The following is a 57,671-nucleotide window of genomic DNA, read 5'->3' on the forward strand; positions in this document are numbered from 1 at the left end:
GTTGGAGGAACTTGGTTCCGTCACATCCGGGAGTTCATAGACCACTTCCAGCACATACGAATTGAGTTTCGGCACGATTCGCACCTGCTGGATCTGGTTTCGGGGAATTTTGGTTGCGAAGGAGAAGTTGGTTTGGGAGGGGTGGATCACACCCCGTTTCAAGGCTTTGCGGCTGACGGCCTGAATGGTGTAGATCACCACGTTTCGGCCCGTGGCCTTGGGTTTGTACTTGGGAATCTTTGGTTCAGCCAGGAATTTGTCAGGGTCGCGGGCATATTCGGCAGTGGCGGCAAAATAGCTGGTCCAGTCCTGGCACACCTGTTTTAAAACCTGTTGACTGACCTTGGCCGGCAATCCCCGGTAGGCGTCGCCCGCTTTTAACCGAACATCGAGTTGTTCATATGAAAACACCGTCCCCACCTCGAAAAACCGTTGTCGCTGTTCATAGAGCGCCAGGTTATAGAGGTTCTTTGACCGAAAGCAGAGGTCATCGGCTTCGGCGAAGAATGGGGAGTCAGGTTTGATGTGATGTTTTTCAACTCGAATCATGGTGGCAGTTTAAATTACAAAGTGTTAAGGGGCAAGTCTTTTTTCATCAACCGTAAAGAATTTGTTCCCGGTATAAATGATCGTGATTGGTTAGAGATAGGTATAAAAAATAAAACTGAATTCAATACCAGTTTGTAGTCAGTAGTCAGTAGTCAGTAGTTCACTCAATTTATTTGGGTGAATCACTTGACTGTTTTCTCATGCGGGGATTCCACTGCAAGTTGATATAACAACTTGGCTTTGGCTTGCATTCTCTTCTTCAAACAGGTTAAACCAAAGCACTCTCAGTCTTTGAACTCTGAACCTCAAACCAGAATTTTCTTTCATATGGCTGGAAATTCACTTCTTGTGGGTGCTAAGATCAGGTACAGACTCATTGTTCCGCACAGCTCACGTTCCTTGCCTCTGCCCTCCTGCTGAGAAGATCAGAAACCCGTCTTTCCAATCACCGCCTGATACCATTTTGAAATCATCACCCTGATTTGGCAGAAGGGTTAAACCATTGAAACAATTGCATTTCCCTGAACCCTGAACCCTAACTGGTATTATTTTCCACTCGGTCTCAGAGTGCGCTGGAGAATCGCATGAAACGTCTCGACCAGGTTATTGACGTCATCATCGAACGCTACGACACGGAAAACAACCTCATGGTCAAGGAACACACCATCACCGATATGATTGCCCAAAATGGTGTTTCTATCCTGACTCGCAATCAGATACCGGTTGGGGATTTCCTGCTGTTTAAGACAGCGGATGGCTATTTTCAATCCTCGGCGGTCGTCAAATCCGCCCGGTTTGCCGAGGATTTTATCCAGCGCCTGACGCTCGAATTTGTCGGCGAAGACTGGCAAAAGAAATGGATTTATGCCCATTCGGAAACGGTAAGCCCGCTCCTCGAAGAGTTTTATGACATCGCTGAAGAAATGTCCATGCTGCTCCAGATCCTGATGCAGGACCGTGATCAGGGACAGTCGCCCGATGAAGTATTTCTGCTTCAGCTCCAGGAAAACGTAGACCGCCTCCGCAGCATTACTTTTCGCATCCGCAAGGCATGAAAGTCGTCCCGACCGGCACAAACTTGTCTTTTTGAAGAATTTGACCATCCGCCGTCAAAGCCACAACCGAAAGTCTCCAGGTAGTAGCAGCAGGTGGAAACTTCAATTTGACACTCACCCTTCCTTGATGATCTGTTGCCAGACGTGGCGCCCAGAGTGCTGTTTCCGTAAAATCCTGCCGGAGGTGTGGTGCTGTAGGCCGCTTTGGTGACCTGACAGGTACGCGCAGACCCCGGTTGGCCGGCATGGGTGTTGTATGAAAGTAATTTGGCGCATACCACACGTTCATATTGGTGGTATTGCTTTGCATTCGGCCAATCTCCAGTTCCGTCACCTCACCAATACGGAGTACCAGGTTGATCAATGTAACCCGTTCAACATCAACCACAACTGGTTGTATTGAGCGCGGTAGAAGATTTTCAGAATCCGAAATAATTTCATATTGCCCAGGCGGCAAATTATTGATCAGGTAGGTTCCATCCTGGTTCGTCCAGTGGTAGGTCAGTCTTCCCGTCGTTTCGTTCTTTAGTTCCAGCCGAACATTACTGAGTGGATTTCCAAACTCATCACTTACCAAACCAACCATCGCACCAGAACCTGGCCTGGAGGAACCTGGTTGTGCCTGGTGGCTGGGTGGCGCAACCTCCAGCAAAACTGAAGATGTGGCCAGTGTGAACCCCGAGCCAGCGTGTCTTTTGTCGGGCCCAGGGCTGCAGAGTGAAATTGTCCACCATTCTGATGTTTTGGATTCAGGCAGTTCACTCAACGAATTTTTCTTGAAGAGTACAAAGCAAGGGCTGCCCCACGGATCCCGAAGTTGTTCCAAATCAAGGCCGTTTTGTTTGAGGGCCGCCTGTAATGCAGCTTCGCGGTTTTCAGGTTTGAGAATCGCTTCCCCCGAATGAAACACCGTGGCCGTGAATTGTTCCCGTACCTTGCGGAAGGAATCCAAAACTGATGCCGTCAGGAGAAATCCTCCCCGGTCCAATGCGCTGCCATCATAAAATTCGTCGCTCGGAGAGGCTTGCCCACGCTCACCCGTACTTCGCACCAGAATGGCATAACAGCTTCTCAAAATCGGGAAGTCAAAAAACAACCCGCGCCCCCATTCATCGCGCCGATGATCGAGGTCAATTCCCTGGCGCGCCATCTCAGTCTTGAGCGTGTCATAGTCGCGAATGTAGATTCCTGTGTGCTGAAAATAGCTGGCACTGGCCTGATCAATGGCTTTTTTGAGCGCCGTCGAATATACCCATCCACATTCGCCAGCCAGAAAATCATCTATGGTCTTGGGGGTTCGATCTGGTCCAGAGCTATAGATTTCCAGCACGTCACGCGCCTGCCTCCGCGTCACTGTTACCTGATAGGGCATTCCCCACGGATCACGAAGCGCAGCAAAGCTTTGACCACCAGCCGCCACAATGGACTCAACCTGCGCAACGGTTTCAGGTCGAGTGATTGCCTGAGTGACATGCGCTTTCACCAGATCAAGGAGTGGCTCAAGCTGTTTCTGAATATCTGGTTGAAAGAAATGAGCGATACATCGTGCTCCCCAGAGATCGGTATCTTCACGAAAGAACTCGGGTACTGAATACCATTGCCAGGCAAGCACTTCCGCCACCAGTTGGAGTTCGTCCGAGATCGGCTGCGCCGGATCAAGACGGGAGAGGTCCGATAGCGAAAGCCTGCCTATCATCCAGCGTCCACGAGCTTGGTCAAGTCCGCCGTCATAGCAGATTGGCCCTGTTTCCTCTCCATCGTTCTGAATGTGCATTGGAATTGCACAATCAACGACCGATACACCAAGGACACCTGTCACGGGTTTCCCATCTGTGGTTTGGAGATGACATACAATTTCTGCCTCGGCGCCGGGCTCAATCATTTTGCTCGAAGTATCAATTGTCAGCCGTGGGACCTCATCCGGCACATACACAACCCACTGGCCCGGTAGAATCCATTCAGAGGAAAAGTGAGGCGACGTCACAGCCACCAGCAGCTTTCCTTTTAGATTTGGCTGGTATGGAAACACAACACTGGTTTTCCCTGGTTTGAGCGGCACAACTTTGCTCGCCACAATCTCATTTCCACGTATTACTGAAACCTGCCCCCAGCATTTGGGCAATGTTGACCAGAGCGTGACGCCAAGGGGTTCACCGGGGCGATAGATCGTTTTTTGTGTCTTCAGATCAAAGGGACCACGCCCAAATGATTCAGGAGTAAATCCAAGCTCAAACCGGTCTCGATCAAGTTCTGCCAGACAGGCGCTGAACCGCACGTCAGGTCTGGCCAGTTCATCAGTCGGAAGTTCAACTCGGGCCAGCCCGTAACGACTGGTTTTGAATTTCCCAAGCGACGCCTTTTGGCGCTTTTCATTGGTTCGATTTGGCCCAAAAGTTACAAGCCAGTCGGATGTCAGTTCAAATTCTGCCGCACAGGGTGTTCCATCGGCGGCGCAGGTGGCCACATACACCATACCAGGAACGTGAGGGTTCAACGATTTTCGAGCCGAAAGGACATACAAATGAACCGGAGTTTTCGACAATCGCAGGTACAGCCGAGAAGACTCAGTTTTGCCGCTGGTTGGATCGCTCCATTCCACATCGAATGAAACATCCCGAAACCAGTCATGTCCACCACCGGAAAAATCGTCGTGATCGCGCGTGAGGTCAATTGGAAACTGGACCTGCCCAGCCAGGTTGGTTTTGACTTCGACTATAACTTCCTCGACTTGCGTTGTGGTTTGTTTTTCCTGATTCCAACCATCACGGCGGCGAATCACCCGGACCAATCCCTCACAGATCGGCTCTCCTGAAAGATAAACCGCACTGGCACTTACGGTTGCAGTCTGACCGGGAAGATAAAACGAACGGTCAGTCTGAGCGGTCACAACAAACTGGGGTAATTCATACCGGCTGATTTTCACCTGTTGCGAGGTCGAACCAATCACCTCGGAGGTTACATCCATCACCTGCGCCTGAATGGTCAACAGTTCGGCTGGCTGGGTTTCTGGAATTGCCCAGTCAATCGCGGCGATTCCAAATTTCGACGTAGGACTGACAGTTCGAAAGACCTCGGAATAGGTTGAATTTTCCACTCGAAATTCTACTGGGACACCAGCCAGGGCCAGCCTGGAAGTTTGCTCTAGAACAATCGCTCGCACATGCAGAATCTGTCCGGGCTGGTAGACAGGTTTATCTGTAGTGAGCATTACCTGGGCGTTTTTCTCAACTTCAACGTCCCGCCTGAAAGTGTGGGTGTATTTTCCCCGGTGACAGGTCAACTGGAGTGCAACAGGATCAGAGTCAGTGAGAGGTGGAAGGTCAAAGACGAGCCGGGCGAGCCCATCCGCATTTGTCTGACCAGAAACAGTCCGAATTTGAGGAGATTTTTCAGCTCCAATCGTGAGCGTTGCCACAACCTCAACCCCCTGGGCAGGCACACCAGAAAAGGGATGAAACGTTTTGGCTTCAACCCACCATTTCCCACGCCTGGGAAGGTTTCTGGGTGTTGTCAAACCAGGTGTGAAATACTCTGGGCAAAGTTGTGAAAGTGCCACAACCCCTTGAACCGGCTGAAGATCTCCCTGTGGTATCACCTGGTATCGCAACCGCCGGAGCAGTACCAGTTCCGATTGTTTCTCTTGATCGAGGATGGTGACCGGGCAGACAAAAGTCTGTTTTCCTGGTTGAAGCTGCACAATTTGAGCTGGTTCAGCTCGCACTTCATTTTTTTCATTGAGTATTTCAAGTTTGACTTCAGCCGGGGTGACGCTGGCCGTTGGGTTATAAACCACCAGTTGAACCTGAGCCTGAGACGAACCAAAATCAAACCGTGAAGCGGCTTCATCAACGTACAAACCCGTTTGGGCAGTGATGTTCAATGATGAAAATAATATTAATCCAGAGATGATGCCGCACCAAACACACCAGACTGCCAGTCGCATATGGATGGCTCTCTTTTGATTTCAGGATTTGGATTTTTGGAATCAGACGTCAGGATTGGAGGAAACACCTGACAAGGGGTAGATGTCTGCCAGGCGCGTGAGATTATACCAGTTTTTCGTCAGGAGTTAGGAGTCAGGAGTTCGATATGTTCAGTTGATTGAACCACTTGACTCTTTGATAAGACATCCGGTGGTGATTCTTCAGTTGGAAATGAAGTGAACGTCACGAGTTGCGGCCTTCAGGCGGCTCCGTGTTTTTTCAGACCAAAGTTGGGGGATCAAACCTGCATGAAAGCAGCAACTCTTCACTGTTTAAGTCAACCATTTCCTATGATTCGGTTGAAGATTCTGATGCTCCACCTTCTTGAGCCAGCCAGGTTTCCAGGTCCTTGACCTCGTGAAAATCAAGCAGCGCATCCCCAAGCTCTTCCAGTCGGGCAACCGGCAATGATTCAATTCGTTGTTTCAGGTCAGCCGAAAACAGGCCCAGTCGCCGTGACAATTGCCGTAACACGATTTTGGCTTCACCTTGCCGGAGTCCTTCCTGCTGCCCCTCTTGCCGACCTTCCTGCCGACCTTCCTGCCGACCTTCCTGCCGACCTTCCTGCCGACCTTCCTGCCGACCTTCTTCTAAAATCTCCTGGTAAATCACTGATTCCCGCATATGTCTCTCCCTTAAAATTGCTCGGATCAAATTCTGGTCAAATCGCAATCCTGCCAGGATTTGCGTACACGTCAAAATATCGCGCCGTTCAACCGGTTTCGCAATCGTTTCAATGCTTTCTCCCACCTGGGTCAACAACTCGTTCGGATTCGTCGTCCGTGAAAACACCGCCAGCGGCAACAATGCTGGATGGTTCAAAAACAATTCCGGCGGCTGTTCCCACATTCGGATCACGTGATACCGATGCACTGTGTCTCCCACTCGAAATTCATTCGGTAATGATCTTCCCGCCGCTGTTTCCGTCAAAATCACCACCACCTGCACCACGGGCAACCCATACTTCCGATATAGTCGCACAAAATAATCCAGCATTCGGAGTGGCACAGGTGGTTTACTTTCACCGACTGTTTGAAACTCCAGGTGCAGAATGCACCCATCCACCTTTAGAAACACCACAAAATCCGCCCGAATCGGTTCAATGCTCAACTCGGTTTTCAGGATTTCAGCCTCCGTTGGCCGCTGACCCAGCACCCACTCAGCAAAATCCAATGGGTATTTCTCAGCCAGGTATTTGCACAGATTGTCAGTCTGGATCACATTGAATTCCTTTCATTCCCCATCATTCATTAGATGGCTTTATTGCCTTTAACCATAGAACAAGATTGGCTTTCGCGAAAGATTTTTTGAGGAGCGATCTCACCGCTCCCGAATCACAAACCGGGCCGGAGCAATCACGGTCTGGGCTTCCGGGTTGTAGTAGTCATACAAAATTGACCGCACCGCTTTGGCGTTCATTGCAAAGCGTGGAGTGAACGAAAAACTCAAAGTGCTACTTCCCGTTGAAGACGGCCAGAGGTACAGAATCACCTGGTCAGGACGTACTTCGAACGAATTTCCCCAGCTTCCAAGCTTTGCGACGGCTGTTTCCAGTGAAGCCTGATCAACGTCAACGCCCGGTGGGAGTCCGATTTCCGCCAGCAACATCCCGTAAGCGTTCTTCCCGGTTCGTTGAGCCGTCACCGTGCAGGTCACTGATTCGCCAATCATGGCTTCGGTTTTGTCGAATGCCACATGAATCTGCACGTCCGGCGATGTCACGGCGGGCGCCAGCGAACGGACAGCCCAGGGCACGTATGAACCAACCACCGCCTGCAGCGTGAGAATTTTCCCCGGCTGATTCCGTTTGAGCACAATCTGGTTCCGTCCTGGAATCAACCACTTTGAAACATCAATAGAGAGAGGATTTAGAGTTCGGGAGTCAGGGGTCAGGGAAAGCGGTTTTTTTCCACTGGCTGACCAGGTGACCAGTTTGGCCAGTGTGCCGTTGACCCACACTTCAGCCGATTCTGGTGTTTCGTTTGATTGAGCGGTGTGTGTTTCGCGCCTGGCCAGCACCAGCAATGCTCGCCAGGCGTTGAGCGAAGCCTGCGTTGAATACCACACGCCGTAACGATCTTTGGTTTCAATCAGATACTGAAAGCCACGATTGATGAGTGACTCAACTTCGGCAGGTGGGTTGGCTCCCGAAATCGTCACCAGGGCTTGCAAAACGAGCGCGGTGGTTTCGATTTGCCCGGCAGTTCCCCAGCCATAAAACAAGGTTGGACCGGATTGCTCCCAGTAGACTTTTTCGCCTTTTCTCTGAGCCAGTTGTATCAATTGTGGGATAACTTCCTGGGCGCCAGCCATGTCTCCAGTTTCAGATGCAGCCAGAACATAACACGCCAGAAAGTACGGATCACGGCTCGCTGCAATTCGAGGTTTTACAAAAGCCAGTCCTTTGGCGATGGCGTTCTGATTGATCGTGTTGACCCCAGCTTTGACCAGTGAATACACAATGCAGGCAGTCTGAGCAGCAGCCTGTTTGTCCTGTGTTCCGTTTCGCCACTGATAGACCATCGGCCAGTTTCCGTTCGGCAATTGCGCCTTGACCAGTGCTTCCTGGATTTGTTTCAGAACATAAGTATCAATTGCCGCAAACTCACTGGCCTGACTGAGAAACTGGACGGCATACGCCGTCAACGACCAGTTGGGATCACCGCTTCCCCAGTAGGCAAAGGCATTGTTTTCAAGGCGATACGCAATCAGCCGGTCGATGCCTTCCTGGGTAAGCGTTCGGGCTTTTTCCGCAGTGGGTGAGTCGAGTGCTCCGGTTTGCTTCAGGTATTGCAGGACCAGTACATTGGCATAGGCAGCAGAAATTGTTTGTTCGGCACAGCCATACGGACGCTGCACAATGCCGTCAATACCTTCAAACACGTGATCTATCAAATTAGGATAGATTTTGACTTCCCCCTTCAAGGTGCCAGGAACTGGATGTTCCGGCGCCGTCAGCTCAAGAGTGGTTGTACTGTCAGCCAGTTTCCCAACCGTTTGGACCTGTTCCTGGGCATCGGGAAGAACGGTCACGGACTTTTCGATAGCGTCTCCGGTGTGTGAATTCGTCGCTGTCACCTGCAATGGGCCGTGTTGTACCATCTGAGTCGCCCGAAATGAAAAAACCGGCTTTGCGTTGCTATTGGCAGCGACTTCCACCTGTTTTTGCGAAGAGCCGTGTAATTCAAACCAGCTTTCGGGTTTGAGTGAAACCGTCATCGTTTGCGAATCCGGCAAAAAATTACGCAACAGCACCGGAAGCGAAAGTTCATCGCCAACTGTCAAAACCTGTGGCGGATCGTGTTCGATGAAAAAGGGCTGAAAGGCAGTGATTTCGGCTTCTCCAGTCACAAGTTCGCCATTCATCGTCGAAGCCAGCGCGTTGATTTTCCAGGTGGTTAAATTGTCAGCCAGATTGAAGTGAAGCTGTACCTGTCCGGTTTGGTCGGTCTCAAGCAGCGGTTCCCAGAGCAAAGTTTCCGGGAAATATTTGCGCAGCCGGGGCGTCGAAAGTTGGACGAGCGGTCGTGACGGTTGTGGGTCTTTAGCTTTGACAACCTTCTCGGCTGGTGAAGTTTGTTTCAGACGTGGCCCGGCGGTAACGGCCACCGCATTCTCCTCTGTCCCTGGTTCGAGGTATATTTTAAGGAAAACAATCTCAGATTTTTGGACCGAAATATTCACCCATCTTGTACTGCTAAACCCATCTGCCGATGCAGTTGCTGAATACAGACCAGGTGCCAGATCTTCAAATCTAACCCTGCCGGTTCCATCGGTGAGCGCCGTATAGATATTGCCGCGCCATTCACTTCGCAACTCAACTTTTGCCCCTGATATGACCGCATCCGTTTCATCTAAAACAGTTGCTATCACAACCCCACCGCTTCCGGTTGAAAGCACCGTTGCCCCTGCTGCCGAGTTCTCTCGACTGACCAGGGTCGAAAACAGACCAAGATCGAAATCATCCCAGGTTTCTTTTGGTCCATCTGGTCCCAAACTGGAGATTTTGATGGTCCAAAATTCCAGCTTTGGGGCCCCAAACTCGAATGCAGCCCTTTTCTCTTCTTCATCAGGAACTCGTTTTTCAAATTTCACCTGATAGGCATTTCCCCACGGATCACGCAGTTCATCAAAATCAAGTCCTTCAGTTTTCAGCAGTTGGTTGAACACAACTTCTTTGTTTTCAGCCTGTTCAATCATTGTTGCCGATGTGCGCACCACCGAATCAATGACTTTGCGGATATCATCAAAGTAGCTGATCGTGGATTCCCACACGACAAAATCATCCAGCGGGAGATGGGTTTCGCTTCGCGGATTCAATTTGCCATCTTCGCCCGCACTTTTCAGATAGAAACAAAACCATTGTTCTTCAATGGTGAATTCGCACACCAGCGGATGGCCCCATCGGTCACGGAGATCAGACAGATTGATTCCTTCCAGGGCAAGTTCACGACGGAGCGTTTCAACATCGCGGATGTATTCTCCGGTTTTTTGATGGTAGGTCCGCAACACCCGGTCAATCACTTCCCCAGTTTTTGTAAATGGCGACCAACCAAGCTCCCCGGCAAGAAAATCATCATCTGTCCCTGGTTTTTTATCTGGCCCACTGCTTTTGATTCGCCATTTATCAAGGCCCAAAACCGGGACAAATTCCGATTGAAAGGGCATTCCCCAGGGATCGGTGATTTCGCTGAATTTCCTGCCGTGGGATGAAAAAATGCGTTCGACATCGGCTAAAGTTTTGGGGTAGGTGCGGTTTTTTTCAGCATAGTCAGAAACAATCTGAAAAACGGTCTTCAGCCTGGCAAGTACATTTTGGTGAAAAATGGGTTGCAGGTTGGGTGATTCAGAGGTTCGATACCCAAAAAACCAGTATGCCTGATCAATCGGCCACGAATAATTGAGCAGAATTTCGGCCACTGTATCCAGTTCAGGTGGAAATGGTTGTGAGACATCGAGGTTTTCCAGATCCGTGAACGTCCAACCACCAACAGCATCATCAAATCCCCAGGTATCTCCATTTTTGCCAAAGGCACCGTTCCAGGTGCCATATCTCCAACCGGTCGGGATTCGGCCTTCAATTGCTTTGTCGTAAATAGCGACACCCAGGGTGCTTTCAACTGGCTTTCCGTCTTTGGTAGACACCTTCAGGTCAAGAGTGTTTTTTGCTCCAGGCTTACAAACCAGTTCTCCAGGTTTTACCGTGAGCGCCAGAGTGTGTTTTGTTGGGAAGAACAGTGCAGTTTGTCCAATCACTTCTTCTTGATTGAGCTTTCCAGACGGAAACAGGGCAAACAAACTCAGAAGGCCAGCAAAATCAGGCTGATAGGAAAATTCAATGGTGGCTTTCCCCTGCTCAAACCAGATGTTTTTGGAGGCAACAACCTTCGACTTCTGAGCCACCACGGCCAATCCCCAACCACTCGATTTTTGTGAGGCAACCAGATCGGCTTTGATTGTTTCGCCTGGGCAATACAGCGTTTTTTCCGGTCTGACCTGGATGCCCGTTTCAGGTTCATACAGCCAGATGGTATGAGTGGTTTTGACTGTGTTTCCTGATCGGTCACGCGCCACAATCTCAAAAGTCACCTCGATGTTCTCATAAGTTGAAGAAGGGATGCTGACTTTCAAAACTCCATAGCGACTCGTGCTCAATGTGCCAACCAGTTCACTTTTGACAGACGTTGTTCCGGCTTCACCGGCATCTGGTTCGAGTTGTTGTTGATACACCTCGACTTCACATTCAGTCGGAAGGCCATCTGGTGTACTGGTCGTGATGTAGAGTTCATATGGTCCGCCACGACTTTGAAAGTCACGCCGATCAAAGACATACACGTGGATTGGCTCTTTGGAAACCCGCACATCAAACTGACAGTGCTCGGTGCGCCCTGTGATCGGGTCTGTGGCATACACCGAATAAGAAATATCCCCAAAATCCGGGTCACCTTTTTCGGCTTTCAGGTACTCCCAGGTTCCTGACAAATCCAGAGTGGTTTGGGAATGCCCTTGAGCATCGGTTCGACTGGTAAAGGTCTCTCCTTCTTGCACATCATACTTTTGCTCGCGGAAATTCCATTCCCGTTCAATTTCCCTGACGACTCGCACCAGCGCATTCTTCACTGGCTGCCCGAAAAGATAATCAGCCTTGATGTCAACCACCGCCACCTGCCCCGGTAGATAGAAAGTCCGATCTGTTTCCGCCTGTACCCGAAATGTCGGAATCTCATACCGACTGACTTTGACCAGTTTTATTGCCGAACCACGAGGCCCAGAACTCTGGAGCTGGGCATTGATTTCAAAATCTCCCAGGCGCTGGTTTTCAGGAATCGTCCAGTCAGCAACCGCCACACCAAATCGTGAAGCTGTGACTTCTTTGTGAAAGATGGTGGTGGATTCAGGGTCTTTGATCTCAAACTCAACTGTGATTTCTGAAACTGGTGGTCCGGTTTCTTCGGCAACCAGTGCCCGCATGTGCAGGGTTTGCCCTGGCTGGTACATCACTTTGTCAGTATGCAGCCAGATTCTGGCAACCCTATCCACCTTAAGTTCTGAACGTGCAGATTCAGAAAAAGTCTGTTTGGTACCAGTAACCTCAATCGTGGCAGACTCGTCTGGATGAATCTGGGGAAAGGTGAAATCCAGTTGTGCGGTACCGCTGATGTCGGTCGTTCCCGGCACGGAAAAAGTAGCTGGTTGTGCCTGATTGGTAATCTTGATGGTGGCAACAAGCTGCACGTCACTCACTGGTTTTCCAGTGATCGGGTGAAATGCCATAACCAGCACTTTGTATGCTCCAGGAGATGTGAGCCTTTCCGGTGTTGCCACCCGCAACTGAAAACAATCTGGCGTGATTTCTGAAACCGCAACGACACCGCTCACGGCATTCACTGTTTTTGGCTCTGGTGTGACACGATATCGAACCCGATGCAGGTACAGGGATTCAGGCTTCCCATTGAAGAGTTTTCCCAATGACAGATTGACCGGGATACTTTGTGCGCCGGGATCGAGTATTGTCTGGATTGTGGCGCGCCGTGTGGCCGCATCCTCTGGGTCAAGCAATTCACATTCAATGGTTACCCGTACTGGTCGCCCGGTTGAATTGGTTACACTGAATTTGAGTTCACCGTGGGTGTCAAAAGGCATCAGACGGATGAGCGATTCATTGACCTGGATTGAACCAGCGGCTGGAACACCAGTTTGCAATAAACGCCTTGCCTCACCAGCAAGCCCGCTCGTTGAATAGCCTGGATTTCCCTGAATCCTGAACCCTGAACCCTGAACCCTGAATGGGATAACTCCAACGTCAACAGCCAGAAGCAAACACAACACCACTCCGAACAGAACACACCAGACCGCAACACGCATATGGATGGTTCTCTTTTCTTTTCAGGAATTGAAATTTTTGGAATCAATTGTCAGGGCTGAAGGAAACGCCTGACAGATGGTGAATGTCGAGTTGAGATGTAAAATTATACCAGTTTTTCGTCAGGGGTTAGAGTCAGTCATTCGATATGTTCAGTTAGATGAACCATTTGACCCTTTGATAAGACATCTGGTGGTGATTCTTCAGTTGGAAATGAAGTGAACGTCACGAGTTGCGGCCTTCAGACAACTCCGTGTTTTTTCAGATCAAATTTGGGGGATCAAACCTGCCTGAAAGCAGCAACGGTTCACTGTTTAAATCAACCATTTCCTATGATTCGGTTGGAGGTGCTGATGTTCCAGATTCTTGAGCCAGCCAGGTTTCCAGGTCCTTGACCTCGTGAAAATCAAGCAAGGCATCTCCAAGCTCCTCCAACCGGGCGACCGGCAATGATTCGATCCGTTGTTTCAGGTCAGCCGAAAACAGGCCCAGTCGCCGCGACAATTGTCGCAACACGATTTTGGCTTCACCTTCTTGCCGACCTTCCTGCCGACCCTCTTGGCGGCCTTCTTCCAGAATTTCCTGGTAAATCACTGATTCCCGCATATGTCGCTCCCTCAATATTGCTCGGATTAAGTTTTGGTCAAATCGCAATCCCGCCAGGATTTGCGTACACGTCAAAATATCGCGCCGTTCAACCGGTTTCGCAATCGTTTCAATGCTTTCTCCCACCTGGGTCAACAACTCGTTCGGATTGGTCGTCCGTGAAAACACCGCCAGCGGCAACAATGCTGGATGGTTCAAAAACAATTCCGGCGGCTGTTCCCACATTCGGATCACGTGATACCGATGCACTGTGTCTCCTACTCGAAATTCATTCGGTAATGATCTTCCCGCCGCTGTTTCCGTCAAAATCACCACTACCTGCACCACGGGCAACCCATACTTCCGATATAGTCGCACAAAATAATCCAGCATTCGGAGTGGCACAGGTGGTTTACTTTCACCGACTGTTTGAAACTCCAGGTGCAGAATGCAGCCGTCCACCTTCAGAAACACCACAAAATCTGCCCGAATCGGTTCAATGCTCAGCTCGGTTTTCAGGATTTCAGCCTCCGTTGGCCGCTGACCCAGCACCCACTCAGCAAAATCCAATGGGTATTTCTCAGCCAGGTATTTGCACAAATTGTCAGTCTGGATTCCGCTCAATTCTTCTCGACTTTTTCAGCCACAATGCGCAATCCGTAGGAATTATCAACCATCTCAGGTGAGTTTCCGCTCCGGACGGCTGAGCGGCAATCTTTGGCATTCACATTCCAGGCACCGCCTCGCAGCACACGATATTGGGTATCCAGCCCTGACTTCCAAACACTTCCATCGGTCGGGGCACCGTTATAATTCTCCTGAAGCCAGTCCTGGCACCATTCCCGAACGTTGCCGTGCATGTCGTACAACCCCCAGGCGTTCGCTGGATAGCTCCCCACCGTGGTGGTTTTTCCCTGGCCATCTACTTCTGGATCATCACCGTAAGGGAAGTTCCCACTATAATTTACCTGCTTCATCGTCACCTTTTCGCCAAACGAAAATGGTGTTTTGGTTCCAGCACGACAGGCATATTCCCACTCGGCCTCGCTTGGTAACCGATAGGTGTAGCCATCTTTGCGATCATTGAGCCATTTCAAGAATTCCTGGCAGTCATCCCACGAAACATTCTCCACTGGCAGCCGATCACCGGTGAAGTCTGAAGGGTTGTCTTCCATCACGGCCTGCCACTCGCTCTGCGTCACTTCATATTTTCCCAGATAAAACGGCTGGGAAATCGTCACTTTGTGTTGTGGGCCTTCGTCAGGGTCGCGGTCGGCTTCGCTTTCGGGTGAGCCCATCACAAAGCTGCCAGGTGAAATCAGGACAAACTCCATGCCAATGTCGTTTTTGAAGGTCGCGCTCAGGAGCGAAACCACTGGAACAGACGGGTCCTCAGTCTTTTTGGCGGGTACCTGTTTGGTTGTCTTCTGAGGCTGGGGGGCAGATGACGACGACGCTGTTTTCTTTTGAACGCCCAACCTCAACCCGGCCCCAATCGCGCCAATAACCAGAACCAGCACGACCAGCGCCAGCACGGGAACCATCCATTTTCTCGATTTTGGAGCGGCCATGTCCGATGCCGGGGGTGATGGTATCTGGACCGTCGGTGGTAGCGTCGGATGAGCTGCCGGCTGTGGCATGGGACGTGTCTGGAAACTCTGGGCCGGAGCAACCGGCGGCGGAGCTGATTTGTTGGGGTCAACCACAGTTTCCGATTCGCTCCAGCTCAGATTTTGAGATGCCTGTCGGGTCAGATCATTGTGAAATGAAGCCCCTGGACTGGTCGCACTACCTGCGACTGGAACGGTTCCGGGTTGTTCGATGCTCGCGGTACCTGCCTGGCGCAACATCCGCCGAAAATCTGCCGCTGTCGTCGGACGCAGGTCTTCATCCAGATCAAGGGCCTGTTGCAATACTCTGGCAACCGACACCGGAATCATCCAGTTGATCTCACTGGCCAGCGGAAGAGGATCAGGCAGCCGTTTGGCAACCTTCATGGCACGAGTCAGCGCATCCACCGGCGGGGCCCCGGTCAGGAGGTGATACAGGGTCGCGCTCAGTGAAAACACATCGCTCCGGGCATCGGTGCCGCTGCCCTGCATTTGTTCAACCGGTGCATAGCCAGGGGTATATGCCTGAACGCTGGCCCCGCTTGACCCAGAAACCTGTGACATCTGGGTGATGAGCCCTTTTGCCAGACCAAAATCCAGCAGAAAAATCCGCCCTTCTGCAGTTACTTTTAAATTGGCGGGTTTGATATCTCGATGAATCACCGGCGGTTGCTGGTTATGGAGATACTCCAGCGCGTCGAGCAAATGATCAGCCCAGTGCAACACCTGTTGAACCGGTAACGCCGTGCCGTGTTCGGCCAGATACGCGCTCAGATCCTTGCCGGGAATAAACTCCATGACCAGAAAGTGACCGTTATCCTGGCTAAAGTAATCACTGACTTTGGGCAATGCCGGATGGCTCAACCCGGCGAGCAACCGGGCTTCGCGTTCAAACGCTTTGGTCAGGTGGTCTTCGGAAAAAAAGGTTTCTTTGACCGCTACGGTGTGGCCGAGTTTGACGTGTTGAGCCTCGTACACGGCGCCCATTCCGCCTTTCCCTAACTGACGCACAATCCGATAGCGATCCTGTAAAACAAGTCCAGGTGCAAGCATAGATCAGAAAATTCAAAAACTTGGGATAGAACAGCCTGTTCGATTGAGGGCCAACAATACGCGATTCAGCCGCCCGATGGGAAGGTCACTGAACGGAAAAAGCTGGAGCACTGATTTACTTCACATTTTTTCGTGGTTGCGGGTTGAGATAATTTGTGGCAAGTTTGGGTCGGTTATACTACGGTGGAGGAATCCCTACAATGGCAACCAATCTGGTCGAAATCATTGCGCATAAAATTGCTTCCTTGCCAGTTGAGCAGCAGAAACAGGTTCTTTCGATTGTCAATTCAATGGCGGCTGAACTTGGGCAAGAGTCGCCCTTACACACTGGTCATCACAAACTATGTGGCCAGCTTACCTTCTTAAATCAATCTCTGACCAGTGATGATATTGCCGAAGCCCGGCGTGAAATGTGGGGAAAATTCGATGAGGATCAAGCACAATGAGTCGCCAACTCGTAGCATTTTTTGGACTGCGGGGACTTGTCACCGCTTTCGTATGTGGCGACTTGTCACCGACGAAACCAAACTCGACAGCGACAAGTCGCTGAACTACCAAAGCTGCACCAAGTTGCAGCACTCCAAATTTTTTTCCTGAACTTTATTTCTCGCGGACAACAAACCGTGCTGGCGCGATCAGAACCTGCGCATCTGGATTGTAATAATCATACAAAAGCGAACGTACGGTTTTGGCTTTCATGGCAAACCGGGGCCGGAAGGTAAATTCAAGCGTATTTTTTTCATTCCGCCAGGGCCACAGGTACAGCACCACCCGATCCGGCTGGATGTCGAACGATTGCCCGCCGCGAGCCTGCTTTCTCAACGCCTGAGTGAGTGATTCACGGTCAACTTCGACGCCCGGCGGGAGTCCAATTTCCGCCAGCAGCATGCCATTTCCACGGTCTTTGCGTTCGTAGCCAACCCGGCACGTCACCACCTCGCCCAGGGCGGCTTCGGTTTTGTCAAAAGTCACGTCGAAGTTCAAATCAGGCGATTTCTGGGCGACTTTTCCTGGTTCAACGGTCCAGGGCACATACAGGCTGGTCATCAGTTGGGCGCTCATCAGTGTAACCGGTTGCTGACAGCGAAGTTCCACCAGATTGCGGCCCGGTGCAAAGCGCTCTGTCAGGTCAACTGTGATCGGAGACCAGCGGTCTTCCTTTCCGGTCAAGTCAATCGTTTTGAACGACTGACCATTGACCCAGACGTCAAGTGCTGAAGCGATCTTTCTGGCTTCACGTTCCTGCGCGTTTAGTGCAAACAACAATTCCCACACGGCAACCGAAGCCTGAGTTGAGAGCCAGACGCCGTGCCGATCTTTGTTCTGAAGCAGATAGAGCAATCCCCGATTGAAACGCGATTGCCATTCTGATGCCTGAACGTTTCCTGTCACCGCGAGAATTGCCCGTAGCGCCAGGGCCGTGGTTTCAACTTCCCCGGCGCGGCCCCAGCCGTGAAATGGCGTCTCAATCGATTGATTCCAGGAAACTTGCTCTGTACCCGGTTTGATCAATTTGCCTAATCGCGCTACGGCTTGAGCGGCCAGTTCTGGTTGACCAGCACGACTGGCCGCCAGTGCCGTCACCGCCAGCCAGTATGGGCTGTCACTCGGTTCAATCTGGCTGGCCAGTCGGTCAAGCGCCTTCTGGAATGTCTCAGACTTTTCTCCGGAACTGGCCAGACTCAGCGCCACATAAGCTGATTGTTGAAGGTTATACACCGATTGATCGGGACGAGAATACCGGTTGTCAAAAGCCCAGCTTCCATCAGTTTGTTGCTGACTCAAAACATAGCTTCGGGCCCGGTCAATCACCGATTCATCCACCGTGGCAAACTCACGCGCATCGGTCAAAAACCGAATGGCATAGGCCGTCAAAGTCAAATCAGGCGAACCATTCCCCCAATAGGTAAAACCACCTGTTTCATGCTGATACCCCAGCAACCGGTCAATTCCCTGCTGAGTGTAATCGCGTGCCCGTTGAGCGGTAACAGCTTCTGGTTGTTCAAGTTGTGCCAGGTATTTCAACACCATCACGTTTGGATACGTTGAGGAAATCGTCTGTTCGGCACAGCCATGCGGACGCTGCAAAATGCCTTCAATGCCTTCAAACACGTGGCCGAGCAAATTCGGATAGAGTTTCAGCGTGCTGTGAAGTGTCCCAGACAGAACTGTCGTCGGGACGAGAGTTTCAAACTTCGCACCTTCTGAGAAGAGTTGCCCATCAGTCTGGACCTGTTCCTCACCATCTGGTTGAACAGTGACTGGTTTTTCAACTGCGTCGCTGGATTCAGTTCCGGTAGCAGTTACCTGCTGGGTTGCCGTTGGCGATGGTTTTACGACGTCGAAAGAAAACGTCCGGCGGGCCTCGTTCTCACCAGCCACCTCAAGGGTTTTTGAAGCGGCATCACGGGTTACAAACCAGTCTTCCGGTTTGAGGTTGAGCGTGACGTTCTGCTTTTTCTTCAAGTAGTTGCGAACAATAACCGGGAGCGTGATTTGATCGCCGACGGTGAGGGTTCGGGGCGGATCGAGTTCAGCAAAAAACGGCTGGAACGTCTGGATTTCTTTTTCAACCACCCCAAGCTGACCATCAAGCGTCGAAGCCAGCACCGAAACTTTCCACGTCGTCAGACTGTCCGCCAGTTTGAAATTGAGCCGGGCGTGGCCATTTTGGTCGGTTTCAACCTGCGGCTGCCAGAGCAGGGTTTCCGGAAAATATCGCCGCACTCTGGGAGTAAAGAGCGGTACGGGAACTCTGGAGGCAACCTGTTGCTCTGCCCGTGTCCTGACTCGCGCCTCTGAGTTGGTGGTTTGTACCAACACCTCACCTGACGAAACAATGATGACTTCTGAGGAACCACCAACTATCAGCGTGACATTGGCGACGGTCATTCGGTTGCCACGCAGCAAAACATTTTCATATCGAACGTGTTGAAAACCGCCGGCATTCGCATTGACCTCGTACCATCCGGGCGGCAGTTGCACCAGAAAATACTGGCCATTCTCATTTGTTTTTGTGGAGAAGATCTGGCCGGTACCCTTGGCAATTGCTTCAATTTTTGCACCAGCAATAACGGCACCGGTCTCATCCATCACGGTTCCCATCAGGGTCCCGGTTGCACCGGTATCACTCTCTAAGAGCGCTTTTTCATCAGGAGATTGACCTGTCTGACTGGTCGCCGTTCGGGTTGCCAGCATTCCCAGGACGAAATCATCCGCATCCCCCTGGACCTGATTTGGCCCACGGCTGCAGATTGAAACCGTGCCATAGCGATACACAACCTGCATCTGAGGCGTCTCAGAGTTATCCTCATTGGTTGGTTTGAGTTCCAGGTGTCGGAAATTGAGATAGAGCGGGCTTTCCCACAGGTCACGCAACTCGTCAAAGACGATCCCAGCCGCTGCCAGTTTCTCTCGAAAAGCCTTGTCTTTGTCATGAGCCAGAATAATTTCCGGCAATACATCCCCCACGGCCTGCTCAAGCGTTGCCCAGGTGTCTACAAAATAATTGCACCTGGAAGTCCAGACTCGAAAATCATCGCCGCCATACGGCTGTTGTGGATCAACTTCGATGCCATCCTCGCCACGGCTACGCACTGCAATGACATAGTTTTCCCGTTCAATTGAAAAAGTAAAGCGATAGGGCCTTCCCCACGGGTCGCGTAGCTCATCAAGTGCCAGATTTTGGCGGGCAAGTTCCGCTTTCAAGGTTTCATAGTCCTGGATGTAGCCTCCGGTGCGGGCATGGTACTGCTCCACAGCCCGGTCAATCCGTTTGCCGGTGGCCTGGAAAAAAGGCCAGTCAAATTCGATAGCGGCGAAATCATCCGGCGTACCGGGACGTTTATCCGGCCCATTCGTTACCAGTGACCCATTATTTTCTTCACGAAATGTTCTGACTGAGACGCGGTATGAAACACCCCAGGGATCTTTCAACTCGTCCAGTCCCACCCGGTGCGCTTCTAAAAAAGAAGCCAGTTCAGCCGCGTTTTGAGGTGGGGTTTCAGCCGATTCAAGGGCCTGTTGTATCTGAGTTCGAAATCCTTCCAGTGATTTGGAAACCGACTCACGAAAGAGTTCTCGCAATCTCCAAACCTCCAGAACCGAACCGCCAAAGTGTCGAAAATCAGAAAGTGGGCTATACGGCTCATTTCCAAGGATTTCTGCCAGCACATCATACCCGGCTGGAAACGGCTCGGAAGAGTCAAGCTGGGCTAACGAACGAAAATCAATTTTTCCATCAACCAGTGTTTCGCCCAGCCAGCGATTGATGCTTTCTGAGAAGCCAAATTCAAGATTCGGATTGAATTCACTCTGAAGACGAGCCTGAACCGCCCGATCCACCATCGCAACACCAAGCACGCTCTCAACCGGAGTATTCCCCGCAGTGCGAACGTCAACCTGGAGCGTGCCATTGGCTCCAGGAGCATAGATTTTCCGATCAGAGTTGGCCTTCACGTTGAGCCGCTGACTCTGTGGGTAAATAACAACCCAATGAGAATCAATCAAATCCCCGGATTCCGTTGGTTTTGTACCGGTGGCGACCAGTTGTAAGACGCCTTTGAACTCTGAGCGATACGGAAACCGAATCAGTTTCGGTGAATTTCCGGCCTGAATCGTCTGGCTGGCCAGCACTCGACCGGCTGAAACCACTGAAACCAGCACCTGACCGTTCTGGTTGTGAGCAAACAGCGTGGCCGTGATGTCTTCGCCCGGATGATAGAGCGTTTGTTTCCCTTGAAGCATCAGGGCTGGCTCATCTTTTAATTCAACGCGGTGTGTGGTTTGGGTCGTGTGCCCGGCCTGGTCACAAATGGTCAAATCAAAAACCAGCTCATCACCAACCATTTCTTTTGCCGGAATCTCAATTTTAAGCAGTCCCAACTGGTTGGTACGCAATGTTTTGGCTCGACGAGGTTTCCGGGTTTGGCCTTCGGCGGTGGAAGCTGGCTGAGTTCGCGGCACGACTTCAACCGTCGTCGGAACAGCTTTTCCTTCAGCCAGTTCGGTCAGCACATAAAACGCGTAAGGCATTCCAACCACTGCCGGATGATGCCAGTTAAATACCTTGACCTGAAGCGATGATTGACTGACCCGAATCGTAAACCGCCCCTGCTCCGTTCTACCAGTTGAAGCATCGGTGAAATAAGCGCGATAGGTCGCATCCCTGATTGATTCACGGTCAGATTGGAGTTCCTCGTGAACCTGAGTCAGGTCAATCACCGTCTGAAACCGACCCTGGCTATTGGTAAGACCAGTCACGGGCTCGCCTTCGGTCACATCCCATTTTTGATGTTCATAATTCCAGCTTCGCTCGACTTCACGAACCACCCGCACCTGGCCCTGTTTGACAGGCTGTCCGAAAAGGTAGGTCGCCTGCACGGTCACGGTGGCTGACTCACCGGGAAGATAAAACGGCTGGTTGGTTTCGACGGCAACCACAAACGTCGGGAGTTCATAGCGACTGATTTTGATGGGCGTGCTGGTCATTCCACTCAATGAGCTGTCATCTGGAAATCTGGCAATGACGGAATATTCACCTGAGCGCTGATTCTCTGGAATTTCCCAATCTACCGTTGCCACACCAAACCGCGACGTGGTGGCTTCTTTCTCAAACACTGTTTCATAGGTTGGATCTTCGACTTGAAACTGAACGACCGCCGCCGCCGCGGCTTGTTTTGCGGCATTAAAAACAAGTGCCCGGAGATGCACGGTTTGTTTGGGCTGGTACAGCGGTTTATCGGTATGGAGAAAAAGTGTTGCCTCCCGATTGGGTTCCAGGTTTTGTTCAGTTGTTTGGGTCCAGCCGTTTTTTGACCCGGTCACTATGATTTTCACATCATCGGTTTTACCAATCGTTGGCAAATCAAATCTCAAAATGCCGGTTCCTTCAGCTCCGGTTTCGGCCTGGGCCGATTTGACCACTTCCCCGGTTTTGTTTTTGACTGTCAATCGGGCATCCAGCGCCACCCAGGGCACAATCCGACCAGTTACCGGATGCACGGCTTCAACCAGTGCCAGATACCGTCCACCCACCGGTGCAAATTCAGGGACTCTCACCTGGAGCGAAAAAGAATCCGGCATGAGTTCCGACACCGACACAATGCCGTGAGCCGGAGTTACCGTTTTTGCCGCTGGGGTCACTCGATACCGCACCCGGTCAAGCAAGAACTGAATTGAGTTTGGTGCACCAGGGGTGAACCAGGAATGGTCAAACTTCAAGCGCAACAGCGACTTTCCAGGTTTCAAAACAGCTTGAACTTTTGTTTGATCTCGGATCGTGTCATCTGGAGTCAGCACCTCGGCTTCAACCACGGCCTCGACTGATTGTCCGGTTGGGTTCGTCACACTGAAGGTGAGTTCAACCTGTTGATTGTTCGGTGTTAATCGGATGGCGGACTCATCCACCTGGACGGTACCAGTCGCAGAGACTCCACTCACGGCAAAAGCCAGAAAACCACACAGCAGGCCAGACAGGACAAACCAGATCGCGTAACGCATAGGGCTTGCGCTCTTTTCTTTGAGGATTTTGGACTGAAACAGTCATCAATCGGCGCTGAGGAAACGCCTGATACAGAGTAGATGACAGTCTGGCGAGTGGGATTTCAGCTTTCTGGAGATTTTTCCAATTTTACCATTCAGATTAACATTTCCTGGGAGCGGCGCTCCCAGGATGGTTGAAAATCTGGTTTGTCATACCATTTTGGGCTGAGGGTATCGGGCTAAGGGAAATACAATTTTTTCAATAGTTTAGCCTCGCCATAATACGAGGGCTTCATTCCAAAATGGTATCATTCTCGTTCTTTCTGTTCCGTGTATTGTTTTCTTTTGATTTCCCCAAACCCTATCTCCCAATTCATCACTGGCGCTGTTTTTCCAGAATCTCAGTGAATTCCTCAAGGGTTGCCGCGAGGATGGCTTGTTTGTGCAGAAAGGTCAAAAGTTCTTCATTCTCAATGGTCTGAATCGCTTTTGTCATCTCCGAGCCCACCACTCCAAACCTGGTTTCAAGGGTGAACAAAAGGGTTTCAATTTTTGACAGGATTCGTCCTCGGGCTTCGCCTTCAGCTTTGCCTTCAGCTTTGCCTTCAGCTTTGCCTCGGGCCTCGCCTCGGGCTTCGGCCATGCGTTCAATGGCAGTGACATATGGCATATGGTGGTGCTCCTCATATTCTTCCAGATCGTGCTGGAATTTGGTTTCCACTTCTGGTGGTAACTGCATAAACCAGTCTATCAGCCGAAACAGCTTGCGTACATCCTCGCGTTCGTACCCTCGTTCATAGAGCGAACGCACAATCCGAAACTTCCATTCGCGCCGGGATTCGGGTTCACCTTTGGTTTCCATCGTCTTCAAATGCGCCAACACCAGCGGCGCAAACCGGTTCTGACTGTGCTCCAATCCCTCCTGATGTAAGCGATTGAGCTTGACCGTTGGAAACCGGACTTTGAGTTCGTATCCCCAGAAAGACCACCCAAACTGGTTTGGATTCCAGTCCGGATTGGCGTCTCCCAACACCACCAGACTCACCACGTGTTTCCCAAACTCGTCATACAATCGGGCGTCAAATCGAAAGATCCGTTCTGGAAAGTGGGCTTCCCACTGGCTTTGCACTTCGATATGGACCAACACCCAGCGGGTGTGGCCATCCAGAGTTCGGACTTCCTTGAGTTTATCCGCAATCTGGCGCGGCATCTGCGCTGTGGCCGTGACCTTTTGGAGCTCTTTATCGCGTGAGATCGGCTCGACACTCCAATCAATCCCATCGTGAGCCATTGGGAAGAGCAATTCCAGAAAATCTTTGAAGTATTCATCCAATGCCTCTTTCCAGGGGCTGTCATAATCGTCTCGCAGGGGTTCGTTTTCCAAGGTTGTATCCTCCTGAAAATTTCGAAAAGCGGTGTCAAGCCGCCGCACTTCAAAAGTTCGCCGCTTTCGGTCAATCTCAAATTGGCCGGTTTTATATCGCGATGGATAATCGGTGATGGCTGATTGTGCAAAGGATCAAGGACTTCAAGCAATTTATCTGCACGAGTCGGGCACAAGAAAAACCTCTCGTCTAAAGACGATACGCTGAACATTTTTCTGCAAACTGAGACTTGAATTCTGAACTTTATCCAACACTCCGCGTCGGGGTGAGCCAGCGTTCGATGATGACACCAAGCTCAGTAGGTTGAAAAGGTTTGCCCAGATAGTCATCCATTCCAGCCTGGATACATTTCTCGGCGTCTCCCTGCATCATGTTGGCCGTTAAGGCAATAATCACGGTGTGGCGTGACGCCCCTTCCCGGCGGCGAATTTCGGCGGTGGCTTCATAGCCGTCCATTTCCGGCATATGACAATCCATCAAGACCAGATCATAAGCTTTGGTTGAAACTGCTGTGACGGCTTCACGACCATTGAGCGCCACCTCAACCCGGAGCCCCAATTTCTCAAGTTGTCGCCTCGCGACCCGTTGGTTCACCAGATTATCTTCGACCAGCAAGACAGAAAATTGGGAAAACAAGTGCGCTTCACTTTGTGGAGCCACCATCAGTTGCTCCCCAGACGCGCTCGCCACAGGCTTCATTACATTCTGAGCGGGTTGGGATTCAGCCAGTTTCACAGGGACTGTAAACCAGAACGACGAACCTTTCCCGACTTCACTTTCAAGACCAATCGTGCCGCCCATCAATTCCACCAGTTGTCGTGAAATAGTGAGTCCCAGACCCGTTCCGCCAAACTTTCGGGTTGTACTGCCATCTGCCTGGATAAAAGGTTGAAAAATATGGTACTGGGCAACCGGGTCAATTCCAATTCCAGTATCCTGGACGCAAAATTTGAGTTGAACCTGATCTTTGGACCGGTGGCCTGCCTGGACTGAAACTGTCACCGTCCCCTGACTGGTAAACTTGATCGCATTCCCAACCAGGTTGGTCAAAATCTGGCGCAACCTGACTGGATCACTCACATAGGTTTGATCAAGTTCAGGATCAACCGTTGCTGTCAGCGTCAAGCCTTTGTCTTCAGCACTTTTCCCAAGAATGGTCGTGGTTTGTTTGATCATTTGGCGGAGGTCAAATTCAACCGCTTCAATCTTTAACTTTCCAGCTTCGATTTTTGAATAATCCAGAATGTCGTTGATGATCGTCAGCAACATCTCAGCCGACGAGGCCACCGTCTCGGCAAATTCTTTCTGTTCAGCGTTTAAGCTGGTATCCAGCAGCAGGTTTGACATCCCGATAATGCCATTCATCGGCGTTCGGATTTCGTGGCTCATATTGGCCAGAAATACACTTTTGGCCCGGCTGGCTTCAAGTGCTGCTTCTTTGGCCTCCAACGCCTGTTTTTCTGAAACTTTGAGTTTTTCGACGGTTTCCCCCAGTTCGGCAGTCCGTGCCTCAACCTTCGTTTCAAGCGCATGGGTGAGCGCATCCAGTTCCCCGTAAACCTGGGTAAACCGATTGGCAAGCGAGATCGCCATGGCCAGGATAACCACAGCAAACCCGAGGTACCCAAGGTTGAGTTGAGGCAAATACCCAAAGATGGCGAGTCCATCATACATCCGGGTGGCAATCAGGCACATAATCCCAATAAAAATGGTCTGGGCGGTTGGATTTCCACGCTTCATTTCTTTTGGAAGCATCACCAGCGAGAGCCACATAAACGGCAGCGCGCCAAGCAATACCGTCCAACCCAGTGTGGTAAATGTCCAATCTGGAAAGAGGAGGACAGCCACCGCCATACAGCCTGGCAATATCTGACACACCCGGATAACTCGCGTAAATGGCCATCCAAAGATCAAACAATAAAACTGAATCCAAAAGACACTATTGAAAAAAGCAGGGCCAAGGGCCAGTCCCCAGGCTTGAAGCGGAGTCACCACGCCCAGACACAACTCTGAATTAAAAAAAATACTGACCGACGCAAAAATTGGAATCAGTCCAAACCAGAAATACTCCTTCAGTTCCCGGCGGCGGCGAAAAAGCTGTAAGTGATAGAGTCCAACCAGGATAAAGACAACCAGGCAAATCAGTTGTGGAACATTGGCCAGCCAGGTTGCTTGTTCCTGGAGTTGAACTTCCCGCCGCAGATCGTGTAACTCACCAAACAAAAATTCACCAAGTTGTTGCTCCCGCATGGTCTTCATGACCTGTGCATAATCAGGGTCGCGCCACGCACGAATTGCCACCACGCAGGTTCCATCTGGACCAATCGCCTCAGTTGGGATTTCAAATACTCGTGCACGTCCAGGCAGGGTGCGCAGACCTGGGAAGAGTTCACCATAGCTCCCAATCAGTTTCCCGCCCGCATATACCTGATAACACCCATATTCAAACTTCCCGAGGGCAATTCCAATCGAAGTATGATGCTGCATCTCATCTGCATCCCAACGCAGACGAATATGCAGCCGGTACCACTGAACCCCACTGATGTAGCCTTCTTTGCCCCAGGTTTGAGTCAATGAAGCGGAGGACCAGGCTCTGTCGTCAAACTCAGGTTGAGCCCAGTTCACATTATCACCAGTTTGGAATTTCCACCCCTGTGTCACATCGATGGGAACTTCAATCACTGAAACCGGAAGTGGCTCTGCCGCCCACACAGACACCAAACTCCCGGCCAGCAACACCAGCCAGAGCGAAAATCCCCAAAGGTGGAATTGTTTGGTGAGCATTGGTGTAGGGAGGGACTCCTTGTTCTCTGTCAGGTGGCGGCTGGAGTTATTGGGAGACCTCCATTGTCCATACTTTCCAACAATCTTCAATCGGCGTACCGGTTGAGAAACAACAATCCTTCGTAATCAATCAGTCCGACCCGGACTTGATCCAGCCAGCCGTGGCGACCCAGCAAATTGCGTGGAAAATAGTCATCAGCGGCAAAATACACCATCACATCAAAACTCAAATCCAGCACTGATAAGGTGACAAAATGCCCGTAAGTTATGGCCGTTCCGTGAACGCTGCTAAAACGCTTTTCCATTCCAGACTCAATGTCGAGTCCAAGTTGGGTTCCAATCTGACGTTTGAAAATACAAGCTGATGAGCCAGTATCAAGCTTTGCAGTGGTTGTTACTTTTTCAGTTCCAAGACTCAGAGAGACCTTCAAGGTGATGCTATCCTCTCCTGGATCATAGCTTCCCCTGGTTGAAAAAACCAACTGGTGCATGATTACTCCCAACCTCCGATCAACTCTTCATCAGGTGTTTCAACCTGAGTCAATAATGGATCTACGACTCCTTGCTGTTGCGCTTGTCTGTAAACTTTTTGAGCATCAGGACCAGCAGCCAGTAGCCTGTTCCCCCACAAAGCAACCCATTGACCAGCGTACTCAACCCGATGTTGCTTGAGCCAGGCACGCTCCAATTCCCACCGTTTTGCAGATTCATTCCCTTTGGTTTGATCATCTGATTGAGCTTTGCTCGAAGACGGTTCTTGCATAAGCAATTCTTCAATCTGGCGAAACTCCTCAATCGGAATCAACACCGCCACCGGCTTCTGGTTTTCATCTACGACATATTGCTTGTGAATTTCGATCATAGGGCCACTCCTTTTAGGGCTAAGGGCTGAAGACTTCGGGCCTGGGGCTGAAGACTTCGGGATTAGGGCTGAACTCCCGTCTTCTTCACCCCCTCTTCTTCAGCCCGTCTTCTTCCGCCCTACTTCTTCCGCATGGCGTCGCGGGCATTTTTAAAGGATTCACCTTCGTTCCATTCCGGCATTTTCGGATCGTTGGCGACAGTGGCCGTAATCAGGAGCGCAAACTGGGCGTGCTGGCGGCAGCCGTTGAAATCCCATTCAGGCGTAATCTCGTCTGACGGCTGGTGATAGTCCTTTGCGGTGTACTCTTGCTCGCGCTCTTTCCCCCACCCATCAGGCTTTCCGACCACATCAATTCCATTGTTGACCGAGACACAGGGCACACCAACTTTGGCAAAACAGAAATGGTCTGACCGGAAGAAAAATCCTTTTTCCGGAAATGGATCGGGGCGCATCTTCAATTTAAGTTTGGTGGCCAGTCCGTCAATCGTCTGACCCAATGTCGAGCGTTCAGACCCCATTGGTGTGAAATCACGGGTTTCTCCCCAGATATTCAACCCATCCAGGTTCACATTCGCCGCAGTTTGTAACAACGGGTAAATTGGATGTTCCGCGTAATATTGTGCCCCGAGCAACCCCTGCTCTTCCGCCGTGACTGACAGGAACAAAATTGACCGTTTCGGTTTGGTCGTCATCCGTGACATGGCTTCGGCCACGGCCAGCAACCCGGCCACGCCGCTCGCATTGTCGAGCGCACCGTTATAGATCTTGTCGCCGGGGTTGCGCTCGCGCAGACCCAAATGATCATAGTGCGCCGTGAACACAATAAACTGCTTACTCAGTTCTGGATCGCTTCCACGCAAAAGTCCGGCTACGTTTGGCGAATTGAGTTGCGTTACCTGGCTTTTGAAACTGACGTTGAGGTGGATTCCAAGCGGTACCGCCTGAAACTCGCGCTTTTGGGCCTGCTTTTCGAGTTCCTGGAGGTTATGCCCGCCCAGTTTGGCAAATCGAAACGCTGAGTCGTAATTCACCCACGATTTGACCTTGACCACAGGCGGCGAACTCGCATCCCGCGCCAGCTCTGAACGATTCCCGGTATTGGAGCTTTGCACCACCTGCCACGGATAGGAGGCCGATTCGGTTGTGTGAACTAGCACCACGCCCAGCGCACCGTGCCGGGCAGCTTCTTCGTATTTGTAGACCCAGCGGCCATAGTAGGTCATCGCCGGGCCGCCAAAAAATTTCGGATCTTCTGACGGTGGGTCATTCACCAGCGACATCACAATCTTGCCTTTGACGTCTACATTTTTGTAGTCGTCCCAGTTCATTTCCGGCGCCGTGATGCCATAGCCGACAAACACCACTTCAGCCCGGTGAATATCAACGTCCGTTTCGCCAAGGCCACTTTGAACAGTAAATTCCTCGCCGTAGGTAAGCACTTCTTTTTTGCCGCCAGCCGCCGCTTCCATTTTGGCAGTGGCGGCTTCGGCTTTGATGTTGACGATGGGGACATTCTGGTAATAGCCGCCGTTGACAGCGGGCTCTAAGCCATAGGATTCAAACTCTGAAGCGATATAGCGAGCCGCAAGCTCCGCTCCACGCGTACCGGGGCCACGGCCTTCGAGCAGGTCATCAGCCAGGAAACGAACATGCGCCCGGAGCGTTTCGGCGCGAATGGACTTCATCGCTTTTTCGATTTCGTCTTCACTGCCAGCCAGGACCCGAACAAACCCCGACGGCAGCAACGCCGTCAGGCAGACAACCAGGGCAAAAAATACCGTCAGTCGGTGAAAAATGCGGGGAAACGGGTTCCGGGTTCCGGGTTCCGGGTTCCGGGGTTCAGAACCTGAAGATTGATTTTGGGAAACATTCCTTTGTATCACGGGCAAACTCTCCTTACTCAGTGGAATTTAGGTCTGGGGTTTAGGGTTCAGGGTTGGGTACTTTGAATGTTTGGCCTTTTTATCTGTTTTCTTGTTTGGGATCCCGAACCCAGAAATCGGTGAAATTGATTGTGAGCGGCCTGAAACTCTGACAATACTCAGTTTGTCAGCGGGAACGCAACCTGACCGAAGTGGAGCACGCAACCGATGGAATTATTTGAATCACAAAAGCAGTTGGATGAAGGAAATCGCAAAATGACCCGCCGGGTTTTTGTCGGTGTGATCGTCGGTGGTGTGGCGGCAGTCATCGGAAAACGGTTTTATGATGATCTCGACAAACCGCCGAGCGGAATCAAAACCGATTTTATTTCGCAAATTGGCGAGTTTTATACCATTTATTTCAACGAATACCCGACAAGTCTGACAGCCGACGGCTGGTCAATGCGCTTTGCTGGTCCAGAAGGAAAATCGTTTTCACTCGACTACGATGCACTCAAGGCCCTTCCAAATAAACTGATCTATAAAACCTTTGAATGTATTGAAAACGGTGTCGGGGAAAACATCATCAACAACGCGGAATGGCGCGTCACGCCGCTCCAACCGCTGCTGGATCGGATTCTTCCGGCTGAATTTTCAAGCCTGAATGTGATTTTCCGGGCCTACGATGGGTACTACACCGGGTTGCCGATTGCCGATGTCTACACCGAGGAAAGTTATCTGGCCTATGAAATGAACGGCCAGCCGTTGCCGCTCCAACACGGACGCCCAGCCCGTGTGCTCTTGCCAGGGAAATATGGCTATAAACAACCGAAATGGCTCAAGGAAATCGAAGTCACTGCCGGACCACTCGTCGGATATTGGGAAAGCAAAGGCTGGGCGGTCTCAGGTGAAGTCAAACCGATGTCCCGCATTGACACTGCCGGTTATGATCCAAAACCGGCAGGTGATAGTCCAGGAGATGCGCTGATTACCGGGATTGCCTACGGCGGCAGATTTGCTGTGTCCAAAGTCGAAGTCAGCCTGGATAACGGCTCAAGCTGGCAACCTGCTGAAGTCACATCGCCAACCGGCCCCAATCACTGGTCGTTGTGGAAATATGTCTGGCCCAATGCTCCGCGCGGGAAACACAAAATTCTGGTGCGAATGACTGATGCGAATGGGAAACTGCAGCCGGAAACCCGCAAAGGCTATTATCCGGCGGGGTCTTCGGGCTGGCATCGGGTGGTGGTGAGGTTGTGAGAAGCACCTGCCGAAAATCCCCAAACATGAAAAACACAATCTAATCAACCACTTCATAAATGATGAAGGCCGATGAGCGAAAACAAATTCCACCTCATCGGCCCTGAATTTTCCCGACATCGTCGCCGGCACACTGGCATATAATACCAATTTGCAATGGAGTCCTCGTATTAGCAAACAGTCAAGTGATTCAACCAAATAAACTTAGCGAACTACTGACTACGGGCTACTGACTACAAACTGGTATAAAGCTGGGCTTAGAACCGTTCAACCCGTATCTTTTGACACCGAATCGTTCCTTCGCCACTAATCAGTTCATGGCCTTCTGCATCATAGAGATTGACTTTAACAATGCCGCTGATTTCCGATTTGGCCGGGTCAAGGATAAATTTCACTCGCCCCTTGAACGTGTTGGCAAGGTTTCCATTCTCATCGACAATGAGCTGTTTATAGATGATGGTGAATTCATTATCACCGGTGCGTTCCCAGGCACCATGTTCGGGGTTGGCCAGTTGGGGGGTCGGAGGTCCCACATCAGAACCAATCACTGTTCCATCTGAACCAAAGGTCAACATAATTTGGAATGGCGGGGGGCCTCCCTCTTCTGCCGTAAAGACACCTTCCCACGAACCAATAAATGCTTTCAGTTGAGCCTGTTTTTGACCCCTGGATGAAATATTTCTGGTTTGAGCCAAAGTGCTGCCAGTGAAATAACCAATCAGCAGTATTGTAAAGACTGCTGATAAAATAGCTTTGAGTTTCATAAATGGTTCTCCTTACCGTTTCTTTTGCGCAGTGCAATCAGGAAATGACCGTGGGCAGATGAGCAGCCTCCCATCTGGTGTTTCGGTGTAATGAATCTGCTCAAGTTCAACCCAGCGATAAATGGTGCGGGTGCTGACGCCAGCCAGCGTCGCCGCCGTATCTGGCGCAACCAGAAATACTGATGACAAACAGGTGTTACAAAAAATGGGGCGCGACTGATGGGTGCGACGCACGATCAACACATTGGTTTCAAGGGTAATTTCGGTTCGCTTTTTTCGTATCATTGCTCCCTCGTGAAGCTCCTGGTTGGTACAGCCAATCGTTGGGAATTCGTAATGCTGAATCAATGTAAACAAAGAATTGACGAGTGTTTGTCTGACCCAGTGAAACCATTCAGATCAGGCATCGCGTAACCTGCGATTGACATTAAAGACCTCTTCCCAAAAAATCCTTTAAAATCACTTAAAAAATTCCTCGGAAATTCTTCGGACAGCTATGGTCAATACTGATAAGCATTTATATGAATTTGGTGCATTCCGCCTCATACCTGCCGAACATCGGTTGCTGTACCACGGACGAGGCGTCGCCCTTGAACCGAAGGTTTTTGAAACGCTCCTGGCTCTGGTGCGGCAGGCGGGGCGACTCGTCAGTAAAGATGAATTGATGAATGAGCTTTGGCCTGAAAGTTTTGTCGAAGAAAGCAATTTGACCCGTAACATTTCGGTGCTGCGCAAGGCACTCAAACAAGACGATGACAAAGCACTCTATATTGAGACAGTGCCCAAACGTGGGTATCGCTTCGTGGCCGATGTTCGGGAAATCGAAGGAGATGAGACTGAAGTTGTCCTCTATCAATCAACCAGGATGTGCCTCGTGGTTGATGAAGAACACGTCAGCGCCGAACCGGCACCCAGCAGCGAGACCTTACTGGAACTCACGACACCAGCACTGCCGATGGAACTCAAGGAACAGCGGGCACCCATTTCAAAACCACGCCGGTCTGCGACGGTGCCCTCGGTAATGGGAATTGTTCTTGGGGCGCTGCTCATCTTCGGCCTGGGGTATCAGTGGCAAGCCAACCATCACTCAGCCAAACCATCGGCAAGCACTGAGGCAACAGATACGGTCAGGTCACTTGCGGTCCTTCCGTTTAAATCACTGAATCCACACCCTGGCGAAGAATATCTTGGAATTGGGATGGCTGATGTCGTAATAACCCGACTCAGCAATCTCAGCCGGTTGGCCGTGCGTCCGACCAGTTCGGTGCTCTCGTTTGCAACCCTGGATCCATTGCAGGCCGGGCAAGCCCTGAAAGTGGATGCGGTGCTCGATGGCAGCATTCAAAAACAAGGCAGCCAAATACGGGTTACGGTGCGCCTGGTACGTGTTCTGGATGGACAATCGCTGTGGTCCTTTCAGTGTGACGAAGACGGGCAAGATGCGTTCACCGTGCAGGACACCATCGCCCGAAAAGTAACCGAAATCATGGCATTAGAAATGACGGATGCCGAGCGCCAACGACTCTCCAAACGCCTGACAGACAATTCGGAAGCCTTCCAGGCATATCTCAAAGGCCGTTTCTTCTGGAGTCGCTGGAACCAAACTTCCTTACACCAAGCGATTGAATATTTTGAGACTGCAATCAGCCTTGATCCCAATTTTGCAGCGGCTTACTCCGGGTTGGCTGACTCTTATCAAATGCTTGGGTATTTAGGCGTTATGCCGCCACGGGAAAGCTATCCGAAAATGGAAAAGTTTGTACGGAAAGCACTGGAACTGGACAACGCCCTGGCAGAATCCCATCTCTCGCTCGCCAAATATAAGTTCTTTTACGACTGGGACTTTGTCAGTACGGAACACGAAATTCAGCGGGCACTGGCGCTCAATCCACACAACGCAGATGGACATAACTTTTATGGCACCTATTTGACGGCATTGGGAAGATTGGACGAAGCGCTGGCAGAGCGAAAACGGGCACTGGAGCTGGATCCACTCTCAGCTTTTCACACAACTGGCATTGGGTGGGTTTACTTTTACCAGGGTGACTATGGTCAGGCCCTGACCTGGTATCGTCAGGCAATAGAACTGGATCCTGGTTTTATTCCGGCACGGTCCAGCCTTAGCGAAGCCTATTATCAACAAGGCAAGTTCGACCAGGCCATCCCGGAAACACTCGAAATCTACAAGCTCACAGGCAAACCTCAAGAAGCAATTGATTCACTCAAACAGGCATATTTAATGACTGGACCCAAAGGCTATTGGCGCAAGAAAGTGGAGTTGGTACGAGCCGGAGAGCTGCAAAGTGAGGCAGTACCCTGGAAGCTGGCTTATGCCTACTCTGAGTTGGGAGAAAAAGATCAGGCATTCCAGCAACTCAATCAGGCAGTTGCAGACCGGTCAAGCCTGCTGCCATTTCTCAAAGTTGCTCCCACCTTTGCGAGCCTGCGAAATGACCCACGCTTTACTGACTTATTGCAGCAAATTGGATTAACGCCGGTTTTTCCTCAGGACACCCACTTGAAGCAAATCAATTGAACCAAGGTCGGAGTTCCCAAAACATTGACTTTTCTTGAGAAAACTTACTCGGTTTTCATAGCTTCAGAAGCTGCTTTCCGCGACCGGAAAAAGCGCCGGATCAAAAACCTGAGGACCAACCCAATCGGCAGGAAAATCAACATGCTGACGGGAATCAGCAAAATCACCAGCCGAATGATCCCCAAAGTAATATCTGCTGCCAGATCAATGCTTTCAGCGACCGCTTTTTTGATATTTTGCAGGAACCCAGCCGGATTGGTGGAAACAATTGGCGAGGGCTCATTGAGCGTGACCGTGAATGTTGACAGGGCTGACTGGTTTTCCAGGTAGCGCCGACGGCCTTCAAGCTGTTCGATTTGGGTTCGAACTTCCGCAAGCTGGCGCTGGACTTCGAGCGCATCCGACACCGTTCGAGCGGTTTTCATAATTTCCAGAAACTGGGCTTCAAGGGCTTTTTTGCTGCGGATGCGGGCTTCGAGATCAAGAAATTCTTCGGTGACATCCTGCCCCGTTACTTTTTCCTGGAGCACGCGCTGCCCAACCTGCCGAACTTTTTCGAGCGTGTCGGCAAACATAGCCGACGGCACCCGGAAAACCATGGTCACGACCTGACTTGATTGGGTTTGGCTGCTGCGAATTTCTCTGGATTCAGAGGTTACGACAAATCCTTTTTGAACTTCGGCAATCTGGGTCACCCGGCGCATTGCTTCGGACGGAGAATCAACTTCCAGCGACAGTTCGGCATTGCGGATGATCAGGCGTTGCTGATTTTGAAAGGTTGCTGCCTGCGAATTTTCTGATTGAACGAGCTGTTGGTCTGGGGGAAGGACTTCACCACTGTCAGTGCGAACAGTCAACCCTGGTTGAGACACTTGTTTACTGACTGGCGAGGGCGAAGCTGGGGCTGTACTGAAATCTTCAGGACCACCACCGCCACTTCTACTCATAGAACATCCAGCCAATCCCACCAGACTCAATACAACCAGCACCAGACTGAGTAATCGCATAGATCACCTCTTTCGAAAAATACATGATGGAGCAGTTTTAAAGACTCCTGAAAAAGAGACTGGTTCCCATGCGGCACCACTCAACCTGGCTGATTGAAAACACCTTGGAACGTCGCAATCAACCTCAATACTGGCTGAGGAATAACTTTCCTTCATACTCAATCAATCCGAACCGAACCTTGTTTAACCAGCCATTTCGTCCAAGGACATTCCGGCTAAACCCTTCGTGACTGGCAAAAAACACCATAGAGTCAAATTCCAATCCCACAGTTGAGAGTGTCACCATATGCCCATAGACAATGAACGTACCGGTTGCTGTTCCAACCACGACACGTTCACCGCTCTCAATATCAATTCCAAGCGCCTCTCCATACTGACGTTGAAAAATGCAAAAACTCGCCCCTGTATCCACGTGGGCATCAAATGTAACGGCTAGCTCCAGAAGCCTTAACTCAATACTGATGGTGATCCCAACTCGATCTGTATCATAGAGATACAATTGTTCAAAATTGAGTGAATGTGACATCGCGTTACCATCCTGCAAAAGGGAATTCTTCAGATGGTTGAACTTGCATCACGTAAGGTGATGAATACCCCAACCGTCGAGCAGTTTCAAAAACTTCACCGGCATTGAAACTATGGCAAATCAACTGGTCTCCATCCAGGGCGACCCATTGGCCAACATACTCAGTGCGATGTTGTTCGATCCAGGCTTGTTCTTTTTGTCGCATCAAGTTGGGAAGTTTCCCAACCGGGTTCGGTGAATCCAAGCCTTCATTTCTCGGTTTCAGTGTTCGGATTTCTTCCAACAACCGAATCGCCAGTACCAATTTTTCATCATTGGTCAATTGGCCAACTTGTTCGAGAACTTCAGTTAACTGCTCTGCTGACATAGGGTTATGGATTACCTCTTATTCTGGGCCAGGTTTGCTTACTCTCTTGTGGTTTGTGGTTACACGAGACTTGAGGAAAAAAAGCTACAGAGGAGTTTTGAATCATGCAATCACATCATAGAAAGGTCAATTTCGCCTGACACTGATGGTCCCAAGGGTGTCAGAACCCCCATCCTTTCCAGGACGCACCGGGCAAAGAATCGGACCCCTGCCGATGGATGACTCAATCGGTTTTGGCATAAAACCTGGGTTTCGTGGCTTTCGTCGCCACATTCACTCAAGGCATTGAGTGCCCAGCACAGCGTCAGGTCCGGTGCCTGGGCTGGAGGAAATTCGATCAGATCACGCAAGACATCGGCGGCTGGTTTTCCGATTCTTCGAAGCGCATCAATCGCCATCAACCGAAGTTCCAGATCCACATCGCGTGCCGCCGAACTCAACGCCGCAATCACCGCCGGGTCACCTTCCCCAATGCAGCCGAAACAGTCCGCCAGTGCCGTGCGGCCACAGGTGTTTGGATGATGACAGGCGTGGAGCAGAATCGGAATCGCGGCTTTGGCTTCCGGACCAATCGCCGAAAGTGTCTGAACCACCATCGGTTGCAGTTCGGGGATGTTCATCGCTTCGATGAGTTGGGGAACAACCGCTCCTCCATACGGTACCAGGGCACAACGTACACGCCAATCTCTGACATACTCATCTTTTCGTGGGCGAACCAGCGAAAATAATGCTCGAACACCTTCGGGCCCGAATCCTGGCAGGTATTCGATGATTTTGGTGAGCAAATATCTTTTATTATCAAGATTTTGCCCAATCTTATAAATCATTGGAATTGCCTGCATTGCTGCCGGGCCAAACCGTGCAAGCGACCCAATCAAACTTATAAGAAACATTGGACGATCTTCAAACTCATCCGAGAAGTCTTTGGAGTTATCAGCAAATGGCCTGAGTTTTTCCAGGAGAGCAGGAACGACAAGTTCAGCGTTTTCTCCGATTGCCGCCAGAGCTTCGGCAGCTTCACGCTGAATAGAAAGTTCCGGATGCTGAAGCCATTCCAACACTTGCGGGGTCACTTCCCGAAAATGGGCTCTGACAGTCCGTAGCCGATTTCGGCGGCGGGCCAGTTTTTGAATCAGGCGCAGTTTGTCTCGTGGTTCACCAAGCTTCCAATATCCGGCAATCAACTCTGGGGCTTCACGCCAATCGTACTCTTTAAACAAAATGGCTCTTTGGTATTTCCCGTGGAAACGAACGAAATCTCAAAAACGAATATTGATTCTAAAGAACTTACCGGTTCTGATTTTCATCAAAATGCTAATTTTCACGGCAAATACCAAAGAGCCAACAAAATAAGGTGGTGAGCGTCTCGGTGAAGCAGCGATTGTTTGTCGAGCAGAGCGTCCCAATATTGTTGACGTACCTGCGGATGGCCTCTTTCCCAGAGGAAGACCCCAATTGAATTTTCCCTCTGTTGTATGTCGCTTGAAAATATCTGAAAAAGAGTGGCAAAGTGTTCTTCAGTCAGTGATCGAATTGAATCCAAACAGTTTACAGCTAACCATTTTCCTTCTCCTTCCAGAGATAAATTGCAAATCAACCAGTCAACAAGACCTTTATCCTGCTCAAGTAACCAGGCAAAGACAGGGATTAACCTTCTTCGCAGTAATCGTTTCCCGACAATTCGACAGTTGCTTTCAGTAAGAACCTGGAACAGATCTTGAGCAACCCTGGCTGGAATGAACTCAGCAGGTAAATGATGAAAAGCTTGAAAATACGTGACTATAGCCAGGGTGCGAACCGTTTCATCAGTATCCCTCAAAAAGCGTTCCAGCGGCAGCGGAGTAAAGTCAATTTCCTCAATCAAGTACCCAATTGCAATGAGTACAGAAATATGAACGGTGGAATCCGGTTGGTCGAGAGCAGCCAGAAGTCTTTTATATCCTTGAATACCAGATTTACTAAGCAATTCAGCAATGTGAATTCGTATTCGATGCCTATTAAATTCATCATTCCCCGTTTCATCAGAGCTTTGAATCAACAATCCATAGAGTTGATCCAAATCAGGCAAAAACGCATCTGGATCGTCAACCAGTGCCCAGTCGAATTCGGTTGGCGTTATCTGGCGAACAATCCCTTCGGCACAAAATCGGATGGTGTAGTCAAGTGCTTCTCCTTCAGGAGTTTGCACCAGTCGGAACGTAGCATCAAACAGGTCATCTCCGCTTGTTTGGAGCCTGTCATCCATCCAGCACACATACCCAATGACCTGGAAGGCATTTGAACCGATTGCCCTGGTAATCAGTTCACCTGTGCCATCCAACCAGCGTTCCGGATAGGCCCAGGTTGGATCAGATTTCAAATGTTCGAAGATCAAATATCCAATTGCCCGGCTTCCAAATAAAGTCTTGTTGGTGAGGCATTGTTTAACCTCATCAAGGACAGAGTTCTGCCATCGGTGCAACTGGGATTTATTTGGTAAATCATTCATCAGCTTTGGTTTACCAGTGTCTATTTTTGAAGACACGGGAAGGCGAGCAACGGGCGGCTCCGCCAGAAAGGAGAGATCCGCACCGGGAAGGTTGTTTGTAACAGAACACACGTCATTTGTTTGACCAGCTTTGGTAAAAGCGAGCCGAACAAATCGTCTTTTGGAACAACCCCTTCCCGACGCGAAATGCCTGGGAAATCAGGCAGTTTTCCGCCAAACCTGTCGTTTGGCTGGGAGTTTGGGCCTGGATTTGGGCTGATTGAGGCGCGCCGCTTCGGCACAGCCAAAACAGGCTGTGACTTCACGAGCAGGCTCGACACCAACCCCGCCAGGATCGTTCAGAATGCAGAATTTTGGTTTTCCGTTGATGATTTTGTAGCACTGATGCGCCCGAAAGCGCGGAGGATAGGTGGTTAAACGTGTAGCGACCGCAACTTTGTACGACCGCGTGTGAGGCGGCTGGACCTTCCCACAAATTTCACATTTGAACATTGGATCAGCCGAAGATCGTGAAGTCTTCCGGGTGGCTGAGGTCCGGAAAGCACGAGAATGCTGGGAAAATTTCCCATGTTTGATGTAATTCGCACCATACGCCGTTACTTTCGCCTTGTCAATTGTTTTGTACAAATCAGGGTTCAGGGTTCAGGGTTCTTTCAAGGGATGAGGGATGAAGGATGAGGGATGAAAAAAATCCCCTTGTCCCCTTGTCCCCTTGTCCCCTTGTCATCTGGTTCAGGGTTCAGGGTTCAGGGTTTTTGAATTTATGTCCTTTTCGTCTTTTTCTTGTTGGAACCCGGAACCCGAATTCCTCAGCCTTCCTCCAGAATCGCCAGCAGTGGTTCAAACTGATAATTGTTGACCAGGTCAGTCAGTTCCTGGGCCAGTTCAGGATGGGTTGGATTCACCTGCTGGATAATTTCTACGGCGCGAATGATGTCGCCAGCAATCAAAGCCTGGTACAGAGCAGACTTCCAGTCACTACCCATTGGATCCAATTGGTCGGCCAGACTGGGAGCTTCTGAGACAATGGCTGAGGCTGACGGTTCAAGTAAATGCCGGACTCCAAGGTGAAAGTGAATTTTTTCAAGCAAAGTCTGCAATTTGTATGGCTTGGTCACGACATCATCACATCCGGCAGCCAGAATTTCGTGTCGGACGTCATCGAGTACATGGGCAGTTAGTGCAATAATTTTGGTTGAAAACATTCGATTTGCGGCTGCTGGCGGGAAGAGTTCCTCAAGTTGCCGGATTTTCTGGGTTGCTTCATAGCCATCCATCACCGGCATTCGCATATTCATCCAGACCAGATGAGGAAACCATTCCTGCCAGTATGAAACCGCTTCGTGACCATTGGTGGCCACCCGGACGTCAAAACCGTCTCTGGACAACAACATCCGGAGCAATTCCCGGTCATCTGATTTGTCATCAACGACCAGCAACCGAATCGGCGCTTCACCCTTGATCAACGTGGGGGCAAGTTTGGCGTGACCGGATTCCTCATCGGCTGATTCTTTGACCAGGAGCGGAATGACAAATCGAAACGTACTCCCCACGCCAACCTGACTGGTAACCTCGATGGTTCCGCCAAGGAGTTCAACAAACTTCCTGCAAATCGCCAGCCCAAGCCCGGTGCCTTCAATGACTACATCTCCGGCTTTGCACTGCACAAACGGTTCGAAAATCTGAGGTAATGCCTCTGGGGTAATGCCGGGACCGGTGTCTTCGACTTCAAATTCAGTCATTCCATCCTGCCAGCCAACCCGTAAGGTCACTTTTCCGGAAACCGTAAATTTGACGGCATTTCCCAGCAAATTGAGCAAAATCTGCCGCAGTTTTTCGGCATCGCCTTCCACCAGTCGAGGCAGGTTGGATGAGATGTCAAAAGTCACCCGCAGGTGTTTGAGTTGGGCGCGGGACCGGGTACGTGTTTCCAGTTCGTGCAAAAACTGGTGCAAATCAAATATCTGAGGTTGAAGCTGAATCCGACCAGTTTCAATCCGTGCCATATGCAGCACATCGGTAATGATGTCGAGCAGGTGCTCTCCGCTCCGCTGGATGGCCGCCAGGTATTTTTGCTGGTCAGCGGTCAGTGTCGGAGATTGTTCCAGCAACTGGATAAATCCCAGGATGCCATTGAGCGGTGTGCGGAACTCGTGGGTCATTCCAGCCAGGAAAATGCTTTTGGCACGGGCGGCGGCTTCGGCCTGTTCTTTGGCTTCACGCAAGGACTGCTCAAGCTGTTTGCGCTGGCTGATGTCCCGAATTGCTGCCAGTACAATTCCGCTTCGTTGGACCGGGTTTAAATTGATGTCAGCCGGAAAGACCGTCCCATCTTTTCGCAGGGCATAAAATTCAAGGTTGGTTTTCCCCATTGGCCGAAAATGAGGAGATTTTGAATACACACCCCGGTGTGAGTGATGGACATCCCGATATTGCTCTGGCATCAGGATTTCCATGGTTTGCCCAAGCAATTCCTGGCGGTCATATCCAAACAATTGCTCAGCATGCTGATTCACTGAAACAATTTTTCCATCACGATCCACCGCAATCACGGCATCAGGCGACATCTCAAGCAGGTAGCCTTTTAACTGCTCATTTTCCTGTCGCAGAATGGTCAATTCATCCAGCAGAACGGACAAGTCATACATAGCGGCATCACTCAAGTGGAAGGTCAACAGGGATGGTGCGGAGTACAGGGTCGGCGTGCAGGTTCAATACCTTATTTTTGCCAAAATTGCCATACGGGACTGGAGGATGGAGAATTGGGTTAGTGGTCAGTAGTGGTTAGTGGTTAGTGGTTAGTGATGCGAATGAAGAGTTGAAAAAATTGTTTATTGAAAACAAAGGGCTTATCAAAACCTCAAATTTCAGATGGTGAATCTACTGCCTGTAAGTTGTTAATTTTGAAACCTCAATTCCAACCCTTAATTCACATTAGTGGTTAGTGGTTGGTTCTTGGTGACTGATTCTGCTTCGAAAGTGTTGATTTCTAACCACTAGCCACCAACCACCAACCACTAACCACATTCTTCATTCTGCTTCCCTTCCAGTACTTCCCGTACCTTTTTGGCCAGAGCGGTTGGAGTGAATGGCTTTTGAAGAAAGGCCACATTGGCGTCAATAATTCCGTGTCTGACAATGGCATCGTCAGTGTAACCACTTATAAACAGTACTTTTAAGTCGGGAAACTGGAGCCGGAGTTGTTCAGCCAGTTGGCGACCGTTCATTTGCGGCATGACCACGTCAGTAATCAACAAGGCAATCGGTTCAGAGATCGTCTTGATCAAACCGAGTGCTTCCTGACCGTTACCGGCTTCCTTCACCTGATACCCAAAGACTTCCAACGATTGTTTGGTGACTTCACGGACAATGGGTTCGTCTTCCACCAGCAAAATTGATTCGTACCCCGGTCTGAGCAATTCCATCGTATCGGAGCCCGTCTCAGGCTTCCATTTTTCTTCAATGACCGGCAAGTAAATGTTGAAGCAGGTGCCAAACCCAACTTCGCTGTTGACTTCGATATGACCTTCACTTTGTTTGAGGATGCCAAACACGGTCGCCAGCCCGAGCCCCGTACCTTTGCCCTGCGCCTTGGTGGTGAAAAACGGTTCAAAAATGCGGTTTTTGACTTCAGCCGTCATTCCGCACCCGGTATCAGTTAAAGACAGCAGAACATACCAGCCGGGCTGGTAGTCAGGATGCAGGCGACCATACTCTTCAGAAAATTCAACCATACTGGTTTCAATGGTCAACCGTCCTCCATCAGGCATGGCATCCCGGGCATTGACCGCCAGATTGATGATCACTTGTTCGATTTGACCTGGGTCTACTTTTACTTTCCCCAAGGCCGGCTTTAACACTGAGGTCAGGACAATATCTTCGCCAATCAATCGGCGGAGCATTTTTTCAATATTGGTCACGATTTCGTTGAGATCCAGAATTTTCGGCTCCAGGATCTGCTTCCGGCTAAAGGCCAGCAATTGCCGGGTCAAGGCGGCGGCTTTTTCTCCAGCTTGCTTGATATCGGCGACATAGGTGCGCTTGGGGTCGGTTCCGGGTAATCGTCCAAGTACCAGGTCGCTATATCCAATAATAACCATCAATAAATTGTTGAAGTCGTGTGCCACACCACCCGCCAGTTTACCAATTGCTTCCATCTTCTGTGACTGGCGTAACTGGTCTTCGAGTTCAATACGCCCGGTAATGTCTGACCAGGAGCCGACAATTTCGGTCGGGGTTCCCTGCTCGTCCCGCAACAACCGTGACTCATCGCGGACCCAAAAATAGCTTCCGTCTTTGCGACGAAACCGGTACTCCGAAATCTGATGCCCGGTAGAATGCACATCTTGAAGGTTTTTTTCTGTTCGTTCCTGATCTTCCGGGTGAATGTTGCGTTTCCACCAGTCATCTGCCATAGCTTCAGCAAGGGTGTATCCGGTGATGTCAACGACATTTTTACTGACCCAGATGGTACGTGGGTGTTCGGGTTCTATGGTTAACGCATAAATCACGACTGGATTGCCGGAGACAAAGCGCTGGATTTCTTCCTGAACCCGTTTGCGCTCCGTGATGTCACGCACAATCACGGTAAAAACCACCCGCCGGCCAATTTTCACTTGAGAGATAGATGCTTCAATGGGAAACCATTCGCCGGTGGACCGCACTGCCGATGTGATATACACCTTTCCCAATCTGAGGTGTTCCGGTCCAGCCGACGCGGCACCAGGCAAAGACGGATCGGTTGTCAAGTGGGCATCATCTGGCACCAGATGGGTCAACGGTTTCCCAAACAGTTCGGTTGTGGTGTGACCAAACAGGGATTCAGCCGCTCGATTCAACAGCACAATCCCTCGCTGCTGGTCAACGATGATGATTCCATCTAACGCCGACTCAATGATTCCAGCCAGAAAATTCCGATTTTCATACAACTCGCGCTCTGACAATGTGAGTTGATTCAAATACCGCCGGGTTAATCCCCCAAGCAACAGGGCGGTCACCGAAACATAAAACCAGCCTTTGTAGGTTTGTAACTGGCTGAGGAGTTCCGGGTCGCGAACCAGCCCGGAAATCAACCGATCTGACAACAAGATCCAGGTTGCCCCAATCACCAGATACAGCACGACCAGCTTCAAGACCGGGTAATTGCCAAGTGACTCAAGCGGTGGCCTGGAAACGACGGAGTGAAGCTTTTTGAGTGTCCGCGATTCAAATGACTCCTCGGTATCATCCTGATTCCCGATACGCCGCCAAAAGACGAGGGCGCCCGACAGAACCAGCATCACGGCAATCACACCGCCGCCTACCATCCAAAAGGAATAATTGAGCATATCGAAATACACTTCTGCTGCTTGAATGAGTAATACCATTTTGGAATGAAGCGGTCGTATTAGAAAACAGTCAAGTCATTCAATAAAATGAACTTAGTGAACTACTGACTACTGACTACTGACTACAAACTGGTATAAGGGCACACGTGTGATAAGCATTGAAGGGTCTCAACAGCCAACTTTCTGGGTGAAAACAACACAATCGGGGCAACCAGGGAGTGAGTTCTCGGATACGCGGTCGAGCTTGAAATGAACCGGGACAACAGGAATGAAAAGTGGTTCCCTGATATTACCTGGTTTCGGCTAACACTTCACGTACCTTTTTTGCCAAGAGTGTTGGCGTAAAGGGTTTCTGAATAAAGGCAATCTGGTCACCTAAAATGCCATGTTGAGAAATGGTATTGTTTGTGTAGCCACTCATAAATAGCACCTTGAGTTCCGGAAAAAGCGGTTGCAGGTGTTCAGCAAGCTGGCGGCCATTCATCTCAGGCATGACCACATCGGTAAGGAGCAAGGCCACGGGAGTGGTCAGGGTTTTTATCAGTTCCAGAGCCTGGGTGCCGCTTTGGGCTTCAATGACGTGATACCCAAATGTTTCCAGTGCCAGGCGGGTGATCGTCCGCACCACGTCTTCATCTTCAACCAGCAAAATGGTTTCAGCCCCAGACTCAACTGATTCACCATGATCGCCTGATGCCTCAGCAACCCACCCGGCATCAACCGCCGGCAAATAAATTTTAAAGCAGGTGCCAAATCCCATTTCACTGTACACTTCGATGTGGCCACCGCTTTGTTTCACAATTCCAAACACGGTTGCCAGCCCGAGCCCCGTACCTTTGCCCTGCTCTTTGGTCGTAAAAAACGGCTCGAAGATATGGGATTTAACCTCAGAGTTCATTCCACATCCCGTATCGGTCATTGAGATCTGGGTGTACCAGCCGGGGTTATATCCGGGTCGTAAGGCACAATATGCCTCGTCAAATTCGAAGGTGTCGGTTTCGATGATCAGTTGACCGCCCTGTGGCATGGCGTCCCGGGCATTAATAGCCAGATTGATAATCACCTGCTCAAGCTGACCGGGGTCCACTTTGACTTTACTGAGATGTGGCGGCAACAGGGTGGTTAACACAATATCTTCACCGATCAATCGCCGCAGCATTTTTTCAATATTACCGACAATGTCATTGACGTCCAGAATTTTTGGCTCCAGGACCTGTTTGCGACTAAACGCCAGCAATTGTCGGGTTAATTCAGCCGCCTTTTCACCAGCATGTTTGATTTCAATGAGTGTGTTCCGTTTGGGATCACTGGCTGGAAATCGAGCCAACAGCAAATCACTATAGCCGATAATGACCGTGAGCAAATTGTTGAAATCGTGGGCAACACCTCCGGCCAGTTGACCAATCGCTTCCATCTTTTGGGATTGGCGGAATTGCTCTTCCAACCGGACGCGCTCGGTGACATCTGACCAGGATCCGACAACTTCGGTTGGTTGATTGCTCGAATCAAACAGAACCCGTTTTTCATCCCGCACCCAAAAATAGGTACCATCCCGACGGCAAAACCGATATTCCACAATCAGATGGTTCGTTTTTTTCAGTGTGGATTGGGTCTCGATTACCCGGTCATAGTCTTCCGGGTGAATGTGTCTGGCCCACCAGCCAGGCTCATTGGTTTCGTCAGCAGAATATCCAGTCAAATCAAAGATATTTTCACTGGTCCAGATTGGTATCCACTCAGTGTCTTCCAGCTTGAGCGCAAAAATAACCGATGGGCTCCCGGAAACAAACCGCTGAACCTGTTCCTGGGCACGTTTCCGGGCGAGAAACTGTCCAATCTGGCTCCCCAGTATACCCAATTGGGTCAGTATTGGCCGGTCCAGATCAGAAATCTCCCGGCTCAATACTTCAACCACACCCACGATCTCTCCCTGGTGAATAATTGGAAAGGCCAGGGCGCTACGGATTCCAGCCTGAAGTGCTGGATGAGCCCATGCAAAATCAGGGTCTTGCCCAATCTCCTCGATTCTGAGTGGGGCACCAGTTGCCCATACTTTCCCAGGCAGCCCTATATTCAGGCCAAAGGTCAAGGTTTGGGCATGATCAATCAGCCCGGCAAAGGAAGGGTCACTCTTTGACCAGACCTCGACACATCGCAGCCGATGGTTCTTTTTATCAACTTCCCAAATGACACCGCCGTCCCAGTTTTCTGAGACACACAGGGTCTGGAGAATTTCGGGTGCGGCTTCGCTGAGCGTATCAACTTCGGCCAGAATCCGACTGATCATCCCCTGGGCCAGGAGGCGACGTTCGGCCCGTTTCCGCTCAGTAATGTCCTGTATCGTCGCCACGCGGTAGCGTAACGTCCCATCTTCATCACGCACCGACACCACATCCAGTTGAGTATCAAAGGTTGATCCGTCTTTGCGACGCATGCGGGCTTCGTATTGCACCTGCCCAAGTTGATCAGCAACGGCGATACAGTGCTTGACATACTCATGGTCAGCCGGGTCATAGACCTCCAGAATCGGTAAGCCGGCAATCTCCTCAACAGTTTGCTGATGCATGCGCGCAAAAGCTGGATTACAGGCCAGAATGCGGTTGGTGGTCGGATTTCCGATGGCAATGCCATGCGCACAATTTTCGAAAGCGTCAGCCCACTGGCGCAAGGCGGCTTCGGTTTGCTTTTGATCGTCAATATCGGTACTGGTGCCAATCCATTTCACAATCTTTCCTGATTGATCGCGGAATGGAATGGCCCGTACCTTAAACCAGCGATATACCCCATCCGCCCGGCGGAGCCGATATTGCGCATCAAACAGGTTCCGCCCCTCAGTTTCCGCATGATGCAAGTGTGGCATGTGAGCCCAATCATCAGGATGAATAAATTTTTCCCAGCTATTGAAAATGTCCTCGGTTTCAGAAAGCCCGGTATATTCGCACCATTGCGGGCTGATATAGGTACATTTCTGGTTTTCATCAGAGGTCCAGACAATTTGCGGCAGACACTCGATCAGTTGTTTCAAATAGTGCTGGTTTTCGCGCAGGGTACCCTCGACTTGCTTCCGGCTGGTCGCATCTACCACCATCCCGTGCCACAAAATGCCCCCATCAGGTTCGCTGACTGGGGCCGACCAGGCTTCAAGCCAAATTTCACCTTTCCCTGGGTGCTGAAATCGGAATTCATGATGCCACAACGTCATCAATCTGGCTGAATCCGCAATGGTTTGGTTGACCTGTTCAATATCATCTGGATGAATTCCCTCAAAAATCAGGGCCGCATCATCCCGGATCTTGTCAGCCATCACCCCAAACACATCCGATACCGCAGCCGAAATAAAAGGCATCGAATAAAAACCATCGGGGTGGCGGCGGAAAGAAAAGAGCGCCCCGGGAAATACTTCCGTCAGTTTCGATAACTGCTCCTGTAATTTTCCTCTTTCCGCAATGGCAATCTCAGATTGTTGCCGGTAACTGATGTCTCGCAAGATGACAGTCAGTTGTTTGCGTCCGTTAACGGTGGTTTGCGAAATGGTTGCTTCGAGTGGAAACTCTTCCCCGTTGGTCCGCAATCCATAGATAATTCGGGGATTGGACATTTTCCGGAAGCCGACTTCTGACTGTGCAAAAGTATGGACAAGCCGGGCATGTAAGGTGCGAAATCGCTCGGGAATAAATGTGTCGAGGGGCTGGCCGAGAGCTTCGGTTGTCGAACAGAGAAACATGGCTTCAGCCGCCCGGTTAAACATAATGATTCGATAGGTATCATCAACCGTGATGATGCCATCCATCGCCGTGTCAATAATCCCAGCCAGGATCATTTGTTGTTCCTGAATCTTCTGTTCCTTGGCGTGGTGCTCTGAGAGATCACGCAAAACTTTGCTAAAACCAAGCACGGTTCCCTTGTCATCAAACATCGGCGTAATCACTCCATTGGCCCAATAGCGTGTACCGTCTTTTTTGACTCGCCAGCCTTCATCTTCCACTTTGCCCTGGGCAACCGCCTGTTCAAGACGCTGTTGCGGCAGATTTCTCGCCACGTCTTCCGGAGGATAAAAACAGGAAAAATGGCACCCGATGATTTCATCGGCGCTGTACCCTTTGATTTGTTCAGCACCCGCATTCCAGGTTGACACATAGCCGTTTGGATCAATGAGATAAATGGCATAATCCTTGACTGCCTCGACCAGAAGCCGGTACGGATCCACGAATTGACTGATTGGTGTGACAAGAACTTCACGCTTGGGGGAGTCGTGTCCTTCCATAAAGACCTCCATAACCCTGGCCAAAAGCGGAAAGAAGGGGGAAGCCGTCGAGTAGTTGAATTCCGGCCTGGGAATTACTTCTTTGAATATAGGATAATGAAAACAGAAAAACTGTGGCTTTGCCTGAACTGAAGGCAGTCATTAACTTGGCGGCAAGACTGGCAGCACCGGGGTGACGCAATGCAAATCAATGTGGGCAAAACATTTAGGGATAGATAGTTTGTACTCTGTCTTTTCCCCATGAGCAAGGCGTTATGATGAAGTTTTTCCAGGTTTTGCCAAAACTTCCCCATATCAAATCAGCAATGTTTACAGACGGTTTGATATGGGGCACGTCGGAAAAGGGCATCACTGGCCAAGCGCCCGAAACTCACGCTCAAACTCCCGCCCGTAGGCGGTTTTGCGGTCTGAAGGCAGGAAAGAATAGTCAATCGCATTGCAACTCAGCCGACACACGTCCTGACGTGAAAACCCAAAATCAGTAAGCAGGTGCACATATTCGTCGCTGAGTGAACTCCCAAAAAAAGGCGGGTCGTCAGAACCAATCGTTACAGCCAGTCCGGCGTCACAGAGTTGGCGCAAGGGATGCGCCGCATAACTTTCATACACGCCAGTACAGAGATTACTGGTGGGGCACACTTCGAGTGGCGTCTGAGTTTCGCGCAAATACTCAATCAACGCGGCATCCTCAATGCTGCGCACACCGTGCCCCAGTCGCTCAGATTTGGTCACGCGCAGGGCTTCCCAGACACTTTCCGGCCCGGCGGCTTCACCGGCGTGAGCAACGGAATGGAGTCCGGCAGCCCGGGCGCGGCTCATATGTGATTCAAACAAACGCGGTGGGAATCCGGCTTCGGCGCCGCCAATCCCAACCCCAATAAACAAATCATCAGCTCGCCCGGCAATGGCAAAATCAACCACCGGGTCAGCTTCGGGCACAAACTGGCGGCTGATATCGGCAATAAAATGGAGTTCGACGCCGTGTTCGGCATATCCGTCTTTGACTCCGGCAGCCAGGGCTTCAAGCAGCGCGTCCTGAGACAAACCGGGTTTTCCCAGATGCATGGTTGGACTGAAGAAAGCTTCGCGATACCGGATGTTTTGGGCTTTGGCATCGGCCAGAAAGTCTTTCACCAGCAGGTAATAATCCTGCGGCGTCCGCAGATACCCGCAGACTTCCATAAAAATATCCAAAAAATGAGGAAAGTCCCGATACTGGAAATAGGCCGCCGAGTCCTCCAGTGTCTCAAATGGAGGCCGCAATCCATTGTTTTCAGCCAGTTTCAAAACGGTTGCCGGTGGGAGCGAGCCTTCCAGATGAACGTGTAACTCGGCTTTCGGCAGTCGGGCAATAAATTCGGAATCAGAAAGTTTATGTTGGATTGGTTGGTGTTCTTGATACATGAAAGCTGATCCTTTCATCAAGCCTGGTTCTTGGTTCTTGGTTCTTACAGCAGTAATTTCACCGTCAGTTCATTTGAGTTTGGGGTGATTCTCAGAACTTGGTTTGAGCATTCCGAAGGACTGCCGGTCGGATAGCCGGTCGGTTGCGAGGTTTTGCGAGCTACCACCGGAAAAGGTTCGGTCTCTCCAATTCTCCCCGCCTGGTCCGTGCCCCTACGGGGCACGGACCAGGCGGGGAGAAACCAGGGGTGGCGCTTGGGTCCGGTGGTAGGCCCAAAGCGGCCAACCGACCGGCTATCCGAACTGCAACGCTTCGCGGTGCAAAACCGCCCTGCTCTTCACTGAATCGTCACTGTAATCGGAAGGGTTCGGGTACGGCCAAAATTATCCGTGGCCGTAAAGGTCAGAATTCGCGTGACCCGTTGCGCAGTGGCTTTAGCTTTTAAGGTAAACACGGCCTGTGATTCTGGGGTGATAATCACACCGGGTTTGAGCTTGAGTCCAAACTCTTTCACCGAAGGTCCCGTCACCGTGACCAGATCGTCATACCCGCCAAAGCGATTGATGGTCAATTCAAGTCTGGTTTTTTTGCCTCGTTGGAGTGTAATTGCTGAAACGGCAATGTTGAGTGAAAAATCCGCCGGGTCAGACAACTTGCTGATAAAGGCGTCTCCAACGCCGGCACGGGTCATTTGGACGGGATGAACCAGCGGCAGATCATCGGATGTCGTCTGGCCACACACATAGACATTGCCGTCAGCATCAGCCGCCACTCCAAAAATGTTGTCAACCTGGGCACCGCCAAAATAGGTCGAATAGATTGCCCGATCTCCGGTGCGACTGAGCCGGGTCACAAAACTGTCAACGTTTCCAGGTTCAGTTCGAATCGGATTCGTCAGCGGATAATCAGGCGAGGTGGTTACTCCGACCAGATAAATCGTGTTGCGCGCATCAATCGCCATATCAAATGGCTGTTCGTCTTTGGCACCTCCAAAAAAGGTCGAAAAGATGCGCCCTCCGGTTGGGCTATATTTGGTCACAAATATGTCTGACACGCCGCGCAGGTCTTTTTGGAGCGCATTCGCCGTGGTCGGGAAATCAGGCGAACCGGTAAATCCAGTGACATAGACATCTCCAAATTCATCTACTCCAGCCGCCGCGCCGCGTTCCTGGTCAGTCGCGCCCAGGTAGGTCGAAAATACCAGAGCATCACCCGCTGGACTGAATTTGGTCACAAACACATCGTACAGACCGCCGCTAAATGTCGTCTGAGTCGGATTTTTCAGGGGGAAATTTTTTGAATTGAGGTATCCGGTCACCACGGCGCTCCCATCTTTCTGGTCCACGGCAATGTCCGCCCCGAGGTCATCTTCGTTTCCGCCAAGATAGGTCGAATAGATCAATTCGCTTCCAGTGCGATTCAATTTGGTCACAAAGGCATCGGTAAACGAGTCGCCTCCGTCACGTGGTTGAAACGCATTTTTCACCGGGAAATCAGTTGAGAGGGTAAACCCGGTGACATATGGATTTCCTTGAGCGTCCAGGGCCATTCCTCGGATTTCATCACGACCGGCTCCACCCAAAAGCGTTGCAAACTCAACGGCTGATCCTCCGGAATTCAGCTTGACAACAAAGCCTTCGCTATTGCCCTTGTTTTCTTTTTGAAATGCCTGATCTGTGGTTGGGAACACCAGTGACGTGGTTCGTCCGGCGATATAAATACCGCCCTCCCGATCAATGGCAACCCCACGTGCTTCGTCAAAGCGGTTGCCGCCAAAGTAGGTCGAAAAGACCAGTTGTCCCGAGACGGTATCAATTTTGGCCACAATGATGTCGGCCTCTCCGGCATTTTCCGGCTGGAGTGGAAACTGAGTCAGAAAATTGATTGACAGTGTGGTACCAACCACCACGACATTGCCAAGACCATCGGCAGCCACGGCAAAGGCTGCATCCGGGAACCCGCCGCCGAGAAAACTTGAAAAACTCACGGTTGGGTCAATCACCAGCGGCTGGGTTGGATCATAGGTGCCGAGTTTGAAGCGAACACGTTTGGGGCTGGAACCTGAGGGCTGAAGAAGCCGGGCTGAAGAAGTCGGGCTGAAGAAATCGGGCTGAAGAAGTCGGGCTGGGGGTTGGGGGAAATCAAGCTGGTACTGGGCGTCCACTAGCCGTTTTTGTCCGCCAATCATCTGGTAGGCAACGGGTTTATGATGAACCGTTGTGGTTGAGTTTCCAGTCACAATCAGGTTTCCAGTCTGATCAAGTGAAAGCAGGTCAATACCTTCAAATCCAAGCACTATCGAATCAGTCTGGCCTCCGGGTGCCACCATAAAGTCATATTCAAGCTGGTTCGGATTGCCATAGACAACCACGTCAATGCCCGGATACACACGGCGATAGCGGACCTTTCCAAAATGCGGAATGTCTCGTTTCCACTGGCTTTCTTTTGAACCAAACAGGTAATTTGACCGCGAGGTTTGTGGGTGTTCGCCAATCATCTCGGGATGTATGGCCCCGCCAATAAACCGCAGGGCACTTATGGTTTGCGAAGAAGGGTCATTGTTTGGCTGCTGCAACACCAATCCCGATGAAGTGAGCAAAGCATTGGCTTGACCGATTCGGGTCCGGAATTTCACATCAGATGAAAACTGCCCTTGATTGGTCTCAAATGTCAGCGGGAGTGCATTGAGAACTGCCGAGGTTGGGACAGATGAAGGCTTGAGAGACGGCATCTGACTCGCCTGTGTTTGCCCCTGACCAGGAAGCCACGTGACACACAGCAGCGCGATCATCAAACAATTCAGCACGATACGGAAAAAACGATAAGAGTGAAAATAGATCATGGTTTTGAGAAAAGACAAAAATGACAAATGACAAGGTGACAAATGACAAGGTGACAGAGGATTTTCTTCATCCCTCATCCCTCATCCCTTGGTTTCGGCCCGGAACCCGGTTATCGGGTCAACTCTTTGAGTATCTGCTCAACATCAGCTTTGACTTCGGGATTAAGTTCGATGGCTCTGGCAAATACCTGACGGGCTTGCTCTTGCAACTGGTTTGCCTGAACTGGATCTTTTTGGATTTGAGCTTTCAATGCAAACAGTTTTCCCTGGGTAATGTAAAATTCCGGGTTATCACCTTTGAGATCAATCCCTTGTTTGATTTCCTCCAAACCTGAATTCAGAGCCGCGAGCGCATCTTTTTTCTGAGCAATGAGCCAGCGAGCCCGGAGCCACTGCAATTTGGCAAGCTGGTTATGGGCGGCGGAATATTCTTTATTTAACTCAATTGATTTTCGAAAAACAGTTTGGGCTTTGGCAAAAATACGCTCTGAAAACGGCTGCCCCGTGTCGAGCAGCCATTCCAGGGCAATGGCCTGGGCCTGACCTTCGTGCGACCAGGCTTCAAAGAATGTCGGGTTGAGTCCCTGTGCATGTTGAAATGCCTGAATGGCAGAGGTCAACGCAACGGTTGGGTCTTGTTTGATACTGGTTTGGTAATTGGCCTGAATCAACTGAGCACGTCCGATGTAGAGATAAGTAAACGCATCGTTATCTCGGATTTTGAGCCCCTTGGCCAGTGTTTCAAGCGCCTGATTGAGCAGTGGAATCGGATCCTGCTTCCGATCAGCCAGATACTGGGCCTTCTGCATATACACCTGGGCAAAGTTATTGTAGGCAATCGCGTTCTTTGGGTTGGCGGCGATTCCGCGCTCATAAAACCGAATGCTTTCTTCAAACTCAACACCTGGGTCCTGACCATGGTCAATTTTGTACGCAACAATGTCGGTATATGCCGTGGCGGCATTGATGAGTGCACTATACAAATTGGGGTTGAGCCGGAGGGCCTGGTTGTAGGTATCAATGGCTTGATTGAGCGTTGCCATTGGATTTTGCCCTTGCTGCACCATGTACTCGCCCTTTGAAAGCCATACATTGGCTAAACTGTTGTAAACTCTGGCGGTTGGAACTGATAGTTCCAGAACTTTTGTATAGCACCCGGCCGCTAAATCATACGCCTGGGTCGGGTTTTCACCCCTCACAAGTTGAAATTCACCCTGTGCCCAGTATGCCCACCCTAAATAGAGATGATTCAGGCCCTGACTGGGCCTGGCCGCTATTGCTTGCCGATTAAATTCAATTGAAGTCCGAAAGTCGGTGGTGGGATCCTGGCCTTGATCCATCACATAAACACCACGCTGACGAAAGGCATCGCCCAACATTCGAAATCCAAAGGCGTTCTTTGGATCAACGGCCAGTGCCGCTCTGGCTTTTTTAATACAAGTTTCGAGTTCAGTGAGCGGGCTTTCCCCTTTTTCGGTTTTTGTCAAAGCCTGAAGAATGTGGATATTCGCACTGACCAGATACAGATCCGGCTTCTCTGGCGCCACCTCAATTCCCTGTTCACACACCGCCACTGATTGATCAATTGCGACCTGAAACGGTTTCCCAGTGTTAATCAAAAGCCGGGCAGTTTGAAATTCCACCCATCCAAGTTGTTTATAGGTTTCCGGGTCACTTTCGGCAATGGTTTGGGCCTGGCGATAGGCGGCCCCAGCCTGTCTCAAATCGTTAAGTGCTGCGTCATGTTCGCCAGCTTCCAGGCGTTGGTTTCCCTGATCGAGATGGATTTGGCCAATCAGGCGTTGCGCTTCATAGAGCCAGGGAACTTTCTTCAACGCGGCTTCAGCTTTGATGATTGCTTCCGGCCATTTTCGGTCATGCCAGTACATCAGGGCTTCAACATATTCGGTCGCCTCGCCCGTTGCCCCATGCCCTTGCTGCAAATATCTGAGTGCCGGCTGCTTGAGTTCCTCTTCCGCCTTTTTGACCTCAGCCTGATAGAGTTCTTTATTGGAAATGGCCTTGGCTTCGTCGAGTCGCTGTTGAAACAATTCACCCAGAACCAGCCCCAGAGCATAGGCGGTTTCTGAAGTTTGATATCCATTGTTCCAGGCGGCTTCCAAATGGGTGCGGGCGGCTTGATATTCGCCCAAAGCCAGATGTCCGCGACCAATGGCATAATGGCCGGGACCTTCGCTGATTTTTCCAAAGCGGTTCATGGTTGCTTCCACGGCCTGCATCCGCTCGCGAACCATGGCTTCCTCGCGGGCAATGTTGTGGCGCGGCAACATATGACCGTGGCGCATGATGGTCTCGATTTCCTTGACCCGTTCCCCCAACTGTCGTGCCAGTTCAGATTGTTGACGCGCCTGCCAGAGCGCGTGAACCCCGCTGACCAAAAAGAACAATCCAATCCCAAGCGCCGCCGCCACAATTGAGGCCGCCACCCGATGTTTATGCAGCAGTTTTTTGGCCCGAAACCAGACCGAAACCGGTCGGCCCTGGATCGGCTCGCCGGCCAGAAATCGGAGCAAATCATCCTGGAGCGCACGGGCTGAGTCATAGCGTTGCTGTGGCTCTTTCTCCAGACACTTCATGACAATCGTTTCCAGATCAACCGGAATACGCGAATCCAGGGTCCGCAGCGCCGGGGCTTCATCCTGAATGACTTTGAGCAACACCTCCATAATGGACCCCTGGCTAAAGGGAACTTTGCCGGAAAGCAATTCATAGAGCGTCACGCCCAAACTATAGATGTCGGTGCGTCGGTCCAGCCGGTCGGTTTCTCCGCGAGCCTGTTCGGGTGACATATAATACGGAGTGCCCAACAGCGCCCCTTCAACGGTCATGCCGCTGGCCGCCACCTGCCGGGCCAGTCCGAAATCCATCACGTAGGGTTTGAGCAACCCATCCTCTCCCGTACCGACAATGATATTGTGTGGCTTGATGTCGCGATGAATCAGCCCCTCTTTATGAGCTGCCTGGAGCGCATCGGCCACCTCAGCCATAATTTTGATTTTTTGCTCCACCGACAATCCGGCCATGGCTTTATCCAGGGTTTGACCGGGCAGATACTGCATGGCGATAAAATACCGGCCTTCAAATTCGCCGACTTCATAGACCCGGCACACATTGGGGTGATCAATCTGGGCCTGCGAGCGGCCTTCCATTAGCAACCGCTGGACAAGCGTCGGGTTATCTTTGATCAAAAACTTGAGTGCCACCGGGCGTTTTAACAGCGGGTCAAACGCCTCATACACCGTCCCCATGCCGCCTTCGCCAATCCGACGGACAATTTCATACCGCCCAACCTGTCGAAACTCAAGTTCGCGATTGATCCCGGATTTTGGCGCTGATTGATGTGGCGTGGCGCCTGGTGTGGCCATTTGGGTCGGAAGTTGACTGACACTTGCCAGATGAAGCGGCTCAGAAGCTGGCTGAAAAGCAAGGGTGGTCTCTGTAATAGTTCCCGAACCTGATTGTGCCATCAGAAGGGTGTCATCTGGGGCCTGCGTCTGGAGCGAACGAAATGCAACCACTTCGTTTGAAAGAGTTTGCACCGTTTCTTCAGTTAAGATTCCCTTGTGCACGACTTCTTTCAGCCGCGCCGACCAAACCTCCGGTTCAGTGTACCCGGTTGGAGTGCACAAACTGATTTGCTCTGAATCAATCAGCCCTTTCTGCAATGCAAGTTCAAGAATCAGCCTGGCTTGACTGGAATCAATCACTGGTTCAGACCTCTTTTAAGCAAATAGCGAAATAGCGAAGTAGCGAAGTAGCGAGTAGCGAGTAGTCAATCAAATAGCGAAGTAGCGAAGTAGTGAAATAGTGAAACAGTTTGGTCACTTTGTCACCCTGTCACCTTGTCACTTTGTCACCTTGTCACCTTGTCATTCTGTCACCTTGTCATCCTGTCACTCTGTTTCAGCTTGAACCCTGGTGATGAATCCGGTATCAACAGAATTAGCCCGCAAGCCCGTAAGCCCGCAAAGGAGTTCCATTGTGGCCAAATCATCTCAACTTCTGAAGTTTCCGCCTGGGTTTTTGTGGGGAACTGCCACATCATCACATCAGGTTGAAGGATTGAACACCAATAACGACTGGTGGGAGTTTGAACAGCAACCAGGAACGATTCACGATGGGACCCATTCCGGGGCGGCCTGCGACCACTTTGCCCGGTTTCGCGAGGATTTTGACCTCGCGGCTTCAATGCACCAGAACGCCCATCGGCTTTCGCTTGAATGGAGCCGGCTGGAACCTGAAGAAGGGGTCTGGAATGAAGATGCCTTTGAGCACTACCGGGCTGTCCTTCAGGCTTTGCGGGATCGAAACATTACCCCGATGGTGACCCTCCATCATTTTACCAACCCCAAATGGCTGGTGGCCAAAGGTGGCTGGGAAACCTCACAGGTCGTCAAATACTTTTATCGTTTTGCCGCCGAAGTGGCCAGGGCCTTAGGTGATCTGGTTGAATATTGGGTCACCATCAACGAGCCCATGATTTATGTCGTGATGGGGTATTTTTTGAAGCAGTGGCCGCCAGCCGTGATTGACCCGGTCCGTGGATTTCGGGTTGCTGGAAATATGATGCGGGCACACGCGGCGGCCTATCAGGCCCTGCACACGCTGGCCAAATGCCCGGCTCAGGTTGGCATTGCCCATCACATTCGGATTTTTGACCCGGCTAATCCATCATCGCCGCTCGATATCAACGCCGCCCGAATTCAAAGCTTTTTTTTGAATGATGCGGTTACAAAAGCGTTAACTTCAGGTAGACTGGTGCCACCGCTAGGCTGGTTTGAACGCCTTCCTGGTCCTTCCAAACCCATGGACTTCTTTGGGATCAACTACTATAGCCGCGACCTGGTTGCCTTTGACATCACTCAGACGGAAACCCTGTGCGGACGCAACTTCCCGGCCCCAAACGCCAAACAACAGCATTTTGGCTGGGAAATATACCCTCATGGGCTGTATCGGCTCTGTACTGACCTGAAAGAATGTGGCGTTCCAATCATCATCACCGAAAATGGAATTCCGGATAACACCGACGAACTCCGCCCGCAATTTTTGATTGACCATCTTGCCGCACTCCATCAAGCAATCACCGACGGCAGTCCCGTGACCGGGTATTTTCACTGGTCATTGCTTGACAATTTTGAATGGGCTGAAGGGTTTACGCCACGATTTGGGCTGGTCGAAGTTGACTATCAAACCCAGCACCGGCGAATCAAACCCAGTGGTCAACTCTATGCTCAAATTTGCCAAGCCAACGGATTGTCACCTGACCTGGTGAAATCATAAGACCAAC

The 57,671-nt window shown here is 50.8% G+C and carries 31 protein-coding genes; 5 read left to right on the top strand and 26 right to left on the bottom strand.

From position 1 onward, the window contains the following. The coding region (locus tag HY774_23210) for a transposase (protein MBI4751399.1) at window positions 1-549 on the bottom strand (549 nt) is incomplete at its 3' end. Window positions 550-1,133: 584 nt separating this feature from the next. On the opposite strand from HY774_23210, the gene HY774_23215 reads away from it, so the two are divergent. Further along, a complete protein-coding gene (locus tag HY774_23215; protein MBI4751400.1) occupies window positions 1,134-1,604 on the top strand; it encodes a hypothetical protein in 471 nt (156 codons plus the stop codon). On the opposite strand, the gene HY774_23220 is transcribed toward HY774_23215, so the two are convergent. From HY774_23220 to HY774_23240, 5 genes are all read right to left on the bottom strand, one after another. Then, window positions 1,579-5,547 (bottom strand): carboxypeptidase regulatory-like domain-containing protein, encoded by a 3,969-nt coding sequence (locus HY774_23220; protein MBI4751401.1) that lies wholly within the window; start codon window positions 5,545-5,547, stop codon window positions 1,579-1,581. The genes HY774_23215 and HY774_23220 overlap by 26 nt on opposite strands. 328 nt (window positions 5,548-5,875) lie before the next feature. Next, window positions 5,876-6,805 carry an Rpn family recombination-promoting nuclease/putative transposase gene (locus HY774_23225; GenBank protein MBI4751402.1) on the bottom strand — a complete coding sequence of 310 codons (930 nt, stop codon included), beginning with the start codon at window positions 6,803-6,805 and terminating at the stop codon, window positions 5,876-5,878. Window positions 6,806-6,907: 102 nt separating this feature from the next. Next, on the bottom strand, window positions 6,908-12,952 hold the full coding sequence (locus HY774_23230) for a carboxypeptidase regulatory-like domain-containing protein (protein ID MBI4751403.1): 6,045 nt from the start codon (window positions 12,950-12,952) through the stop codon (window positions 6,908-6,910). A gap of 328 nt (window positions 12,953-13,280) precedes the next feature. Further along, complete coding sequence (locus HY774_23235; GenBank protein MBI4751404.1) at window positions 13,281-14,150, bottom strand: Rpn family recombination-promoting nuclease/putative transposase; 870 nt, start codon at window positions 14,148-14,150, stop codon at window positions 13,281-13,283. Between the two features lie 5 nt (window positions 14,151-14,155). Then, the gene (locus HY774_23240) at window positions 14,156-16,198 is read right to left on the bottom strand and encodes an SUMF1/EgtB/PvdO family nonheme iron enzyme (GenBank protein ID MBI4751405.1); all 2,043 of its coding nucleotides are present in this window, start codon (window positions 16,196-16,198) and stop codon (window positions 14,156-14,158) included. Between the two features lie 200 nt (window positions 16,199-16,398). On the opposite strand from HY774_23240, the gene HY774_23245 reads away from it, so the two are divergent. Then, window positions 16,399-16,644 (top strand): hypothetical protein, encoded by a 246-nt coding sequence (locus HY774_23245; protein ID MBI4751406.1) that lies wholly within the window; start codon window positions 16,399-16,401, stop codon window positions 16,642-16,644. A 154-nt stretch (window positions 16,645-16,798) separates the two neighbouring features. On the opposite strand, the gene HY774_23250 is transcribed toward HY774_23245, so the two are convergent. The 6 genes from HY774_23250 to HY774_23275 form a co-directional block, all read right to left on the bottom strand. Continuing rightward, window positions 16,799-22,699: a carboxypeptidase regulatory-like domain-containing protein gene (locus tag HY774_23250; GenBank protein ID MBI4751407.1), complete on the bottom strand. Its 5,901-nt coding sequence runs from the start codon at window positions 22,697-22,699 to the stop codon at window positions 16,799-16,801. 358 nt (window positions 22,700-23,057) lie between these two features. Further along, window positions 23,058-24,065 carry a hypothetical protein gene (locus HY774_23255; GenBank protein ID MBI4751408.1) on the bottom strand — a complete coding sequence of 336 codons (1,008 nt, stop codon included), beginning with the start codon at window positions 24,063-24,065 and terminating at the stop codon, window positions 23,058-23,060. A gap of 244 nt (window positions 24,066-24,309) precedes the next feature. Further along, entirely contained in the window at window positions 24,310-26,850 is a 2,541-nt protein-coding gene (locus tag HY774_23260; protein ID MBI4751409.1) for a response regulator, read from the bottom strand. An 86-nt stretch (window positions 26,851-26,936) separates the two neighbouring features. Next, window positions 26,937-27,341, bottom strand: coding sequence for a hypothetical protein (locus tag HY774_23265; protein MBI4751410.1), 405 nt, complete (start codon window positions 27,339-27,341; stop codon window positions 26,937-26,939). Between the two features lie 2 nt (window positions 27,342-27,343). After that, complete coding sequence (locus tag HY774_23270; GenBank protein ID MBI4751411.1) at window positions 27,344-27,712, bottom strand: hypothetical protein; 369 nt, start codon at window positions 27,710-27,712, stop codon at window positions 27,344-27,346. A gap of 119 nt (window positions 27,713-27,831) precedes the next feature. Then, entirely contained in the window at window positions 27,832-29,598 is a 1,767-nt protein-coding gene (locus HY774_23275) for a M20/M25/M40 family metallo-hydrolase (GenBank protein ID MBI4751412.1), read from the bottom strand. 207 nt (window positions 29,599-29,805) lie between these two features. Between HY774_23275 and HY774_23280 the strand changes: the two genes are divergently transcribed. Continuing rightward, a complete protein-coding gene (locus HY774_23280) occupies window positions 29,806-30,837 on the top strand; it encodes a molybdopterin-dependent oxidoreductase (GenBank protein ID MBI4751413.1) in 1,032 nt (343 codons plus the stop codon). A 257-nt stretch (window positions 30,838-31,094) separates the two neighbouring features. Here the strand turns inward: HY774_23280 and HY774_23285 are convergent, their stop codons facing one another. Continuing rightward, entirely contained in the window at window positions 31,095-31,601 is a 507-nt protein-coding gene (locus tag HY774_23285; GenBank protein MBI4751414.1) for a hypothetical protein, read from the bottom strand. A gap of 12 nt (window positions 31,602-31,613) precedes the next feature. Continuing rightward, window positions 31,614-31,886, bottom strand: a complete 273-nt coding sequence (locus HY774_23290; protein MBI4751415.1) for a hypothetical protein — start codon at window positions 31,884-31,886, stop codon at window positions 31,614-31,616. A 211-nt stretch (window positions 31,887-32,097) separates the two neighbouring features. Here HY774_23290 and HY774_23295 point away from each other — a divergent pair, with 211 nt between their 5' ends. Next, entirely contained in the window at window positions 32,098-34,137 is a 2,040-nt protein-coding gene (locus HY774_23295) for a tetratricopeptide repeat protein (protein MBI4751416.1), read from the top strand. Between the two features lie 44 nt (window positions 34,138-34,181). On the opposite strand, the gene HY774_23300 is transcribed toward HY774_23295, so the two are convergent. The 12 genes from HY774_23300 to HY774_23355 all read right to left on the bottom strand — a co-directional run bounded on the left by HY774_23300 (window position 34,182) and on the right by HY774_23355 (window position 56,091). Continuing rightward, window positions 34,182-35,144, bottom strand: coding sequence for a DUF4349 domain-containing protein (locus HY774_23300; GenBank protein MBI4751417.1), 963 nt, complete (start codon window positions 35,142-35,144; stop codon window positions 34,182-34,184). A gap of 124 nt (window positions 35,145-35,268) precedes the next feature. Next, window positions 35,269-35,670: a retropepsin-like domain-containing protein gene (locus tag HY774_23305; GenBank protein ID MBI4751418.1), complete on the bottom strand. Its 402-nt coding sequence runs from the start codon at window positions 35,668-35,670 to the stop codon at window positions 35,269-35,271. Window positions 35,671-35,674: 4 nt separating this feature from the next. Beyond that, entirely contained in the window at window positions 35,675-36,037 is a 363-nt protein-coding gene (locus tag HY774_23310; protein MBI4751419.1) for a hypothetical protein, read from the bottom strand. Window positions 36,038-36,147: 110 nt separating this feature from the next. After that, on the bottom strand, window positions 36,148-37,257 hold the full coding sequence (locus HY774_23315) for a hypothetical protein (GenBank protein ID MBI4751420.1): 1,110 nt from the start codon (window positions 37,255-37,257) through the stop codon (window positions 36,148-36,150). A gap of 101 nt (window positions 37,258-37,358) precedes the next feature. Then, the gene (locus HY774_23320; GenBank protein ID MBI4751421.1) at window positions 37,359-38,282 is read right to left on the bottom strand and encodes a hypothetical protein; all 924 of its coding nucleotides are present in this window, start codon (window positions 38,280-38,282) and stop codon (window positions 37,359-37,361) included. A 441-nt stretch (window positions 38,283-38,723) separates the two neighbouring features. Beyond that, a complete protein-coding gene (locus tag HY774_23325; GenBank protein ID MBI4751422.1) occupies window positions 38,724-39,152 on the bottom strand; it encodes a hypothetical protein in 429 nt (142 codons plus the stop codon). A 182-nt stretch (window positions 39,153-39,334) separates the two neighbouring features. Next, complete coding sequence (locus HY774_23330; protein MBI4751423.1) at window positions 39,335-41,173, bottom strand: PAS domain S-box protein; 1,839 nt, start codon at window positions 41,171-41,173, stop codon at window positions 39,335-39,337. A gap of 369 nt (window positions 41,174-41,542) precedes the next feature. After that, window positions 41,543-43,852: a PAS domain S-box protein gene (locus tag HY774_23335; protein MBI4751424.1), complete on the bottom strand. Its 2,310-nt coding sequence runs from the start codon at window positions 43,850-43,852 to the stop codon at window positions 41,543-41,545. A 289-nt stretch (window positions 43,853-44,141) separates the two neighbouring features. After that, window positions 44,142-48,116, bottom strand: a complete 3,975-nt coding sequence (locus tag HY774_23340; protein MBI4751425.1) for a PAS domain S-box protein — start codon at window positions 48,114-48,116, stop codon at window positions 44,142-44,144. A 348-nt stretch (window positions 48,117-48,464) separates the two neighbouring features. Further along, on the bottom strand, window positions 48,465-49,520 hold the full coding sequence (gene add, locus HY774_23345) for an adenosine deaminase (GenBank protein MBI4751426.1): 1,056 nt from the start codon (window positions 49,518-49,520) through the stop codon (window positions 48,465-48,467). Window positions 49,521-49,858: 338 nt separating this feature from the next. Next, window positions 49,859-52,312 carry an SBBP repeat-containing protein gene (locus HY774_23350; protein MBI4751427.1) on the bottom strand — a complete coding sequence of 818 codons (2,454 nt, stop codon included), beginning with the start codon at window positions 52,310-52,312 and terminating at the stop codon, window positions 49,859-49,861. A 161-nt stretch (window positions 52,313-52,473) separates the two neighbouring features. Continuing rightward, the gene (locus HY774_23355; protein ID MBI4751428.1) at window positions 52,474-56,091 is read right to left on the bottom strand and encodes a protein kinase; all 3,618 of its coding nucleotides are present in this window, start codon (window positions 56,089-56,091) and stop codon (window positions 52,474-52,476) included. A 274-nt stretch (window positions 56,092-56,365) separates the two neighbouring features. Here HY774_23355 and HY774_23360 point away from each other — a divergent pair, with 274 nt between their 5' ends. Next, on the top strand, window positions 56,366-57,664 hold the full coding sequence (locus HY774_23360; protein MBI4751429.1) for a glycoside hydrolase family 1 protein: 1,299 nt from the start codon (window positions 56,366-56,368) through the stop codon (window positions 57,662-57,664). Window positions 57,665-57,671: the final 7 nt, after the last annotated feature.

The organism is Acidobacteriota bacterium, assembly GCA_016208495.1.
Classification (GTDB): Bacteria; Acidobacteriota; Blastocatellia; order Chloracidobacteriales; family Chloracidobacteriaceae; genus JACQXX01.

Excerpts from the sequence above, each read along its gene's own strand:
- HY774_23265 (MBI4751410.1), bottom strand. The coding sequence starts at position 27,341 with ATGCACCAGTTGGTTTTTTCAACCAGGGGAAGCTATGATCCAGGAGAG.
- HY774_23245 (MBI4751406.1), top strand. The coding sequence starts at position 16,399 with ATGGCAACCAATCTGGTCGAAATCATTGCGCATAAAATTGCTTCCTTG.
- HY774_23290 (MBI4751415.1), bottom strand. The coding sequence starts at position 31,886 with ATGATACGAAAAAAGCGAACCGAAATTACCCTTGAAACCAATGTGTTG.
- HY774_23330 (MBI4751423.1), bottom strand. The coding sequence starts at position 41,173 with ATGTATGACTTGTCCGTTCTGCTGGATGAATTGACCATTCTGCGACAG.
- HY774_23300 (MBI4751417.1), bottom strand. The coding sequence starts at position 35,144 with ATGCGATTACTCAGTCTGGTGCTGGTTGTATTGAGTCTGGTGGGATTG.
- HY774_23215 (MBI4751400.1), top strand. The coding sequence starts at position 1,134 with ATGAAACGTCTCGACCAGGTTATTGACGTCATCATCGAACGCTACGAC.
- HY774_23280 (MBI4751413.1), top strand. The coding sequence starts at position 29,806 with ATGGAATTATTTGAATCACAAAAGCAGTTGGATGAAGGAAATCGCAAA.
- HY774_23310 (MBI4751419.1), bottom strand. The coding sequence starts at position 36,037 with ATGTCAGCAGAGCAGTTAACTGAAGTTCTCGAACAAGTTGGCCAATTG.
- HY774_23230 (MBI4751403.1), bottom strand. The coding sequence starts at position 12,952 with ATGCGTGTTGCGGTCTGGTGTGTTCTGTTCGGAGTGGTGTTGTGTTTG.
- HY774_23250 (MBI4751407.1), bottom strand. The coding sequence starts at position 22,699 with ATGCGTTACGCGATCTGGTTTGTCCTGTCTGGCCTGCTGTGTGGTTTT.
- HY774_23340 (MBI4751425.1), bottom strand. The coding sequence starts at position 48,116 with ATGGAAGGACACGACTCCCCCAAGCGTGAAGTTCTTGTCACACCAATC.
- HY774_23295 (MBI4751416.1), top strand. The coding sequence starts at position 32,098 with ATGGTCAATACTGATAAGCATTTATATGAATTTGGTGCATTCCGCCTC.
- HY774_23220 (MBI4751401.1), bottom strand. The coding sequence starts at position 5,547 with ATGCGACTGGCAGTCTGGTGTGTTTGGTGCGGCATCATCTCTGGATTA.
- HY774_23240 (MBI4751405.1), bottom strand. The coding sequence starts at position 16,198 with ATGCTTGCACCTGGACTTGTTTTACAGGATCGCTATCGGATTGTGCGT.
- HY774_23320 (MBI4751421.1), bottom strand. The coding sequence starts at position 38,282 with ATGGATGACAGGCTCCAAACAAGCGGAGATGACCTGTTTGATGCTACG.
- HY774_23350 (MBI4751427.1), bottom strand. The coding sequence starts at position 52,312 with ATGATCGCGCTGCTGTGTGTCACGTGGCTTCCTGGTCAGGGGCAAACA.
- HY774_23270 (MBI4751411.1), bottom strand. The coding sequence starts at position 27,712 with ATGATCGAAATTCACAAGCAATATGTCGTAGATGAAAACCAGAAGCCG.
- add (MBI4751426.1), bottom strand. The coding sequence starts at position 49,520 with ATGTATCAAGAACACCAACCAATCCAACATAAACTTTCTGATTCCGAA.
- HY774_23285 (MBI4751414.1), bottom strand. The coding sequence starts at position 31,601 with ATGAAACTCAAAGCTATTTTATCAGCAGTCTTTACAATACTGCTGATT.
- HY774_23260 (MBI4751409.1), bottom strand. The coding sequence starts at position 26,850 with ATGCTCACCAAACAATTCCACCTTTGGGGATTTTCGCTCTGGCTGGTG.
- HY774_23335 (MBI4751424.1), bottom strand. The coding sequence starts at position 43,852 with ATGCTCAATTATTCCTTTTGGATGGTAGGCGGCGGTGTGATTGCCGTG.
- HY774_23305 (MBI4751418.1), bottom strand. The coding sequence starts at position 35,670 with ATGTCACATTCACTCAATTTTGAACAATTGTATCTCTATGATACAGAT.